Origin of the sequence: Aquamicrobium segne, from assembly GCF_042656785.1 — a bacterium.
Classification (GTDB): Bacteria; Pseudomonadota; Alphaproteobacteria; order Rhizobiales; family Rhizobiaceae; genus Mesorhizobium; species Mesorhizobium segne.
Window position 1 is genome coordinate 57,672 of sequence record NZ_JBHSLL010000010.1, and the last position, 57,671, is coordinate 115,342.

Here is a 57,671-nt window from a genome sequence, read left to right on the forward strand (position 1 = left end):
CAACGGCCACGGGTTCGCCAACAAATCTTACCTTGCCTTCAGCCAGAAAGGGCTGTTCGGAATATTGCATCTCAGGAACGTCCTGATGCGCTTTCATCGACAGTCCGGCTGTGTCCTTGCCGGTGAATACCCATGTCGGATAATCAAGATCAGCCAGCGCCGAACTGTCGATTTCAAGAATATCGGCATGTGCGGTTTCAGCTCGCACAAAATTCAGATGCAGCATGTTGGGCAGGCTGATGTCAGCAATGTAACGGGCTGTACCCGAAAGCAGCCTTATGTCTTCAAAGCGCTGGATGCGTGCGCCGATAAATTTGGGTCGATCCGCCTTCATTTCATGCCGCTCCCGCTTCAAGCTCGACAGTAACCGCCTTGCGAACGGCGGCAACAATGCCATGATAGCCGGTGCAACGGCAGATATTGCCGCTCATCGCCTCCCTGATTTCCCCGTCGTCGGGCACGCGCTTTTGCTCAACCATTTCGGCAACGAAAGGCGCCAATGTCATCAGGAAGCCGGGGGTGCAGTAGCCGCATTGCAGACCATGTTCACTCTTGAAGGCCTGTTGCAGAACATGATCAGCGCCCGTTCCGCCAAGAGCTTCGACGGTGCGGATGGAGCTGCCGTCACATTGCACGGCAAAGGTGAGGCAAGACAGGCGCGGCGTACCGTCAAGATGGACTGTGCAGCAGCCGCAGGCCCCATGGGCGCAGCCAATATGCACCCCGGACATGCCAAAATCCTGACGCAGGACATCGGCCAGCAATTTCCGGGGCTCAACGCTGAGCGTCTTGCTCACGCCATTCACTTCAAGGGTAATGTCGATCATGATTTGTCCAGCGCCCTCGTGCAGGCCGCCTCGATGGCGCGGCGTGTGAGTTCAGCAATCAGCCCGCGGCGATAGCTGGCTGAAACGATATGGTCATCAGCCGGATCTATGGATGCAGCAAATTGCTGTCCGGCCTCAGCCGCCGCAGGATCGGCAAGCGCCCTGCCGGTGAGAAAGGCCTCGATCTCGGGGGCGCGGATTGGAAACAGATCGGCGCCGGAGCAGACCATGGCGGCTTTGCTGATCTTTCCGCCGGCAAATTCCAGCGTGACGCCGATCGAGGCGGTGCCGAAATCGCCGCTGCGCTCGCTTTGTTCGATAAAACTGCCGGTGGAGGCGGAAGGTGGCAGCGGCAATTCGATCGCCACGACCATTTCGCCCGGTTCAAGTGCCGTGACATAGGCGCTGAGGAAGAACTCGGTGGCCTTGATCGCACGCGTGCCTTCAAGCGAGCGCACGATGATATCGGCATCATGCAGCACCGCAACGGCGGGCAATTCGGCTGTGGGATCTGCATGTGAGATGCTGCCGCCGATGGAGCCGTTCTGGCGGATGGTTGGGTGGCCGATATAATGTACGGCATCGAGGAAGGCCGGGAAATGCCGGGCGATCAGCGGATTGTCGAAATAAGCGATGTGCCGGGTCAGCGCGCCAATACGCAAAACCGGCCCGTCGATTTCGATCCCGCTCAGGGGCAGCCGGTTGATGTCGATCAGATGGGCGGGGCGGGCCAGCCGGAAATTCATCATCGGCACCAGGCTCTGCCCGCCAGCGATGGGGCGGCCATCTTCGCCGAACTCGTGGAGAAGCTCAAGCGCATGATCAAGCGATGTTGCGCGGTGGTAGTCGAATGATGTTGGTCTCATCAGTTCCTCTTAATCGAAGGCGAATACCTAAAATTGTCCAGAACTGTCCAAATTTTCCAGAACTGTCGAAATTTTATTGTCGCGCTCGACCTGATCACACGAATGTGGTCGTCACTATAAATAATCTAGTCATATCCATGTTTGTATGCAATAGAAAAAAAATTGTAGACAAATGAGGTTGCTCCACATTAGATGATGTATCATGAGGTGTAAAAGCTGGATTGATCACCTGGCTATCAAAAAAACCATGGTGCGGATGATGGTTTGATGTGGTCGATGACAAGAAGGATGTCTGGCACGATGTAGCATAAAACATTTCTTGTTTCTGCAGAAACGATGGAATGATCTAAAGCCTGTCTCTCGAGACTTGAGAACCAGTTTCGAGATAAAGACATGTGTAAAAATAAAGATTTAAAGCGGGTCGCGTGAATCTGAAAGAAAAGCGACACGCTTTAGTGGAATGAATTTGACATTCGACATCCGCTTGATGTCGGCCTCGAGATCGAATGTCAAATTTAGAAATTCCACTAGGCTCTGGTTTTGCAATGTCAGACGGCATTGCCTGACTGCAAAATGCTCTAGCGACTTGATTTAACGGAGTTGAATGATGACGACGCAACGCCAGGCCATTCTGGACATGATCGACAACAATCGGGACAAGGCCATCGAGTTCTTGCAAAAAATGGTGTCGATTCCGAGCGTGACTGGTGATGAGGCCGCCATTCAGGCTTTTGTCGCTGACTATATGAAGGGCATCGGGCTTGATGTCGACATGTGGGAGACGGATTGGGAGGAGTTGAAAAAACATCCCGGTTATCGCCCGGTGGATCGCGGCTATGAGGGCCGCCCCAACATTGTGGGTATCAATAAGGGGACGGGTGGCGGTCGCTCGCTCCTGCTTAACGGTCATACCGATGTAATTCCGGTCGGCAATGGTGAAGGCTGGAGCGATGATCCATGGTCGGCCAAGATCGAGAATGGCCGCATCTATGGCCGTGGCTCCTGCGATATGAAAAGCGGTGTTGCCAGCCATATTCTGGCGGTCGAGTTCCTCAGGCAGGCAGGCGTCAAGCTCAAGGGTGACGTCTATATCAATGTCGTCATCGACGAGGAGGTCTCCGGCCACGGTACGCTTGATACGGTTATTCGCGGCTACAAGGCCGATGCCGGCATTTCAGGCGAGACCAGTGATTTGCATGTGCAACCGGCCTGCATTGGCCGCATCTGGTTTCAGATCGACGTTCAGGGCAAGCCCGCCGGTATCCAGCAGCGCTATCTTGGCATCAGCGCCATTGACCTTGGCAACAAGGTCGTCAAGGCCGTTCAGGAACTGGAAGACCACCGTGTCGCCACGGTCAAGCATCCGCTTTATCCGAATGCGCTGGACTCGCTGCCCTGCATTATCGGCAGTTTTCAGGCTGGCAATTATCCAAGCGCCTTCCCGGCAAGCGCTGTGCTCAAGGGATCGATCGGTACGGTGCCGGGCGAAGACCATGAGGGTGTCAAGCAGAGCCTGGTCGACAAGATCGCTGAAATGGCGGCCAAGGACGAATGGATGAAGGATCATCCGCCGGTGGTGCGCTTTGTCGGCTATGATGCCGAGGCTTCGGAGATCCCGAGCGATCATCCGATCGTCGAACTGCTGTCGCAGACATATACCGAACTGACCAACAAGCAACCGGTCATCAGCGGCCGTCAGGGAGCAGCCGATACGCGCTTCCTCAACAGCTATGGTGAGACGCCGACCGTGATTTTCGGCCCCGGTTCGACAGCGGTCATGCATGCTGATGACGAGTATGTATCGATTGACGATTATCTTACGGCCATCAAGGTCATGGCGCTTTGCATCTATGACTGGTGCGGCGCCGAGGAGTAGAAAGCACAGGGTGCGAGCGCCAGCCGCACCCTGTTTCCAGTTGGAAGGAACAATAAAATGCCACAACTCAAGCAAGTTTTTACCGTCAACCATCCACCTGCGCTGGTGTGGTCGCAATTTCAGGATCTGCCCAACATTGTGCAGTGCATTCCAGGTGCGGCCCTGACGGAACAGGCTTCGCCAACACAGGCGAAGGGCCGGATGACGGTCAAGCTTGGGCCGGTCAAGGCCGATTTTGGCGGCGAGGTTGAAATTGAGGCCGATGAGAGCGCTCATACTGGAAAAATCATTGGCAGCGGCATCGACAAGAGCCACAATTCACGTGCCAAGGGAAATGTTGTCTACCGGCTGGAGGAGGCAAAGGGCGGTGCAGCAACGGTGGTCAATGTCGATGTTGACTATACGCTGTCAGGGTCGCTGGCGCAGTTTGCACGTGGCGGTATCGTTGATGCAGTGGCCGAGCAGATATGCAAGGAATTTGCCCTCAATCTGGAACAGCAGCTCAACGCATCCCCATCCCCATCCACAGCCTCATCAGACACTGCTTCAGATAAGGTTGCCGATGCTGCTCCGGCCGCCGCCCATGTTGCAAACAAGCCAAATGAGCTGAATGCCTTGAAATTGATCATGGCCATCATCCGCTCAAAACTAAAAGGTCTTTTTGGCCGCAAATCAGCATAATAAAGATCGCTGCGATCTTTCAGATTTGCTTTTGAATTTATCTTCATCTGGTTTTGGGAAGAAATAAAACACCGTGCATCCTGTTGGATGCACGGTGTTTTTTAACAGCCGGCCGGATGTCCGGGATTATGCAGAAGCCTTTGCAGCGATCGCTTCCGGGGTTGCCCCAACCAGTGTTTCATAGAGTTTCGGGTCGGTTGCGCCTTCCGTATTGATCAGGAACACACGTGAGTGGCTGTCAAGGCCAAGCTGCTCGCGCATTTTCGTGTCTGAAGCGGCCTTGATCAGAGCTGCCAGCCCCACCCCGCCGCTCTCGCCTGCCACCACCGCCGGGTCAGAGCCTTCCGGGTTTGCAAGCTTTTTCATTGCGCTCACAGCGTCCTCATCTTCCACTGTCATGAAAGCGTCAGCCGTGCGGGCCAAAATCCGCCATGCGACCAGTGAAGGCTCATAGCATTCAAGCATGGCCATGACCGTGCTTTGGCTGTGGTCGACTTTCACTGCATGTCCAAGCCGGGCGCTTTCAAACAGGCAGGCTGCGCGTGAGGGGTCAACCACCACGAAAAACGGGCGTTTATCACCAAACAGAATATCGAAGTGCCCGGCAACGGTTGCTGCGATGCCGCCCACGCCTGCTTGTATGAAGACATGTGTCGGCGGTTCGCCCATCTGCTGCAAGGCTTCACCCAGAAGCGCTGTGTACCCTTGCATGACCAGACCGGGGATCCGCTCATAGCCCGGCCAGGATGTATCGGAGACGGTGAGCCAGTTGTTTTCTGCGGCCACGCGCGTGGCTTCGGCAACCGAATCGTCATAATTGCCTTCCACACGGATCATGTTGGCCCCGAAATGGGCAATGGCGGCAATGCGCTCATCGCTGACACCGGAGTGAACGAAGATTGCGCATTTGGCGCCCACCAATTGAGCGCCCATGGCAACCGAGCGCCCGTGATTGCCATCGGTTGCGCAAGATACGGTCATCTGCGAGGCGATCTGTTTGACCTCGTCTGACTGAAGCTCCTGAATATCAACAGCCCGACCGAGGCGATTGGAGGCTTCTTCAAGCACCAGCCGGATCACAGCATAAGAGCCACCCAGCGCCTTGAAGCTGCCAAGGCCAAGCCGCTGGCTTTCATCCTTTATCTGGATCGTGCCGATGTCCAGCTTGCGTGAAAGCTCTGGGAGGGAAACGAGCGGGGTGACCTTGTGACCCGCACGGTGCTGGAGGAAATGCTGGACCGTTTTGGCCTCCTTCACACTCAAGACCTCGGCATCAGCCGCTTCGAGGCTCTTGCGATGATCAGCAAGTTCGTTGATGAGAAGCATGGCGCATATCCTTGAATTTTTGACAACGCGCTGATAATTACTTCATTTCCTATGATAAATCTGCTGTTTTTTCAGTAGTTATTTGCAACATTTACTCGCAGATGCCGTATTTATGCATTTAGAGCGCCGTGCGTCCTATCGGACGCACAAAGGACGCTCTAACTCTTTGAAGAAGCATCGGAATTATCCAAAAACCGATTCCACTTTTTGGTCCGATGCTCTAAACCCGGTGCAGCTTGAGGAGTCTGCATGACTGACAGGAACAGGGATGACGCCAGCGGGCTTGATGGTTTTGATCTGGCAATACTCGACATTTTGCAAAAGGATAACAAAACGCCCCAAAGGCTGATTGCCGAAACCATCGGCTTGTCAGCGCCTGCCGTGCAGCGCCGGATCAAGCGGATGGAAGAAACCGGCACGATCATGGCCAATGTCGCCATTGTTAATCCGTCCCACGTTCACCACGAGATCACCATTGTGGTTGAGGTCGAGATGTGCAGTGAGTTTGGCGAGACGCATGATGCGACCCGCAACGCATTTGCCGACGCTCCTGAGGTCCAGCAGTGCTATTATGTAACCGGAGAGGTTGATTTTATTCTGCTGGTCGTCGTCCAGACCATGAGTGACTATGAGGCCATGACCAGAAGGCTGTTTTTTTCAAACAAGAACGTGAAACGATTCCGCAGTTTTGTCGCTATGGACAGGGTGAAGGTTGGCCTGAATCTGGAGCTCAATCCAAAACGGCGCTAGAATAACGGGCGTTCTAACGAACGCAGTTTCCGCTGCTCCAGCTTCTTTTTTAGCCGCATTATTGCGACGTCAGACGATTCCATCTGTGCTCACAAAATGCTTTAGAGTTAGCTTGCGGCCTGTTTGGCTCTTAGCAACATGCCAAACAGATCGCGTGGCTCGTCGGGATCGGCCAGCAGGTCAAGCTCCTCGTAAAAACCGGTTCTCGGCAACTGGTCATAGACATAGCGCAGGGCTGAAAAATCTTCCGTGGCAAAGCCGACCGAGTCAAACAGTGTAATCTGTTTGCTGTTTTTGCGCCCGCTCGCCTTGCCCGCCATTACCTGCCATAATTCTGTGACCGGATGATCATCGGCAAGCTGTTGAATCTCGCCTTCAATACGGGTTTGCGGCGGGTATTCGACAAAAATATCAGATCGCAACAGAATGTCGCGATGCAGTTCCACCTTGCCGGGGCAATCACCGCCAACCGCATTGATGTGGATACCCGACCCAACCATATTATCGGTCAAGATCGTGGCGTATTTCTTGTCGGCGGTGACGGTGGTGATGATTTCAGCGCCTTCCACCGCCTCTTGCCCGCTGGCGCAAATGGTGATGTCAAAGCCCATATTCGCCAGGTTTGCAGCGCATTTATGCGAAGCCGTGCTGTCGATGTCGTAAAGCCGCAACCGGTCAATGCCCAGCAGCGCCTTGAAGGCAAGCGCCTGAAATTCAGATTGTGCGCCATTGCCGATAATGGCCATGGTGCGGGCATTTTTGGGGGCTAGATATTTTGCCGCCAGCGCTGAGGTGACAGCCGTGCGTAAAGCTGTCAAGATCGTCATTTCAGTCAGCAGCACAGGATAGCCGGAATCGACTTCGGCCAGCACACCAAACGCGGTGACGGTTTGCAGCCCTTCAAGCATGTTTTTTGGATGACCATTGACATATTTGAAGCCGTACATCTTGCCATCGCTGGCGGGCATCAGTTCAATCACCCCTTCGGTCGAATGCGATGCAACGCGCGCTGTCTTGTCAAAACTCTCCCAGCGCAGAAAATCTTCTTCCACATAGCGGGCCAGTTCGGTCAGAAATTGCTCGATGCCAATGGCCAGCACCAGTTTCATCATTGAATCGACGCTGACAAACGGGACGATATTGAGTTTGGTGGTGATGTTCATTTCAATGGCTCCCGGAATAGCTGTGGGTTGGACGATCCATGATGCGGCGTCCCATCAGGCTGGCTGTCAGATCCACCATCAAACTCGCGGTCCGGCCGCGTTCATCCAGAAACGGGTTTAATTCAACCAGATCAAGGCTTGTCACCAGTCCGCTGTCACACAGCATTTCCATGGCCAAATGGGCTTCGCGAAATGTAGCGCCGCCGGGCACTGTGGTGCCGACACCCGGTGCAATGGATGGTTCAAGAAAATCGACATCAAGGCTGACATGCAGCATGCCATTGGCATTGGCGACACGCTCAATGAAGCCACGCAGCAAAGGGGCGATGCCATATTCATCAATGGCGCGCATGTCATGAATGGTAACGCCGGTTTCGTTTAAAGCACGCCGCTCGGCCGGATCAATGCTGCGTAAGCCTAAAGTGCAGACATGCAAGGGATCAATAGCAACTGGAAGATCAGGAAAACAGCCGGAAAAGCCCGGCAATCCGCAGGCATAGGCCAGCGGAACGCCATGCAGATTGCCGCTGGCTGTTGTCTCCAGCGTGTGGAAATCAGGGTGCGCATCCAGCCACAGCACAAAGAGCGGGCGCGCCATTTCGGCAGCCCGCCGCGCAACGCCCGATAATGTGCCAGCCGAAATCGAATGATCCCCACCGAGAAAAATCGGCATGGCCTCATGGCTGGCCTCATAGGCTTTGCTGGCGATTGCTGCGATCCAGGCACTGATTTCGGGCAGGGCTTTCAAAGCCGTATTGCTATGGGATTGTGGCTGCACAATACCGCGCTGTACCTGACCACAATCTTCAACGGTGTGACCCAGCGCTTCAAGCGTGGCAACAAGACCGGCAGCGCGCAGCGCACTTGGCCCCATATCGCATCCCATGCGCCCGGCGCCATCCTGTACCGGAACCCCTACAATTTTGCAGCGCAATGCCTTCCTCCAGATCAAACCCATAAGCCCATTGAAGTGCCAGGCGGTGGCGATGTGAATGCTTTAAATTGGCAAATTAAATGATATTACTTGCCAATCTGATATGCCAATCTGACGAAATGATAAAATGGATGATCTCGACAAAAGCCTGGTCACACTTCTGCGCCATGACGCCCGGCGTTCAATTTCTGATCTTGCAATGGATTTGGGGGTGTCACGGGCAACAATTCGCACCCGCATCCTGCGGCTGGAACAACAGGATGAAATCATCGGCTATACCGTCATTTTGCGGGCGGATGCTTTTGATCAATCGGTGCGTGGCATCATGATGATTGATGTCGAAGGTCAGGCCGCAGACAAGGTGGTGCGCGCCCTTGGCGGATTTTCTGAGGTTTCAGCCATTCATACCACCAATGGCCGCTGGGATCTGGTGGTTGAGCTTGCCACCAGCACACTCACCAGTTTTGATGAGGTTTTACGCCGTATCCGATTGATTCCGGGTATTACCGGCAGCGAAACCAGCCTGTTGCTGGCAACCCCTCGCAGCACCCGTGCAAGATTATGAGCCAGGCTGAAAAATATTTACTCTTGTTATTGCTGCATTTGTACGACACCAGATAAAACTGTCTGGCTGAAAAATATTTACTCTTGTTATTGCCGCATTTATGCGACGCCAGATAAGACTATCTGGCTGTAAAATGCTTAAAACAAAGCCTTCAATTCATCCAGCTTGTCATTGACCAGCCAGCCATAATAATTTTCCTGCGGCAACAGCAGCGGTGTCCGGGTCGCCGCACGCTTCGCATTTTCGGCCTTCAACACCTGTGCCCGCGCTTCCGGGTTTCCGACATTGTAAAGAGTGGCGGTAATGCCCGGATTGCCGGAAATATCAAAATCTGCAATTTTCTTATAGGCGGCAATCGAATTGCGCAGTGTTGCGGCCACATAAGGAAGGGTCAGGTCAGGATCCATGATGGTTTTGTAAACCTGATTGGGATTGCGCGCATCAAGTTTGGGCAGGTTGGAAATCTTGTTGACCATGTCGCTCATTTGCAGGGCAGTCAGCGGGTTTAACTGACCAAGGCCAAAGGTCTGACCGGCATAGAGCGGCTGGAAGAAGGTTGCGCCGAAACGATCATCGGGAAAGCGGGTTGTGCCTACCGTCTTGCCACGAAAGGAGCGATTCCAGACCTGTTCGCGGCATTGCCACAACTCATAGCTGCTGGTTTTTTCTTTACAGGATGAAAATTCCGGGCGCTCGACAAAGTCGGAAACATTTTCGCCCTGATAGGAAAAGGTGAGGCGGCTGGAGAGATAGGAAACGGCTTTGACATAATAGGTCTGCAGCCGGTCATAGGCATCGACATTATAGGTATGCTCACCAACAATGGCGCCAACCATATGGATCGGGTCAATGCCATAGGTTGCAGACACCTGCTGGATTTTGCTGCGCAAGGCGGCGTCATTTTTCAGCAAGGCGTAGATTTTACGATATTTGGCCTGATATGTGGTGTTCATGGCCTGAGTGCGCCGGGCAGAGGCGCCCGGAACCGGCGGTTGTTCAATGGAACGATTGCCCGGTGGCACCAGAGTTGCAGCCCGCACCGGCAAGGCAGTGGCGGCCGCCAGCAGGGCGATTGCAAGAAGAATAAGCTTTTTCATAAGTGCCGCCAGTAAACAGATGCGGTCCAAATTATAAAAATGGACTGTTAGGGTCAGGACCTGCTAATTTGTTTAGAATGGTGTGAGGTTATTTGGTTGGATACAAGAAGAAAAGGCGCAGGAAATGTGAACATTTTCAAGGCTTTTCGACGCTGTTGCCGACCAAATGAACCACATCCAAAGGACGCTGAAACGGCTTCAAACTGCCACGTCGAAGCCCTCGGTCGATAAAAACATATCGACCATTGGACTTCTCCTTGCATTTTCTTGCCGTTTCAAGCGCCATTCTGATCAAATTAACAGGTCCTGACCCTAAGTCGAGGCCCTGTGGGCCGTATGAGCACACAAGGCTGCCGGCGTTGCATAAAAGCAGCAAATCAGCAGGTTCCGGCTCTGGATCCTTTTGTGAGTACAGATGGTCCCGCCTGCACGCACAAAGTGCTCTGGAACCGGGATTTGAAAAAATTATTCAAACACGATTGATGGCCCGCTGCCGCTTTTTTCTTCCTGAAGGCGTGTCCAGACTTTTGCAGCAATATCGCGATAGATGCGCGCTTCCTGTCCCTCCGGGTGGCTGACCGTGACCGGCTGCCCGCCATCGGAGCTTTCGCGAATACCCATTTCCAGCGGCACTTCGCCAAGGAAGGGAACGCCAAGCCGTTCAGCTTCACGCTTTGCACCGCCATGACCAAAAATATCGTAGCGGTTGCCCGTATCCGGGGCGATGAAATAGCTCATATTTTCAATAATACCAAGAAGCGGCACATCGACCTTCTTGAACATGTTAAGGCCCTTGCGGGCGTCGATCAGGGCAAGGTCCTGCGGCGTGGAGACGATGACCGCACCTGCCAGCGGCACTTGCTGGGCCATGGTCAACTGGGCATCACCAGTGCCGGGCGGCATGTCCACCACCAGCACATCAAGATGGCCCCAGTCGACTTCGCGCAGCATCTGGGTCAGTGCCGAGACCACCATGGGGCCGCGCCAGATCATCGGTGTTTCCTCATCGACCAGAAACCCCATCGACATGACTTTGAGACCATAGCTTTGCAAGGGGCGCAGCGTCTTGCCGTCAGTGGTTTCCGGTCGGGCTTTCAGGCCGAGCAGCCTTGGCATGGAAGGGCCATATATATCGGCATCCAGAATGCCGACTTTCAGCCCGTTGGCGGCAAGGCCGAGCGCCAGATTGACCGAGGTGGTTGATTTGCCAACGCCACCCTTGCCGGAGGCAACTGCAATAATGGCGTCGATGCCGGGAACGCCGCGCTTGCCTGAGCTTTGCGAGGCTGGCGCAGGCTGGCGACGGGGCGGAGGGGAATGGCGCGCCGGTTGCGGTGCTGCGGAGTGGACAGTTGTGGAGCGGGGCGGGGCGGGGCGCGGCGGAGCCGCCGTTTCCATGCCGCCGCCCTTCTTTTCAGCGGTGAGCGAAACCACGGCCCCGGTCACGCCGGGAATGGCCTTGACCACCCGTTCGGCTGCCGCCCGCATCGGCTCCATATGGTCGGCGCGTTCGGCCGGAACGGTGATCGAAAAAAACACCTTGTCATTGGCGATGAAAATTTCGGAGACCATGCCTAGATCGACAATATTGCCGGAAAAATCCGGCCCGCTGATGCTTTTTAATTGCTCGGTGACAACTTCCTTGGTGACGGACATAGATCATACCTCATGCCTGGGCCTGCTACCGGTAGCCTGTCTGGAATACTGCAAAAATTGCTTTGCTCCAAGCGCCCGTGCCTGCGTCATCATGCCGGTGGTGTCTTGTTCAAGCCTGTTACCGGTTGAAATGTAGAGCCAGAGCCATGACTTGCATGGTCAAATAAAATTTCCGAATTTGGGCCATAACCCTGAAAAATGACAGGCTTTTGGGACAAGATTTTGAGATAAGATAAAGTCAGATTAGCTGCACAGACCCGGATCACATGATCGACAAGCTGGAATTCTTCATTGCCCTTGCCCGCGAAGAGCATTTTGGTCGCGCTGCCGAAGTGTGCGGTGTTACCCAGCCCACGCTTTCGGCAGCAATCAAGCAGCTTGAGGATCAGCTTGGCGTGATGCTGGTCAAGCGCGGCTCGCGCTTTCAGGGGTTGACCCTGGAAGGTGAGCAGGTTTTAGGCTGGGCGCGGCGTATTGTGGGCGACGCTCACGCCATGCGTGAAGAAATGCGCGCTGCCCGTCATGGCCTGTCGGGCCGCATCCGCATTGCCGCCATCCCCACAGCGCTGGCCATGATGCCGCGTCTGACCACGCCGTTTCGCCAAAAACACCCCGGCGTCACCTTCTCGATCCTGTCGCGCACTTCAATCGAGATTCTGTCATTGCTCGGCAATTTTGAAATTGATGCGGGCATTACCTATCTCGACAATGAGCCGTTGGGGCGCGTGACCAGCGTGCCGCTTTATCAGGAACGCTATCAACTGATCACCTCCAGCGATAATGAACTGGCTGGTCGTGACACGGTGACCTGGGAAGATGTCAGCCGTCAACCCTTGTGCCTGCTGACCCCTGACATGCAAAACCGGCGCATCATCGATCAGCATCTGGCGCAGGCCGGTGTCCAATTGCGCCCGACGCTGGAAAGCAATTCCATGATTGTGCTGTTTTCGCATATCCGCACCGGAAAATGGTCATCAATCATGCCGGTTACGCTTATCGAGGCTTTTGGTTTTGCCGAGCCGATCCGCGCCGTTCCGATCATCGAGCCGGATGCCAGCCATGCGGTCGGTCTTGTAGCCGGACCGCATATGCCGCACACGCCGCTGGTTTCGGCGCTACTGGACGAGGCAATGACGCTGGCAAGAGATTTTGGCGCCTGATCGGGATGATAATATTAAAGCTGCAACTGGCTTGATAGAAATATTCTATCGTTTCACGGAAGTGCTTTATTGATCAAAGCGTTATTCTCTGGTTGCATAGCGTTTTAGCGAGAGATCGCGTTTGTTTGAGGAGGGCGCTGCATGGCTGTGCAGGGCGCAAATACAGAAACCGAGGCGCATATCGTCTCGATTATTGATGACATGAAGGGCATGGAAGGTCCGCTGCTGCCTATTTTGCATGCGGTGCAGCGAGAGTTTGGCCATGTGCCGCAGGACGTGCTGCCCATTATTGCCAATGCCCTCAACCTGTCGCGCGCTGAAGTGTATGGCGTTGTTTCCTTCTATCATGATTTTCGCAAGGAACCGGCGGGCAGGCATGTCTTGAAGGTCTGTCTGGCGGAATCGTGCCAGTCCATGGGTTCTGATGCCGTTGCTGCCGGATTAAAGCAGGCGCTGGGCATTGATTTTCACCAGACAACGCCAGACGGACGTGTGACATTGGAGCCGGTCTATTGCCTTGGCATGTGCGCCTGTTCGCCTGCCGCCATGCTTGACGGCGAGGTCATTGGCCGTGTCGATGCCGAGGCCATTGCAGAAATCGTTGCAGAGGTGCGGGCATGACCACCATCATCTATATCCCCGGCGATTCAGGCGCGCTGGCGCTGGGCGCTGACAAGGTGGCGCTGGCGATGGCTGGCGAATTGGCGGCACGCGGCGTGGACGCAAAAATCGTGCGCAACGGTTCGCGCGGCGCCTATTTCCTTGAACCAATGGTTGAGGTTGAAAGTAAAACAGGCCGCCTGGCCTATGGCCCGGTAAAGGCGTCGCAGGTCAAAAGCCTGTTTGAGGCCGATTTCCTTTCCGGTGGCGCGCATGAACTGGCGCTGGGTGATCCGGAAAAAATTCCTTTTTTGGCCCGTCAGACCCGCCTGACCTTTGCCCGTTGCGGCATTATCGACCCGCTTTCGCTGAAAGATTATGAGCGCCATGGCGGGCTTGCCGGTTTGCGCAAGGCCATTGGCCTGACACCGGACGAAGTAGTGGCGCAGGTAACTGAATCGGGCTTGCGTGGGCGCGGCGGGGCAGGTTTTCCCACCGGCATCAAATGGAAGACCGTTCTCGACACAAATGATGCGCAAAAATATATTGTCTGCAATGCCGATGAGGGCGATTCAGGCACATTTGCCGACCGCATGATCATGGAAGGCGACCCCTTCGTGCTGGTTGAGGGCATGATAATCGCCGGTCTGGCGACCGGGGCCACCAAGGGCTACATCTACACCCGCTCGGAATATCCACATGCGATTGCCATCATGCGCCGGGCGCTGGAAATTGCGCGCAAGGCCGGGATATTGGGGGCGGATGTGCTTGGCTCCGGCCGTGCCTTCGACATGGAGGTGCGTGAGGGTGCGGGTGCCTATGTCTGCGGTGAGGAAACCGCCTTGCTCGACAGTCTGGAAGGCAAGCGTGGCCAGGTTCGCGCCAAGCCGCCATTGCCTGCCCATAAGGGCCTGTTTGGCAAGCCCACCGTGATCAACAATGTTATCAGCCTGGCCTCGGTGCCGGTTATTCTTGACAAGGGCGCCGCCTATTACAAGGATTTCGGCATGGGCCGCTCACGTGGCACCATTCCCATCCAGATTGCCGGAAATATCCGCTATGGCGGCCTGTTTGAGGCAGGCTTTGGCCTGACGCTGGGTGAAATTGTTGATGAGATTGGCGGCGGTACATTAACCGGTCGCCCGGTCAAGGCTGTGCAGGTCGGCGGCCCGCTGGGCGCCTATTTCCCGCGCGCCCTGTTTGATACGCCCTTTGATTATGAGGCCTTTGCGGCCAAGGACGGGCTGATTGGCCATGCCGGGATTGTTGTTTTCGATGACAGCGCCGACATGCTGAAACAGGCGCGCTTTGCCATGGAGTTCTGCGCCATTGAAAGCTGTGGCAAGTGCACGCCCTGCCGTGTCGGCTCCACCCGCGGTGTCGAGGTTCTTGACAGGCTGATTGCTGGCGATGCACCGGAGGCGCAAATTGATCTGGTGACCGATCTTTGCCAGACGATGAAGTTTGGTTCGCTGTGTGCGCTGGGTGGCTTTACCCCCTATCCGGTGATGAGCGCGCTGACTCATTTCCCCGAAGATTTCAGGCCCGCACCAATGCGGGAAGCGGCGGAATAAATGTATATTCGTTTTGATGAGCGCGCCATTTTTGAGCGCATGTTTGACGGTTTGGGAGGTTGAGCCATGGGTCTGATTCACGAAATCGACTACGGCACGCCGGAATCAAAGGCTGAAAAGCAGGTTACGCTGATTGTCGATGGCAAGCCGGTCAGTGTGCCGGAAGGCACTTCGATCATGCGTGCTTCGATGGAAGCCGGTATTGAAATTCCAAAATTATGCGCCACCGACATGCTGGATTCATTCGGCTCCTGCCGTGTCTGTCTGGTGGAGATCGAGGGCCGCAATGGCACGCCTGCCTCCTGCACCACGCCGGTTGGCGAGGGCATGGTCGTCCACACCCGCACCGAGCGGCTTGATACGCTGCGCAAAGGGGTGATGGAGCTTTATGTTTCCGATCATCCAAGCGGCTGGGACGAGGTGCGCGGCACGGGTCAGGCCGAGTTTGACAAGGTGGCGGCCCAAGTGGGTTTGCAGGAAAACCGCTACGGGCTTGAAGGTCGCAACCATGTTGCGCCGGGCAATGGCTCGCTCAATATCGACTATCTGGTCCGTGACGATTCCAACCCCTATTTCACCTATGACCCTTCACAATGTATCGTATGCTCACGTTGTGTGCGCGCCTGCGAGGATGTGCAGGGCACCTTTGCGCTGGCCGTTGAGGGCAGGGGCTTTGAATCGCGCATCGTGGCCAGCATGAATGAAAGCTTCCTTGAATCGGAATGCGTGTCATGCGGCGCCTGTGTGCAGGCCTGCCCGACCGATGCCTTGCGTGAAAAGACGGTGCTGGAACACGGCATGCCCGAACGCTCAATCGTCACGACCTGCGCCTATTGCGGTGTTGGCTGCTCCTTCAAGGCCGAGATGAAGGGGGATCAGGTGGTGCGCATGATGCCCTACAAGGCAGGCGACGCCAATCATGGCCATAGCTGCGTCAAGGGTCGCTTTGCCTATGGTTATGCCACACACAAGGACCGCATTCTCAATCCGATGATCCGTGAGCGCGTCAGCGATCCGTGGCGCGAGGTGACATGGGAAGAAGCACTGGCCCACACGGCCAGCGAGTTTCGCCGCATTCAGGAAAAATATGGGCGCAGCTCTGTTGGCGGCATCACCTCTTCGCGCTGCACCAATGAGGAAACCTATCTCGTTCAGAAACTGGTGCGGCAGGGTTTTGGCAATAACAATGTCGATACCTGTGCGCGTGTCTGCCATTCGCCGACCGGCTATGGGCTTGGCCAGGCCTATGGCACCTCGGCAGGCACACAGAATTTCGATTCCATCGAGGAAACCGATGTCATCCTTGTCATGGGCGCCAATCCGACTGACGCCCATCCCGTGTTCGGCTCGCGCATGAAGCAGCGCATCCGTGAAGGCGCACGGCTGATCGTCATCGATCCACGCCGCATTGATCTGGTCAAAAGCCCGCATGTAAAAGCCGATTATCACCTGCCGCTCCGGCCCGGCACCAACGTCGCCATGCTGACCGCACTTGCCCATGTCATTGTCACCGAAGGGCTGGTCAATGAGAAATTCGTGCGTGAACGCTGTGAATGGGACGCTTTTCAGGACTGGGCTGAATTTGTTTCCGACGAGGCCCACAGCCCTGAGGCGGTGGCCGACTATATTGGCGTACCGGCAGAAGGCATTCGCGGGGCTGCCCGCCTTTACGCTACTGGCGGCAACAGCGCGATCTATTACGGCCTTGGCGTGACCGAGCACAGTCAGGGGTCAACGGCTGTCATGGGCATTGCCAATCTGGCCATGGTCACCGGCAATATCGGCCGCCCCGGTGTTGGGGTAAATCCGCTGCGCGGGCAAAACAATGTGCAGGGTTCTTGCGATATGGGCTCCTTCCCGCATGAATTGCCGGGCTATCGCCATATTTCCGGAGATGCCACCCGCGCCATTTTTGAAGAATTATGGGGCGTGAAGCTGGACGAAGAGCCGGGCCTGCGCATTCCCAATATGCTGGATGCTGCCGTCGATGGCACTTTCAAGGGTCTTTACGTCCAGGGCGAGGACATTCTCCAGTCGGACCCTGACACCCACCATGTTGCGGCTGGTCTTGCCGCCATGGAATGTGTGGTCGTGCATGACCTGTTTCTCAACGAGACAGCCAATTATGCCCATATTTTCCTGCCCGGTTCCACTTTCATGGAAAAAGACGGCACCTTCACCAATGCCGAACGGCGCATCAACCGGGTGCGCAAGCTGATGGAGCCAAAGGCGCGCTATGCCGACTGGGAAGCGACCCAGGAACTGGCCCGGGCGCTTGGTCTTGACTGGAACTACACTCACCCGTCGCAGATCATGGATGAAATTGCGGCAACCACACCGACATTTGCCAATGTTTCTTTCGATCTGATTGATGAAATGGGCTCGGTGCAGTGGCCCTGTAACGACGCGGCTCCGCAAGGCACGCCGGTCATGCATATTGACCAGTTTGTGCGTGGCAAGGGTCGCTTCATCCGAACCGAATATGTGGCGACCGATGAAAAAACCGGCCCGCGCTTCCCGCTGCTGCTGACCACAGGGCGCATTCTGTCGCAATATAATGTTGGTGCGCAGACACGGCGCACTGGCAATGTGGCCTGGCATGATCAGGATGTGCTGGAAATCCATCCCCATGATGCTGAACAGCGTGGTGTTCGTGATGGTGACTGGGTGCGCATTGCAAGCCGTGCCGGTGAGACGACATTGCGGGCAAAGATTACCGACCGCGTATCGCCGGGTGTGGTTTACACCACCTTCCACCATCCGTTGACGCAGGCCAATGTGGTCACCACCGATTATTCGGACTGGGCCACCAATTGCCCTGAATACAAGGTCACTGCCGTGCAGATTGCGCCTTCCAATGGCCCGAGCGACTGGCAGGTCGAATATCAGGAGCAGGCACAGCGCAGCAGGCGTATTGCTTCTGTTGCGGCTGAGTAAATGTGCAGGGCGTGGCTTTGGATGCTATGATGGGATGTCATGGCCCAGTCTGGTAACGCATCTTCACCCGTTGATTACCGTGATGGCGAAGGCAAACAACGCCCCGCAGTCACGGCGACGTCGCGGGTCACCTATCGGGCGACAGGCATTTCTGTCGCTGACCGCATGGTGCCGGAAGAAACGCCGATTGCGCTTTCCTATGGCGGCACCACACATGCGGTGATGATGGCCTCGCCTGCCGATTTTGAAGATTTTGCGCTGGGCTTTTCCCTCACCGAGGGCATTGTTGCCTCATCCGCCGAGATCGAGTCGATTACGGTACAGCATCTGGGTGAAGGCATCGATATACAAATCCGCCTTCATGATGGCGCCAATACCCGTTTTGAGGCGCGCCGCCGCAGGCTGGCCGGGCCGGTTGGCTGCGGTCTGTGCGGCATTGAATCCATTGATGAGGCCATGCGCTCCGTTGATGATGTCAGCGCCTCAAAACTGGTTCTGACGCCTGATGATATTACCCGTTCCGTGCAGCTTCTTGCCAAGCTTCAACTCCTGCACCGGCAAACCGGTGCGGTTCATGCCGCCGGATTTTACACGCCAGAGCAGGGCATCATTGCTGCCCGTGAGGATGTTGGCCGTCATAATGCGCTGGACAAGCTGGCTGGTGTATTGGCGCAATCTTGTGTGAAGGGCCCCACCGGGGCGGTGGTCGTCACCTCGCGCGTTTCGGTTGAGATGGTGCAAAAAACCGCTGCCATTGGTGCTGCCTTCATCATTGCTGTTTCCGCACCCACGGCTTTGGCCATCCGCACCGCACAAGAAGCGGGCATGACGCTGGTGGCGCTGGTGCGCAACACTGAATTTGATATTTTCACCCATCCTGATCGTGTTACAACCGGAGGTGCCAGACATGTCGCCTGACAAGCTCGTTTACCAGGTCAACCAGATTGCCACCTTCTTCCGCTCCAAGCCGCATGATGAAGGCGTTGCCGGGGTGGCCGACCATATCAACAAATTCTGGGAGCCGCGCATGCGCCGCCAGTTTTTTGCAATGATCGAGGCAGGCCATGCCGGTTTTGATCCGCTGGTTCTGGAAGCGGCCCCGCAGGTGCGCCCTGCCCCGCCGCCAGATACAGCGCAGAACTGAAACCATATTGTTGCAGTGCAAAACCGGCTATAAGTTTGCTTTTTAATTCAGGCAGGCAGCATGCATGGCCAAGGTCGCACTCAGGCTGAATGAACTCATCAATAGCGCAACCTTGCGCGATGAATTATCCACGCTTGCTGACAAGCATAGGCCTGCCTCTTTGGACGCTCGCAACGCAGCACTTGCCCTTTTAAAGCAGCAGCGCAAGGCGGGCCTGCGCATTGCCGAAGATATGCTGCGTCAGGATGGCGGCGGCAGGGCCTGCGCCCGGCGTCTGTCACATGTCATGGATGAGATTGTGCGCGCGCTTTACGGGTTTGCGGCAACGCATGTTTATCCCGCCGACAATCCCTCGACCGCAGAGCGTATCGCGGTGATCGCAGTTGGTGGCTATGGCCGTGATACGCTGGCGCCCGGCTCCGACATCGACCTGTTGTTTCTGCTGCCATACAAGCGCACCCCGTGGAGTGAGCAGGTCGTTGAATATATGCTTTATATGCTGTGGGATATGGGGCTGAAAGTCGGTCACGCCACCCGCAATATCGACGAGTGTATTCGCCTGGCCGTAACCGACATGACCATCCGCACGAGCCTTCTGGAAAGTCGCTTTCTATGTGGTGATAAGGCGCTTAATCTTGATATGGCGCAGCGTTTTGACCGCGAGATCATGGCCGATACCGGGGCTGAATTTGCCCAGGCCAAGCTTGCCGAGCGCGATCTGCGTCACGCCCGGGTCGGGGAAAGCCGCTATCTGGTTGAACCTGATGTCAAGGATGGCAAGGGGGGCTTGCGCGATCTGCACACGCTGTTCTGGATCGGCAAATATTTTTACCGCGTGCGCAGTGGCGCTGAACTGGTCGGCAAGGGTGTGTTCACGCAAGGCGAATACAGGCTGTTCTTAAAATCGGAAGATTTTTTATGGGCGGTGCGCTGTCATATGCATTTTCTGACCGGCAAGGCGCAAGAACGGCTGCATTTTGATATTCAGCCCGATATCGCAAAGCGTCTGGGCTATCTGCGCCATCCCGGCCTGTCGGCGGTGGAACGCTTCATGAAGCATTATTTCCTCATCGCCAAGGATGTCGGTGATCTGACCCGCATTTTTTGTGCGGGGCTGGAAGAAGAACAGGCAAAACAGGTTCGCACAAGACCGGGCGCACGACGCCCCGCCAGCCCGTCTCCCGGCCGCCGCAGGCTGGCTGGAACGGGTGATTTCATCATCGATAATCATCGCCTTAACGTTATTGACCAGAAGGTTTTTGAGCGTGATCCGGTCAATCTTCTGCGCCTGTTCTGGTATGGGGATCAGCATGGACTGGAGTTTCATCCCAATGCGCTGAAACTGGTGACGCGCTCATTGTCGCTGGTTGACAAGAGCTTGCGACGCAATCCGGAAGTCAACCGGCTGTTTCTTGATATTCTGACCTCCAGCCGCTGTGCTGAATTGAATCTCAGGCGCATGAATGAAGCAGGCTTGCTGGGCCGGCTGATCCCGGATTTCGGCAAGATCGTCGCCATGATGCAGTTCAACATGTATCATCATTATACGGTGGACGAGCATCTGATCCGCTGTATCGGGGTGTTGGCGGAAATTGAAAGCGGGGCCGGACAAAAAGCGCATCCTTTGTCGCATTCGTTGATGCCGGGTCTGAAAAAAAGCCGCAATGCGCTTTATGTCGCCGTGCTGTTGCATGACATCGCCAAGGGCCGCCCCGAAGATCATTCCATTGCCGGCGCAAAGATTGCCCGGCGCATCTGCCCGCAACTGGGCCTGTCTGGCGCTGATACGGAAATCGTTGCCTGGCTGATCCATAATCATCTTCTGATGTCGATGACGGCGCAAACCCGTGATCTTAACGATCGCAAGACAATCGAGGATTTTGCCGCCGCGGTGCAGTCGGTGGAACGGTTGAAATTGCTGCTGGTCCTCACCGTCTGCGATATTCGTGGTGTTGGCCCTGGTGTCTGGAATGGCTGGAAGGGGCAATTGCTGCGCACCCTTTATTATGAGACTGAATTGCTGCTGACGGGTGGTTTTTCTGAACTGCCGCGCTCGCAGCGCCTGCAGGAAGCTCAAGAAAACCTGCTTGCCAGACTGTTTGACTGGCCCGAGGCAGAGCGGCTTGCCTATGTGAACCTTCACCATGCCAATTATCTGTTGACCGTCGATCTGGCGGACCAGTTGCGCCATGCAGATTTTGTGCGAAAAACCGATGCTGGCGGTCACAAGCTCGGCACCATGGCGCGCATTCATGAATTTGAAGCGGTAACTGAATTGACTGTTTTAGCGCCAGACCAGCCGCGGCTGTTGTCGCTGGTGGCAGGGGCCTGTGCGGCGGCGGGAGCAAATATTGTCGATGCGCAGATTTTCACCTCCGCTGACGGGCGCGCCCTTGATACCATCCTGATCAGCCGCGAATTTGAGCTTGAGGAGGACGAATACCGGCGCACGCAGCGCATCAGCAAGCTGATTGAGGATGCGCTGTCGGGGCGCAACCGGTTACCTGAAGTCATTGCCAGGCGCAGCAAGGCCAAACGTCAGGCCAGGGCGTTTCACATCACGCCTCGCGCTGAATTGCGCAATACGCTCTCCCACCGTTTTTCGGTGATCGAGGTGAAGGGGCTGGATCGCCCCGGCCTTTTGGCGGAAATAACCGGCGCATTGTCTGACCTGTCGCTTGATATTGCCTCGGCCCATATCACCACTTTTGGTGAGAAGGTGGTTGATACTTTTTATGTCACCGATCTTAACGGGCAAAAGATAGAAGATCGCAACCGCATCACCGCAATCACAAAACAGCTGGTGGACGTGTTGAAAGGAACGGGTCTGTAAACCGCGCTTTACAAATCCCGCCCGGCAGCGGAATAAGGCTTTTGAGCCAAAGCCGTGATCCGGATTTTGGATAAATGAACCGCCGGGTTGCAGGAGCGATGATCAGTTGAGCCTTGTCAGGAAATTTGCCACCGTCGCTTCCGGCACCATGATGAGCCGCCTTTTAGGCTTTGCCCGGGAAATGCTGATGGCGGCAGCCCTTGGCACCGGCCCGGTTGCAGGCGCATTTTATGCAGCCTTCCAGTTTCCCAACACATTTCGCCGCCTGTTTGCCGAAGGTGCTTTCAACAGCGCTTTTGTGCCGCTGTTTGCCAAGGAAATCGAGGCCCATGGTGTTGAAGGCGCGCGCCGTTTTTCTGAAGAGGTTTTCGGCGTTCTGTTTTCCATCCTGATGGTGCTGACCATTTTGATGGAACTGGCCATGCCGCTGCTGGTGCGCACCATCATTGCGCCGGGCTTTGCCAGTGATCCGCAAAAATATGAGCTGACGGTGGCTCTTGCCACCATCATGTTTCCCTATCTCATGTGCATGTCGCTGGCAGCCATGATGGCGGGGATGCTGAATTCACTGCGCCGTTATTTTGCAGCAGCCATTGCCCCTGTGTTTCTCAACATCATTCTGATCGTGGTGCTGGCGCATGCCTGGTATACAGGCGCCGACAGTCTTGATGTTGGCTATGACATGGCCTGGGGGGTGATGGCGGCAGGCGTGGTGCAGCTTGCCATTGTCTGGATTGCAGCGCGCCGCGCTGGCGTCTCGGTCGGCTTCCGCTGGCCGCATATGACACCAAACGTCAAGCGGCTGTTATGGCTGGCTCTGCCTGCTGCAATCACCGGCGGCATCACCCAGATCAACACGCTGGTGGGCACGGCCATTGCCTCAGGTCAGGCCAAGGCGGTGCCTGCACTTGCACAGGCCGACAGATTTTACCAATTGCCGCTTGGTGTTGTCGGCATTGCCGTGGCCATTGTTTTGCTGCCTGAACTGGCGCGTGCATTGAAAGCCGGTGATGAGAAAGAGGCTGCCAGCCTGCAAAATCGCTCGGTTGAATTTGTCCTGTTTTTAACCCTGCCTGCAGCGGCGGCATTGCTGGTTATTTCGGAGCCGATCGTGCGCATTCTTTATGAGCGCGGGGCTTTTACGGCCGATGACACGCTGCTGGTGTCTTCCATTCTTGCCATATTCGGTCTTGGCCTGCCCGCCTTTGTGCTGATCAAGGCGTTTACCCCCGGTTATTTTGCCCGCGAAGACACCAAAACACCGATGGTGTTTGCCGGTCTTTCGGTAGCCATCAACATCACCATTGCGCTGACGCTGTTTCCACATATGGGAGCGCGCGGCATTGCGGTCGCCTCTGTTATTGCGGGCTGGACCAATGCCTTGATGCTGCTTGCTGTGCTGATCCGGCGTGGTCACTGGGGGCAGGACAGGGCGCTGACAAAGCGTATTCCCCGCCTTGTACTGGCCTCGGGCCTGATGGGCGGCGCTCTTTATGGTGCGGCCATCTGGCTGGCGCCATGGCTGGCGTCTTCTGCTTCACTGCTTTCCAAAATTTCAGCACTGGCGTTTTTGTGCCTGGCAGGCGGGTTTGTCTATTTTGCGCTTGCCTTCATCACCGGTGGCGCTGATATCGGCACGATCCGGCGCAGTATAAAACGCCAAAATACAGCTTCTGATATTGCCGACATATGAGCCATTCCCTTGATTATAAGCGGCTTCTGGTTGTAAAGGAGCCATTGTTTTAGCTGCATTTATGCTGCGCCAGATGAAACCATCCGGCTGCAAAATGCTCCGGGAGACATTATGACCACTTTCAGGCAACTCGTTTTTTCCGGTGTTCAGCCGACCGGCAATCTGCATCTGGGCAATTATCTGGGGGCTATTCGCAAATTTGTCGCCCTTCAGGAAAGCCATGATTGCATCTACTGCGTGGTTGATCTGCATTCGATTACCGCGCAACTGGTTCATGAAGACCTTGCCGGGCAGACACGTTCGATCACCGCCGCCTTTCTTGCCGCAGGCATTGATCCCAAAAAACATATTGTCTTCAATCAGGCGCGTGTGCCTCAACATGCGGAACTGGCCTGGATCTTCAACTGTGTGGCGCGCATCGGCTGGATGAACCGCATGACGCAGTTCAAGGACAAGGCTGGCAAGGACCGTGAAAACGCCTCGCTTGGCCTGCTTGCCTATCCCAGCCTGATGGCGGCTGATATTTTGGTCTATCGCGCCACCCATGTGCCGGTAGGCGAAGACCAGAAGCAGCATCTGGAACTGACCCGCGACATTGCCCAGAAATTCAACAATGATTTCTCGCATCGCATTGCCGAACTTGGCCTTGGCGTCGAAATGCAGATGGGCGACGAGGTTGTGAATGGCTTTTTCCCGATTACCGAACCGCTGATTGGTGGCGCGGCAACGCGCGTCATGAGCCTGCGTGACGGCTCGAAAAAAATGTCGAAATCGGACCCGTCAGACCTGTCACGCATCAACCTGACCGACGATGCCGACACTATCTCCAAAAAGATCAAAAAGGCCAAGACCGATCCTGAAGCCCTGCCGGGTGAAGTGGATGGGCTTTTGGGGCGGCCCGAAGCCGATAATCTGGTTGGCATTTATGCAGGGCTTGCCGACACCACCCGTGAAGCGGTTTTAAAGGAATTTGGCGGTCAGCAATTTTCGACCTTCAAACCGGCGCTGGCTGATCTGGCGGTTGAAAAACTGGCGCCCATTGCTGCTGAAATGCGCAGGCTGATGGCAGATCCGGCCCATATTGATGCTGTTTTGAAAGATGGTGGTGAACGTGCCGGGGCCATTGCCGAACAGACCATGTATTCAGTGCGCGATATTATCGGGCTTTTGCAGAGCTGACGATTGCCATTTGTGATATATCTTGCCGCCGGGCTTTGCCGGTGGCAGATTGCGCAGGTTAAAAACCAGTGAGGCGGATCACGCACATGGTATCCAAACGTCTCAGCCGCGAGGCTGGCCATCGGCGCAAATTTCTTGCCATTGCCGATGAAACACCGGAATGCGAGCGGGCCATCACCTATGCCTCGCAGCGTATGCAAAGCACCAATGGTGTGCTGGTTTTGCTTTATGTCATCGACACCGAGGATTTTCAGCACTTTTTGGGTGTTGAAAAAATCATGCGGGAAGAAGCGACCACCAACGCCCATGCAGTCCTTGACGCGCAAGCTACCCGGATTCGCCAGAAATTCGGTATTGAGCCTGAACTGGTGGTGCGCGAAGGCAACCGGATTGAAGAAATCCACAAGCTGATCGAGGAAGATCAGGACATTGCCATTCTGGTGCTGGCGGCTGAAACCGGCAAGGAAGGACCCGGACCGCTGGTTGCTTCCGTAATCGGCAAGGGTGCAGCCTTTCCTATTCCCGTAACGCTGGTTCCTCATAATTTGTCGGATGAGGATATTGAAAGTCTGGGTTGAGACGAAAACATGCAGCTGAAAGATACGCCGCCTGCTTTTATGCTTGTGGCTTGAATGGCGGGCGTGGCAGGCTTATCTTCGAGGACAAGAAAATTCTCAAAGAGGCCGATAGGGCCACGGAGATGGCTTAAATGTTTATTCAGACCGAGGCGACCCCAAATCCCGCCACCTTGAAATTCCTGCCTGGCCGGGAGGTTCTGCTTGAAGGCACGGCAGATTTCCGCGATCCGGAAGCAGCACAGGCAGCCTCGCCGCTGGCGGGCCGCCTGTTTGATATTCCAGGCATTACCGGCGTGTTTTTCGGCTATGATTTCATCACTGTCACCAAGAATGATGCCGACTGGCAACATCTCAAGCCTGCGGTTCTTGGCACGATCATGGAACATTTCATGTCGGGCCAACCGGTAATGGCAGGCTCCGGCGCGGTCCCCGAAGATGAGGCCGAGCAGGAGTTTTACAATGAAGAGGACGCGCAGATTGTCCTGACCATCAAGGAATTGCTCGATACACGGGTACGCCCGGCCGTGGCGCAAGATGGCGGCGACATCACTTTCCGCGGCTATGATAAGGGCATTGTGTTTGTTCATATGAAGGGTGCGTGTGCAGGCTGCCCGTCATCGACAGCAACCCTCAAACATGGCATTCAAAATCTGCTGCGTCATTTTGTGCCTGAAGTTCAGCAGGTCGAGCAGGTTAGCTAGAGCCTGTCTCCCGAGACTTAAGAACCAGTTTCGGGGTAAAGACATGCGTAATAACAATAACTTAAAGCGTGTCGCGTGAATCTGAAAGATTGCGACACGCTTTAGAGCATGATCCTGGAAAAGTTGCAGACTTTTCGGATAAGATCATGCGTATAAACAAAGACTTAGAGCATTTTGCGAGTACAGATGCTTGCATCTGACGTCGCAACAATGCGGCTAAGACAAGAAGCTTGAGCATTTTGCAGCCGGGCTGAAAGCAATATTTTTCCGAGGCTGCATGATCTGGACACATCTGGAAGCGGGTCTGAAGCGGGTCGGTCTGGACCGCTATATGATCATGCTGATTTTGACTGTTGTGCTGGCAACATTTTTGCCAGCGCGCGGTTCATTTGCTGAACTGCTGACAAGCGCCACATATTGGGCGGTGGCGCTTTTATTTTTCCTTTATGGCGCAAAACTTTCGACGGCAACGATCATATCCGGTTTGGTAAACTGGAAATTGCAGGCCAGCGTGTTTTTATGCACTTTTGGCGTGTTTCCGCTCCTTAGCCTGGTGATGAGCCCCTTGTCGGCCATCTGGCTTCCCGCCGCAATTGGTATCGGTTTTCTTTACATCGGCTGCATGCCCTCGACCGTGCAAAGCTCGATTGCCTTTACCGCAATTTCAAATGGCAATGTTGCCGGGGCGATGTGTGCAGCTTCGATTTCCAACCTTGTCGGGGTTATTTTGTCACCGCTGCTGTTTAGCCTGCTAATCCCGCAAGGGGCTGGATATGGGGTGGAGCCTTCGGCAATCTGGAGAATTATGCAGCAAATTCTTCTGCCCTTTCTGCTGGGGCAATTATGCCGACCGCTGCTGTCAGGCTTTCTCAACCGTCACAGACTGCCAACGATAATTGTTGATCGCGGCTCGATATTGCTGATTGTTTACTCTGCGTTTTCTGCCGGTGTTGTGAATGGGATCTGGCAGATAATTTCACCACAATCATTTGCTGTGCTGGTTGGCCTTTGTCTTTTCTATCTTGGCGTTGTCATGGCCATCACACTGGCGGCCGCCAAGGCGATAAGGATGGATTTGACTGATCTGTTGGCATTGTTTTATTGCGGATCGACCAAAAGCCTGGCGACCGGCCTGCCGATGGCGGGTATCTTGTTTGCCGGGCAGGATATTTCGCTCATTGTGTTGCCCTTGATGCTGTTTCATTTGATACAGCTTGTCGTCTGCGCTCTTGTTTCGCAAAGGTTCAGGGCAGTTTACAGTCAGATGGAATCATCTGACGCCGCATGAATGCTCTATGCTGCAGGTTGGATGCCGAAATCTTCCGGCTGGAGCAGCAAATCGGCCAGCGTATAGCGATCAAGCGTTTTTGAAAAATTGCCGAGTGCCTCCTTTAATATGCCCTGCAGGCGGCAATGCGGGGCAATGAGGCAATTGTTTTTATTTCTAAAACACTCTACCAGCGCAAAATCAGGCTCGGTGATGCGCAGCACATCGCCCAGTCTGATCTCCTCCGGTTTCTTGGCCAGCATGAGTCCGCCGGAACGCCCGCGCAGGGCTGTCAAAAAACCAGCCCGGGTTAGCTGGTTGGCGACCTTCATCAGATGCGCGCGCGAAATTCCAAAAAGCTGGGCAGTCTCTTCAATGGTGATCCGCACATCAGGTCGTGCAGCGGCATACATGAGCATACGCAGCGAATAATCAGAAAAATCCGTCAGTCTCATGCAGGTTTCCTTATGGAATCGTCACATCCGTCATAAGGCTCAAAATGCTTTATGCGCGTAAGAGAAAGATGTCTTGCAAACATATCTTTTTCAAGGTCGTTGATTTTTTTGAAGTTTATAGCAATAAGATACATTGACAATATATCTTATTGGACCAAGAATCCAATTCTGTAAAAGCCTTGCAGGCGGTCCTGAATTTGACGTTGCCAAGGTTCAACCACAGGCTGATTTTGTGTTTACCTGTGCCAAAATCAAAGGAACACCTCATGGCAAAGGCAGTCAATGCAGAAAATCCGGGGCAGTTATCCCGGACCTGTGTGGCGCAGGGCCCGACCGTCTGGCAGGTCGGGATCGGCAAGATTGTCCGGGTGGTCTGACATGAAATTTGTGAGGCAAAGGTGATTGGCGTTAATCTTTCACGCTGGACACTGTCCTATTTTGCTGCCGCCCTTTTCGCCCTTGTTGTTGCACAAGGGCTGATGGTTGCAGGCTATGGTTTTCCCACCGCAGATTTGCGCGCGCCTGAAACGCTTGTACTTGTCCATCTGGTCACCATTGGCTGGCTCAGCCTGTTATTATGCGGGGCGCTGTTTCAGTTTGTCCCGGTTCTGGTCGCGCATGGGCTTTACAGCGATACCTTGCCCCTGCCAGCGCTGGTCTTTCTGGTTGCCGGCCTTTTGTTTCTGCTGGCCGGGTTTTTGCAACTGGCTGATGTTTTTTCTGGTGGCCCGACCTTGTTTTTTCTGGCGGCCATCCTGCTGACCGGCGGTTTCTTGATCGTTATCTATAATCTTGGCCGCACCTTGTGGGCCGCACGCCCCTTGTCATTGCCCGCACGATTTGTTGCCATTGCGCTTGGCGCACTTGGCATGACAGTGTTTCTGGGGGTGATCTATACCCTGACCCTGGGTGCGGCGCTCAATTCTGGTGCCTTGACAGCACTTACTGGTCCGACCTTGCCCCTTCATGTGATTGGCGGGCTTTGTGGCTGGCTCAGTTTTGCCGCGATCGGTGTCAGCTACCGCCTTTTGGCCATGTTCATGCTGGCCCCGGAACTGGATGGATGGCGCCCGCACACCGGCTTCTGGCTGGGAACTGCGGCCTTGAGCATTGCTTTGCTGGGCGGGCCTGCCTGTCTTTATCTAAGGGGGTCGATCACGCCCGCACTTGTTCTGTCAGGTATTCTTGGCCTTGCCGCTCTCGGGCTTTATGGCGCTGACAGTGTTCACCTCTACCGCGCCCGCAAACGCCGCATTATCGAACTCAACAGCCAGATGGCGGCGCTTGCGCTGGCCTCATTGGGCGCAGTGGTTCTTCTGGGGCTTGTGTTTTTAGGTTTCGGGCTGTTTGAAGAGCAGATCGGCGCTATTGTCTTTCTGGCTGCCTTTGGCTGGTTGACCGGCCTTGGGCTGGCGAAACTTTACAAGATCGTCGCTTTTTTAACCTGGCTTGAATGCTATGGGCCGGTGCTTGGCAAGACTGTCACTCCAAGAGTGCAGGATCTGGTTGTTGAATCGCGCGCGCGGCGCTGGTTCATTCTCTATTATCTGTCGGTGTGGGCCGCGACCGCTGCCCTTCTGATTTCCAGTCCGATTGTATTCCGGTTCTCTGCCGCCATCATGTTGCTGGCGACATTGGCAATCATTCTGGAACTGGTGCGCGCCCGCCGCCTTGCCGATGTTGTCGAAAATCTGCGCTTTCCGGCAGGAGTCGTGCGCCCGTATCTTCTATTATCCAGTGCAGAAACGAAATGAAGGCTCAAACGAGGAGCAAAGTCCAATGACACAGGCCTATATTGATCTCGATGTCCGGCCAATTTTGCGCAATGGCGGCGAACCTTTCGGGGCCATCATGGAAGCTGTTGCATCACTAAAGCCTGAACAGGGCTTGCGGCTTTATGCAACCTTCAAGCCGGTGCCGCTTTTTCACGCCATGGCGACAAGAGGTTTTGCCCATGAAGCAAAGGAAATCGGCGGCGGTGACTGGGAGATTTTGTTCAGTCGCGAAAGCGAGAACGACAGTGCAAAAGCACCTGAACTGAGCCCGCAACCAGCCCCCGATGCGTGGCCGGAGCCATCGCAACATCTGGACAGTCGTGATCTTGAACCGCCAGAGCCGATGGTTCGTGTTCTGGCTGCACTGGAAACCATGCAGGAAGGTGAGGTGTTGTCGGCGCTTTTATGCCGCAAGCCGATTTTCCTTATCCCGGAAATTGAAAAGCGCGGCCATGTCTGGCGCGGTGATTTCGAGCCTGATGGAACCACCTATAAAATTCTGATCTGTGTTGGTGGTGCAGGCCCCGCAGCGGCCTGATCGGGTGCTTGCCTGAACCGCAGGGAGACACAAATGTTCATTCAAACCGAAGCAACCGATAACCCGTCACAACTCAGGTTTTTGCCCGGCCAGACGGTCACCGGGACAGAGATCATGGAGTTTGCCGACAAGCAGGCGGCCTCTGTTTCTCCGCTTGCCACCAGATTGTTTGAAATTGACGGGGTTTCGGCCCTGTCTTTCGGGCCGGACTGGATTTTGATTACCAGGCAGAAGGGGGAATGGCAGCATTTGAAACCGCCCTTGCTTGGCATCATCATGGAACATTTCATGTCCGGTGCGCCAATCCTGTATGCGCCAGCCCGGGCAGCCACACCCCGGTTGGCAGGCGAGGAAAATATATTGGCGGAAGAAATCAGGACAGCGCTGCACCGGGTGATCGATCCTGAACTTGGCTATAATATCGTCGATCTGGGGCTGATTTACGATGTTATTGTTGGGTCTGACGGGGATGTTCTGGTGCAGATGACGACAACGACACCCGGCTGCCCTGCCACCAATTATCTGATGGAAGGGTCACGCGAATGCGCGGCTTCAGTGGAGGGCGTTGGTGCTGTTGAGGTTGAATTGACCTATGAGCCCCGCTGGTCGCCTGAAATGATGAGCGAGGAGGCAAAAGCCCATTTTGGCATTGTTGCATGATCTTGTCAGACGAAAAGCTAAAACAGGTTGAGCCTGCCGATGACAGGGCAGGCCAGTTGCAGCAGCGTTTGCGCCGGATCCTGATTGAGCAGGCGCAAAGCCAAACGCTTGTTACCTATAAGGAACTTGCCGAGCGCCTTGGCATTCAGCCGCCGCACAGCATTCACCAACTGACAATCTTGCTGGAACAGCTTATGGCGCAAGATACCCAAAAGGGCGCGCCACTTTTAGCAGCCCTGTGTGTGGGGCGTTTGCGTCACAAGCTACCTGCACCCGGATTTTTCATCACCGCAAACCAATTGGGGCTGTTTACGGGCGACCCTGAAGGCGAGGAGGCGCGCAAGTTTCATGAGCGTGAACTGGCCAGGGTCCTGGCGGCTTATTGCTAAAGCGGGTCATGACTTTTTAGATTCACGCAACCAGCTTTAAGCTTTTGTTTTTGCGTATGTTTCATCTTGAAACTGGTCTTGAGTTTGAGAGACAGTCTTTAAAGCCAAGCGCTTCAATCCAGCCAAGCCCTGCTTCGGTCTCCGAACGCGGCTTGTATTCGCAACCGATCCAGCCCGCATAACCCAATTCATCAATGGCTTTCAAAACCCGATCATAGGCGATTTCACCTTCATCAGGCTCGGCCCGTGAGGGAACTGCCGCAATCTGGATATGCCCGATCAACGGCATGAAGCGTTCCAGTCGCTTGAGCACGTCACCTTCGGTGACGCCGACATGATAAACATCAAACATCAATTTGATATTTGAAACGCCAAGCTCTTCAATGAGCTGTGCCGCCTCACCAATATGTGAATAGAAATAACCCGGCTTGTCGCGTGGATTGATCGGCTCCAAAAGCAGCGTCAGATCATGCTGCGCTGCTTTTTGGGATGCGACCTCAAGATTGCGCAAAAATGTCGATCGCGCCACGTTGCGCTCATCTGCGCTCACCACACCGGCCATGGCGTGGATGGAGGTCGCCCCGCTGTCACGGCAATAGGCAATTGATTGGTCGATAGTTGCCTGGAAATCTTCCTCACGGCCCGGAACCGCGCCCAAACCGAATTCGCCACGTTCGGCATTGCCGACAGCCGTGTTGAGGCCCAGCAAGACCAGATCATGCTGTTGGCAGGCTGCGCGTATTTCACTGGCTGGAACCTCATAGGGCCAGTGCAGCTCAACGGCTCCAAAGCCTGCGGCGGCTGCCGCCTCGATGCGCTCGACCAGACCAAGCTCTTGCCATAAAAATCCAAGATTTGCAGAAAACCGCAGCATGAATCACCTGAGACGAAATGAGGTTTCAAGATCAGCCACTGCGGCTGCATCGAGGTTGCGAACAGGCATGGTGCGCGTAAGCAGGATCAGCTTTGCCGTTTCTTCCAGTTCTTCGGCGGCAAAGACAGCGCCTTCCAGCGAGGTTCCAGCCACGACCGGCCCGTGATTGCCAAGCAGAACGGCGGAGCTGTGGCTGGCCTTTTGACGGATAAGCGGAACAATGTCGGCAGAGCCCGGCTTGGTGTATTTCAAAACCGGAACACGCCCGACACGCATGACAACATAAGGCGTGATCGGTGCAATGGCATTGTCAGGATCAACATCTGAAAGGCAGGAAAGGGCGGTGGCATAGCTTGAGTGCAGATGCACCACTGCGCGTGCCGTCGGGCGCGCCTCGTAAAAGGCCATATGCAGCGGCAATTCCTTGGTTGGGGCATCACCGCCTATGTGTTGGCCCTGGCTATCCAGACGCGACAAGCGCTCTGGCTCCAGAAAGCCAAGGCATGAATTGGTTGGTGTGGACAAAAAGCCATCATCCAGCCGGACCGAGATATTGCCGGATGAGCCGACAGTAAACCCACGCTCAAACAGCGACCGGCTCCAGCGCACGATGTTGTGGCGTAGCTGTTCTTCATCGCTTTTCATCTGAATGCCTCTCCAGTGCAGGTCTTAGAACATTTCTTGTTTTCATGAAAAACATGACGAAACACTCCAAGCTCTTGTTTTAGCCGCATTATGCTTGCGTCAAATAATTCCATCTGACTGCAAAATGCTCTAAATTTTCGGGTGCTTCCGGTGCCAGTCAGTCTCCTGCTGATAGGCAACGCCTGCGCGCAGCAACAAGTCCTCTTTCAGATGCCCGGCAATGAACTGGAAGCCGATCGGCAGTCCCTCTTTGGTAAAGCCGCCCGGCAAGGTGATGGTGGGATTGCCGGAGGAATCGAACGGGCTGGTATATTGATGCAGGCGACGCACGGTTTCAACATTGACACCAAGCCCTGCCATCCACTCGCAGGTGGGGGCTGAAAAGCCCTGAACAGGGGCAAGAAGCAGATCGACATCTTCAAACACACGGCGCACACGCCCGGTAAAATCAAGGCGACGCAGAACCAGCTTTTGATAGTCCAGTCCGCTGGTGCCCCGCCCAAGCTCGATCAGGCCGGCAAGCGAAGGGCCATATTCGGCCTGGCGCGAAGGATAGGTTTGTTCATGCTCGACCGCTACCTCAGATCCGCATTGAGGAAACCAGTCCATGACAATCTGCCGGGAATCGGGGAATTTGACTTCCACCAGTTCCATGCCAAGCTGCCCAGCAATGCGCTTGACCTCGTCGAGGACTGCACCTGCCGGGCCATCGACATCCGACAGCCATTGAGCATCAATGCCCAGCCGCAATCCCTTAACTCCCTTGCCGGTTTCAGTCAGATAATCGGGAACAGGAGCCAGAAGCGCTGTGGGGTCCTGCTCATCGGCTCCGGCAATTGCCGCCATGACGGCTGCCGCATCGCGGGCGCTGCGCACCATCGGGCCGACATGGTCCATTGTTGGCGCCAGTGCAAACACGCCATGGCGGCTGACGCGGCCCCAGCTTCCTTTCAAGCCGGTAATGCCATTGGCCCCGCTGGGGAAACGGATCGAGCCGCCCGTATCGGTTCCGATGGCGGCATAACACAGCCCGGCAGCGGCCGCCGCACCGGAACCGGAGGAGGAGGCGCCAACCCAATGCGCGTGCCCCCACGGGTTTTTAGGTGCTGCAATATCGGGATGATGATCGGTATAAGCGCCTTCGGTCAGCGCAAGCTTGCCCAGAAGGATTGCGCCGGCTTCGCGCAGGCGCCTGACCACGGTTGCGTCCTCATCAGCCATGAAACCGGCACGAACAACGGTTCCTGCTGCTGTCGGCGCATCGGTGGTCCAGCATAAGTCTTTTACCGCCACAGGCGCACCGTGAAGCGGACCTTTGATCTTTCCGGCCTTGATTTCTGCTTCTGCTTCTCGTGCGGCCTGCAGGGCGCTGTCTGCGCTTACCGCCACATAGCTTGAAATTGTCGCATCAACGGTTTCGATTCGTTGCAACTGGTCTTGCACCACCTCGACCGGCGACAATTTCCCGGCATGAATAAGCTCGGTTAATTCAAGCAGTTCAAGAAAGTGAAGATCGCTCACAACAGGCCTCGTTGATGACTGATGGATAATTTTTTGCGTCGCGTTTTGTGCGGTGTCGTCAGGCAAAACCAACGGTCAAACCGATTGGCAAAAATGACAGAATATTTTTGACAAAACATGCCGGACCATTTGGCCCGGCATGTCTGATTGCAGGTTATGCCTTATTCGGCCTGGCCGACGGCGTTCTTTGCAAACTCGGTGTTCACATTGCTGGCGTAGCTGCTGGTATCGGCATCCTTGTCGATAATGCCGACAAAGTCTGCGATACGCATGGCGTTTTCCCAGGACTTTTCAGATACGGTCACTTCCTTCGGATAGGCCCTAGCATCCAGTTCACGCTGAACGGCCTTTTCGACAACTGCCTTGTCGAGATCAGGGAATGCGTCTTGCGCAACCTTCACCGCGTCATCGGTATTGGTGTAGATATATTCCGAAGCGCGCTGAAGCGCATTGACCACACGCTGTGTCTCATCGGCATGGTTTGTGACATAATCTTCCGTTGAAAGCAGTGCTGAGAACGCAAAGGGATACCAGTCAGGATCGGCAGAGAACGAGTAGACGACATTCATGCCTTCTGTCTCGACCTGGCTGATCTGGGGTTCGGTGCCCAGCGCATAATCGGAACGGCCTGCCAGAAGCGGGGCCATTTCATTGCCCACGCCGACCTGATTGATCTTGGCATAGTCCTTGGAAAAATCATTCGACTGCATCAGATAGCTGAAGAAGGCCCAGGTGCTGTCCGGCTCGGGCATGGTCGTGACAATCTTGTCCTTGAACAGCGACACATCGTCTTGCAGGTTGGTTGCATCCTTGCCCACGATCCATACGGCAGGAGCATCCTGGATGGCTGCAACAACCACACCGGGGCCGCCCTTGGCCTTGGAGATCGGGATAAAGACCGGATCATGGATCGAGAAATCGGCCGAGCCGCCCAGAACAGCCGACCAGGACTGTACGGCACCGCCGCCGGTGGTGATCTTTACGTCGACGCCTGCTTCTTCAAAAAAGCCCTTGTCGCGCGCAACATACAAAGGAAGATAAAGCAATGACTGGAACGCCTGGTTGATGCGCACGGTCTTTGCAGCCTCGGCATGGCTGAAGGAAACGCTGGCGCCAAGCATGACGGCCGTTGTGATGATAGCCTTGTAATTAAACACCTTAATTCTCCACTCTACAGGTTTGGCTTATGTTTTAGATCACCGCGTGTGAGGCTATGCCTGTTTCCTGTCACGCGTATTTCCAGGGAAGAATCCACCGCTCAAGAACCCGGACAATTGCGTTGAAGCAGGTGACCAGGATCATCACGACCAGCAGACCGGCAAGGACGGTGTCGATGGCGAAATTGGCGCTACCGACAAGGATGGAGTGACCGACGCCACTTTCAGACGAGATATATTCACCCACAATGGCGCCGATGAGGGCAAAGCCGATATTCAGCTTCAGTCCCGAAATTACCCATGTCATTGAGGAGGGCACGACCACTTTGAAAAAGATCTGATTGCGCGTTGCACCGAAGGAGCGCATCAGGTTGATTTCATCCTGATCGACCTGTTGGGCCCCGCTATAGGAACTCATCAGTGAAACAACGACGCAGGAAAAGGCAACGATGACGACCTTTGAGGTTATGTCCGTGCCAAACCAGATGATGATGAGCGGGGCAACGGCAAGCACGGGGATCGATCCGACCGCGGCTATGAAAGGGCGTGTCAGGCGCGCCACCAGCGGCGAATACCACAAAGCCAGCCCGATGATGGAGCCGCCGACACCGCCGACAATAAAGCCGAGCACGGTTTCCATTGTGGTGACCTGCACATCGATCAACAATTGGCCGCTGGCAATCTGACGAACCAGCACGTCATAAATTCTCGACGGGCTGGCAAACAGGAATGTGCTGATCCATTTATTCTGGGCGGCGACCTCCCACAAAATGAGGCAGGCGGCCAGAATGACGGCCTGAAGGCCCCAGACCAGCATGGTTTCACGTGCCGGGCTCATTGCAAAAGCAGCAGATGATGACCTGCGCTGGGGTTCTGTCTGGCCTTGTACGGATTGCGATTGCGTGGACATTTATGCAACCTTTCGGGTCTTGGCCGGCAGCGACTGCTCAGCAATGCTCTTCCAGATGAGCTGGTAATAATGATTGAAGGCCGGAGACATGCGGCGATCCTGCACATCGGTGCTCTCGACTTCGAGATCGACCTTGATTTCCTTGATGATCTGTCCCGGACGGGCCCGCATCACATAGACACGGTCAGAAAGCGTGACCGCCTCCTCAATGTCATGCGTGACGAAAATCACGGTCTTGCGCAGACGCCGCACCGTTTCAAGAAGTTCGCTTTCCAGCGCAATTTTCAGCGGATAGTCGAGCGCCTTGTAGGCCTCGTCCATCAACAGGATTTCAGGATCCATGACCAATGTGCGCATCAAGGCGGCGCGCTGGCGCATACCGCCTGAAAGTGCGGATGGATAATCCTTCTCGCGCCCTTTGAGATTATAATCTTCAAAAAGAGGCTGGGCGCGCTCTATGGCGGTCTTGCGATCAACGCCGCGCACTTCAAGGCCAAGGATGACATTGTCCATGATGGTGCGCCAGGGCAGCAAAAGATCCTTTTGTAACACATAGCCGAGCGAGGGATGCGGCTTGCCGGTGCTGATCTCGCCCTGAACATAAACCTCACCCGATGACGGCATCAGCAGGCCTGCAATGATATTGAACAGGGTTGATTTTCCGCAGCCACTGGGTCCGACGAAAGAAATGAATTCATTTTCGTCAGCGTGGAAATTCATATCACGCAGCACCTCCGTGGTATTTTTGTTCGGAGTGTAGCTGTGAGATATGTTGCGGGCCTCTAGCTTAACTTGCATATTGTCTCGCACAATTATCGGTTGGTCATTCAATCTGGCTGTTTGGCCGGTTCTGTTTATTCTGGTCAGGCTTGGCTGGCGGGTGGCGCTGTCGTATTTCGGATCACCAATGCGCCAGAAAAATGGTCGTGTCTGACAGGGGCTTCATGGCGACCCACACGACGCAATAAAAGCTCCACCGCTCGCCCGGACATTGCATCGAGTTGCTGGCTGACGGTGGTCAGTTGATAGCTGCGCCAGGCAGCCATTGCGACATCGTCATAACCGACGACGGAAAGCTGCAAAGGCACATCAAGGCCCGCTTCGCGCGCGCCATCGACAGCGCCAAAAGCGGAAAAATCATTCACACAAAAAACAGCGGTGGGCGGATCATCCAGATCAAGCAATTCCTGAACACCCATGCGCCCGCCCTCATGAGTAAAAAGCGCATCGCATATCAGTTCGTCGGGGACTGGCTGGCCCAGTTCACGCAGGCCGTGCAAAAATCCATCCATGCGATCTCGCGCAGTGCGCGCGGCCAGCGGACCGCCCAAAAGACCGATGCGGCGATGGCCAATCTGGTACAGATAGCGTGCTGCTTCTGCTGCACCTTCAAAATTATTGCTGGTGACCTGATCGCAGGACGCATTGATGCTGCCGCGATTGAGCAGCACGATCGGCGCCTTGAGTCTTAACGCCTCGTCAAGCGTGCCGGACCCTTCTGAAACGGAGGTGAAGATAACGCCGTCGACCAGCCCCTGCTGCACGGCATCAAGGGCTGCCTCTTCGCCGCCACGATCTGAATCCCACAGCACCATGCGCTGGCCGGCCCGCTCCAATTGCTTGCCAACCGCTTCCAGCGCCTCGGGATAAAATGGATTGGTGATGCCAGCCACGACCACGCCAATGGTTGCGGTTTTGCGCATGCGCAAGCCCTGCGCAAGGACGTTGGGCCGGTAGCCGACCGCCTCCATTGCGGCCAGAACCGCTGCCCGCTTTTCCTCACTGACATTGGGATTGTCATTGAGAACACGCGAGACGGTTGCCTGCGAAACCTTCGCTACCCTGGCTACATCCATGCTGGTTACATTCATGCGCGCCCACGCCTCCTTCAAACGTGGCCTCGCCGGGAAAGCGGTCTGTGTCAGCCCCTTCCCAAGCCTCCCAAACGGCGGAATTTGCGCCGATAAGAATACGTAATCATAATTTTACAGGAGCGTCAACCGCAGCTTTTTATGGAATTTTAGTAAATTGATTAGGTAACTCATTGATCAAACATCGAATTATTATCCTCAGCACTCTACTATCAAAAAATTTTCTCCTGTCAGCTTCATAAATAATGTTGTTTATGAATGCGTAATCATGAAATTTAATAAGGGTGCAACTTGGCAGCAGGGCGCAAACCGGCTATGCGGATGCCAAGAGGAGAGCGCCGTAAAAAATCCTTTCCTGATCCGGCTGCCAAAGCATTCGCGGAGGGCGCAACGCGAATCGGCCATGGCAGTTCACAATGATGGAGCGCATGATGAGCGCAGGCAGGCAGTCCACACAGGACCATAAGGGCGTTGTGGGGGTGATCGGGCTTGGATCGATGGGAGGCGGCATGGCCGCTTCTCTTGTCCGGGCCGGTTTTGACGTTGTCGGATATGATGTTTCAGCCCAATCGGTGGACAGGCTGACCGCCATTGGCGGGCGCACGGCCGCCAGCCCGGCTGAAGCCGCCAGAGGCTGCGATATTGTGTTTTCTGTTGTGGTCAATGCCGCCCAGACGGAAACAATTCTGTTCGGCGACGAGGGCTGTGCATCCACACTGCGCCCTGGCGCCGTGTTCATCTCCTGCGCCACCATGTCTCCCGATATCGCCCGTCAATTGGGTGCGCGGCTGGAAGCCAGCGGGTGTCATTATCTCGACGCCCCGATCAGCGGTGGTGCGGCGCGGGCAGCGCAAGGTGAACTGACGGTGCTTGCCTCCGGCAGCGCTGTGGCTTTTGACAAGGCCCGGCCGGCCCTTAATGCTGTTGCGGCCAAGCTTTATGAGCTTGGGGATGCGCCCGGCACCGGATCTGCCTTTAAAATGATCAACCAGCTTCTTGCCGGGGTGCATATTGCCGCGGCCTGTGAGGCCATGACCTTTGCAGCAAAGCAGAATCTTGATCTTGCCAAGGTGTATGAAGTTATTACCGCCTCGGCGGGCAATTCATGGATGTTTGAAAATCGGATGCCACATGTGTTGGCAGGTGATTATCAGCCGCTGAGTGCGGTTGATATTTTTGTCAAGGATCTGGGCATTATTCAGGATATGGCGCGTTCGGAATGCTATCCTGTGCCCTTGGCTGCGGCAGCTTTGCAGATGTATCTGGCAGCATCGGGGGCTGGTATGGGCAAGCAGGATGATGCATCGCTGGCGCGCATCTATGCACAATTATCGGGTGCGACCCTGCCACAGGGCTGAAGGCCGCGCTCTAAAGTGTTTTGCAGCCAGATGTAAGCATCTGGCTGCAAAATGGAGCCAAAAACAATAACAATCAGGCCATGCGCAGTGCTGCCTGCTCATCACGGCGGCGCTGCACTTCGCGGCTCTTGTTGACGAGCGAGGCGGCAATCACGCCAACTGTCACAATGGCGATCAGGATGGTGCAGGCGGCGTTGATTTCAGGTGTCACGCCAAGCCGCACCTGGCTGTAAATCTTCATCGGCAATGTTGTGGCACCCGGCCCTGAAGCAAAGCTGGCAATGACCAGATCATCCAGCGACAGGGTAAACGCCAGCATCCAGCCTGAAATAATGGCAGGCGCAATGACCGGCAATGTAATCTGAAAAAAGGTTTTGACCGGCGGTGCGCCCAGATCCATGGCTGCTTCTTCCAAAGAGCGGTCAAAGGAAATCAGCCGCGATTGCACCACCACCGCCACAAAACACATGGAGAAGGTGATATGGGCAAGGGTGACGGTCAAAAAACCGCGATCAAGGCCAATGGCGACGAATAACAGCAACAGCGACAGGCCGGTGATGACTTCGGGCATGACCAGTGGCGCAAACACCATGCCGGTAAACAGCACCCGTCCCCGAAAGCGGGTGTAGCGTGTCAGCACCAGGGCCGCCATGGTGCCGAGCACTGTGGCGACCGAAGCCGAAACCAGCGCCACGCGGATTGTCACCCATGCAGCATCCATCAGGCCCTGATTGCGAAACAGCGCCCCATACCATTGCGTGGAAAACCCGCCCCATACGGTGACCAGCCGTGATGCGTTGAAGGAAAAAATCACCAGAAGCACGATCGGCAGATAGAGAAAGGCAAAGCCCAGCACGATTGAGGCGATGTTAAAGCGGCTCCAGGAAGCGTTCATGTCAGCGACCCTGTTCCTGTGCGCGCGCTTGCGCATTCTGGAAAAAGACAATCGGAATGACCAGCACCAGAAGCAGGATAATGGCTGCCGCCGAGGCCACCGGCCAGTCGCGATTGGAGAAGAATTCATTCCACAATGTGCGCCCGATCATCAATGTCTGCGAACCGCCAAGCAGGTCGGGAATGACAAATTCACCGACTGCGGGAATGAAAACCAGCAGGCAACCGGCAATAACGCCGGGCACTGACAAGGGGAACGTGATTTTCCAGAAGGCGCTGATCGGTGGACAACCCAGATCCTGAGCAGCCTCGATCAGCGAATTGTCCATTTTTTCCAGCGAGGAATAAAGCGGCAACACCATGAAAGGCAGGTAGGAATAGACGATGCCGATAAAGATTGCCGTATAGGTGTTGATGATGATCAGCGGTGAGGAAATGACGCCAATGCCCATCAAAAGCTGATTGAGCAGGCCTTCCGGTTTGAGGATGCCGATCCAGGCGTAAACACGGATCAGGAACGAGGTCCAGAATGGCAGGATGACCAGCATCAGCAAGGTGGGGCGCAAGCTGGCGGGGGCGCGGGCCATGCCATAGGCGATGGGGTAGCCGACCAGCAGCGTCAGCATGGTCGAAATCCCGGCAATCACCACGCTGGAAACATAGGCGTTGAAATAAAGCGGGTCTTGTGTCAGCCAGCCATAATTTTCAAAGCTGAGCTCTTTCAAAGCCTCCCATAGTCCGGCCAGCCCTTCGCTGAAATCAAGGGTCGGCATATAGGGCGGCATGGCAATCGCAGTATGCGACAGCGAAATCTTGAAGACGATGATGAAGGGAATGAGAAAGAAGAACAGCAGCCAGGCATAGGGAACCAGAATGAGCAACCGTCCGGTAAAACCGGAAATCAGGCGTCTGCCCAAGCTTTTTTGAGCAGGAGCAAGCGTGGAAGCGGAAATGTTTGTCATGACGGCCTCCCTATCTTGTCAGCACCACGCCAGCATCGGGTCGGAAAGAAATCCAGGCGCGATCGCCCCAGGTCAGCGGATCATCGATCACACGCGCTGCATTGAGTATGGACGCGCGGATGATCTGGCCGTCATCAAGCTTCACATAATAGACGGTCATATCGCCAAGATAGGCAATGTCAAAAACCTCGCCTTCCAGCGCATTGACCGCATCCTGTGGCCTGGTGGATGAAATCCTGATTTTTTCAGGCCGGATGGCAAAAGCCACCTCATCATTGCCGGTGATTGCGCCCGCATTTTCCACCGTAATTTGTGCGCCCCCGCCATTGGTGGCAATGTGGACCACATTGTCACTGTGTCCGGTAATGCGGCCCTCAAACAGATTGATGTTGCCGACAAAATCGGCCACGAAGCGGGAATTGGGGGTTTCGTAAATTTCGGTGGGTGTCGCCACCTGTATCACCTCACCCTTGTCCATGATGGCGATGCGGTCGGCCATGGTCATGGCCTCTTCCTGATCATGGGTCACGACCACGAAAGTCAGCCCCAGTTCCTCTTGCAGATCCATCAGCTCAAACTGGGTTTCCTCGCGCAATTTCTTGTCGAGTGCGCCAAGCGGCTCATCTAAAAGAAGCACTTTCGGGCGCTTGGCCAGCGAGCGTGCCAGCGCCACACGCTGGCGTTGCCCGCCTGAAAGCTGATGCGGCTTGCGCGTGGCAAAGCGCTCCAGCTTGACCAGCTTGAGCATCTCGGCCACGCGCTTGTCGATTTCCGCCTTGGGCATGCCTTCCTGTTTCAGACCGAAGGCAATATTTTTTTCCACGCTCATATGCGGAAACAGCGCATAAGACTGGAACATCATGTTAACCGGGCGGCGATAGGGCGGGATGCCATGCAAATCCTGCCCGTCAAGCAGAATACGCCCCGAAGTCGGCACTTCAAAACCGGCCAGCATGCGCAGCAAAGTGGACTTGCCACAGCCGGAAGCCCCAAGCAGGGCAAAGAACTCACGCTCGAAAATCGACAGTGACAAATTGTCGACGGCAATGAATTCGCCGAACTGCTTGGTGATGTTTTCAAACCTGATATAGGGCTTCGCCTGTGGATCGTTCCACGGTGAGAACTGCCTGCGGATGCTGCCCAGTGACTTCATGCTCTGCTTTTTCCCGCGCGATAACGGATCATGATGGCGTCAGGCCCCGGCACAAGGCCGGGGCCTGGTATTTTTCTTTACTGTCCGGTTACCACCTTGGTCCAGGAGCGGGTGAACAGGCGCTGGGTTTTAGGGTCAAGGGCTGTGTTGACGAACAGCTTTTCCATCACGTCTTCGGGCGGATAGACGGCCGGATCATCATGCACATCCTCATTGAGGAATTCCTGCGAAGCCTTGTTGCCATTGGCGTAATAGACATAGTTCGACGATTTGGCGATGACTTCCGGCTCCATGATATAATTGAGGAATTCATGCGCCTCTTCCGGGTGCGGGGCATCGGCAGGGATCGCCATCTGGTCGAACCACATCTGGGTGCCTTCCACCGGAATTACATAATCAAGCTCAACGCCATTGTCGGCTTCCTCGGCACGGTCGCGTGCCTGGAACACGTCGCCTGACCAGCCCACCGCAATGCAGATATCACCATTGGCCAGCCCATTGATGAATTCGGAGGAATGGAATTTGCGCACATAAGGGCGAACACTTTCCAGGGTTTCCACCGCCTTGGCGATATCTTCCGCCTCATGGCTGTCCGGGTTGAGGCCCAGATAGGCCAGAACCACCGGGAACATGTCAGAGGGGGAATCGAGGAAATTGATGCCGCAATCCTTGAGCTTGGCAGCATTTTCAGCATCAAAAACGGCTGCCCAGCTATCGATTTCATCGACGCCCAGCACTTCCTTGATCTTGCCGACATTGTAGCCAATGCCGACCGTTCCCCACATGTAATTGATCGAATATTCATTGCCGGGATCGAAAACGGCCATGCGCTCGCTGACCTCATCCCACATGTTTTTCAGGTTTGGCAGTTTCGACTTGTCGAGCTTCTGATAGACGCCAGCCTCGATCTGGCGGGCAAGGAAGGAGCCTGTGGGCACCACCACATCATAGCCGCTGCCCCCGGCCAGCAGCTTGGTTTCCAAAATCTCGTTGGAATCATAGACGTCGTAAACGACCTTGATGCCGGTTTTGCTGGTGAAGTCCTCAATGATTGAATCATCAATATAATCGGACCAGTTATAGACATTGACGACGCGCTCCTGCGCGCTTGCGGCAAAGGCGACTGCCGAGGCAAGCACGGTGGTGGCAAGAAGCAGACAGGTTTTATGCTGCATGACGATTACTCCCTTTTAAAAGCGTGCTCCCGGCCGTGCCTGCGCATGGTTACGGGCGTGTTTTTTAGTCTATTGAGGTTGTGAGGGATCAACAAGCGGGCTTCAACGGCCGGGCGATGACGGGGGGGTCTGAAAAAGAGCAAGATCGGCCAGTCTCATTGTTGCCTTTCATGCAGCCTGCCTGTGGCATGGAGGCTTTGTCAATGGGCTGTTGCACAGAATACGAACAGGATACTGGCAATGAGGGGTGCGGGGAGGAAATTTCAGCAGGGTGCTGGCTGGTTCAGGCCTTGGGTCCAAATCATTGAGCGGCGACAATTTCACCAGGGCCATGTATAGGACACCTCATATCTATCCGGCTTTGCAAAATTACGGGCGAGGAGAATTTGCCATGACCATCGACGCGCTTTTTGAAGCCAGTGACAATCAGCAGGCAGATGCTGCGCTTTCGATCACCATAGCGCGCCCCGATGACTGGCATGTCCATTTGCGCGATGGCGATATGTTGCGCGCCGTGCTGCCCTATACGGCAGCACAATTTGCCCGCGGTATCATCATGCCCAATCTGACACCTCCGGTGGCAAGCGTGGCTGACGCCAGCGCCTATCGCAGCCGCATTCTTGCCGCTCGCCCGGAAGGTTCAGGTTTTGAGCCGCTGATGACCTGTTACCTCACCGACCTGACCGATCCCGATGAAATCGAGCGCGGTTTTGCCGAGCGCATCTGGATTGCCGCCAAGCTCTACCCTGCCGGTGCGACCACCAATTCCAGCCATGGCGTGACTGATCTGGCCAAAATCACTCCCGTTCTGGAGCGGATGGAAAAAATCGGCATGCCGGTGCTGATCCATGGTGAATCCACCGACCCGGATGTTGATATTTTCGACCGCGAAGATGTGTTCATGGAAACCACCTTGCTGCCGCTGCTCAAGCAGCATCAGGGCCTAAAAATCGTGGTCGAGCACGCAACCACGTCCGGCACGGTTGATCTTGTGCGCGCTCATGCGCCGCGTATGGCGGCCACCATCACCCCGCATCATCTGGTCATCAACCGCACCTCCCTTTTTCAGGGGGGCTTGCGTCCGCATCTTTATTGCCTGCCGGTGGCCAAGCGTGAAAGCCATCGCCAAGCCTTACGCAAGGCGGTGACTTCGGGTGAAAGCTGTTTCATGATCGGCACTGACAGCGCCCCGCATATGCGCTCGGCCAAGCAGGCGGACTGTTGTTCGGCGGGCGTCTTTGGCGGCGTCACCGCCTTGCAGACCTATGTGCAGGTGTTTGATGAAGAGGATGCACTCCATCATTTCGAGGCTTTCGCCTCATTAAACGGCGCGCGCTTTCACGGGATGGAGCCAAATAAATCAACCGTTACTCTGGTGAAAAAGCCCGGCATTGCTGTTGCTGCTGTGCCTATTGGCGGCGAGGATATTGTGGTGTTTCGTGGCGGCGAAACCCTGCCCTGGTCGATTAAAGCATAATCTTAAAAAAGTTGCAGACTTTTTGGATAAGATTATGCGTAAAAACAAAGGCTTAAAGCGAGTCTCGTGAATCTGAAAGACTGTGACACGCTTTAGAAAAGTTGCAGACTTTTTGGACAGGTTCAGGCCGCAATATCCGCCAGTTGCCGAATGCCTGGTTCAATATGCTGCAAGGCAATGGAAGAAATGCCCAGCCGCACAAAGCGTGATGGTTTTTCATCAAAGCCGAAATAGCGATCTCCGGGTTCGATGATGACGCTGCGGCTGGCCGCTTTTGCCGCCAGTTCCCGCGCATTGACCCCATCTGGCGTTTCCAGCCAGAGTGAGGTTCCGGCTCCCGGATGCTGCAGGCGCCAGTGCGGCAAATATGCTGCCAATGCCTGCCGCAGGCGGGCGCGTCGTTCCTCAAGCGCATCTGACAAACGCCGCACCAGCGCTTCATGATGGCCAAGCGATAAAAACAGCGCGACAGCACGCTGATTATTGGCAGGCGGGTGGCGCAGCATGAAACGACGAAGCGCCCGCAATTCGGCAATCAGTTCGGCAGAAGCCACGATATAGCCAAGGCGCAAACCCGGCGCCAGCGTCTTTGACAGCGACCCGACATGGATGACACGGCCGGATTGGTCGCTACTTTTGAGCGCCTGTTGGGGGGCGTCATCCAGAAGCTGATTGTCATAGCCATCTTCAATGATGATCTGGTCGTCACGCTCGGCCCGGGCCAGCAAATCCTGCCGCCGCTCCTGTGACAGCGGCACCATGGTCGGACAATGATGGCTGGGGGTGACAAAGATGAAACCGGCATCGGAGGGAATGGCGTCAGTCACAAGCCCGCTGCGATCGACCGGTACGGGCACTGTGTGTGCTCCTGAAAGCTGGAAAATGGCGCGCGCATCGGGATAGCCCGGTTCTTCCATTGCAATTTTTGTGCCCTTGCCCATTAAAAGAGCGGCAAGCATGTAGAGCGCATTTTGTGCTCCGAGCGTGACGATGATTTCATCCGGGCTGGCAAAAATACCGCGTCGCGGCAGCAGGCGCGCCTGAATCTGCTCAATAAGCAGGGGGTCGTCCTGGTCTACCATGTCGGCAGCCCAGTTGCGGATTTCCAGCACCGCCAGCGCCATGCGGTTGCATTCGCGCCATTCGGCAGTGGGAAACAGGGCCGGATCAAACTCGCTGTAAACAAAAGGATAGGATGAATTCATCCAGTTCTCATGCCTGTTGGCGGCAGGCATCTCGGAGGCCTTGATGCGGCGACGGGCTTTCCAGTCGATCTTGTGTATCTGTTTGCGCGCCTTGTGTGGTCTTTCTGGTGTCGCCAGCATATCCGGATTGACGAAATGGCCGCGCCGCTCGCGGGCAATCAAAAATCCCTGCTCGACAAGTTGTTGAAAAGCCAGAACCACCGTGCCACGTGCCACGCCAAGCTTTTCAGCCAGCACACGGCATGAAGGCAGAGGCATGGAGGCAGCAATCTGCCGGTCTAGAATGGCTGCAACAATGGCCTGTCTGATCTGTGCCTGAAGGGTTTGACCCGAATCTGCCGAGATATGAAACAGGCTCGACCAGATTGCCGCATCATTTCGCCGGGACATTGTTTTTCTCCCTTCACCCGCCTTTTACCGGCAGTAAGACTGGTTCTTGGCACAAACAATTAAGCCAATCAAATTTTTGGGCTCTGCTATACATAGTTAAAGCCTGTCTCCCGAACTGGGAACCAGTTTCGGGATAAAGACATACGTAAAAACAAAGACTTAAAGCGGGTCGCATGAATCTGAAAAATTGCGATACGCTTTAGGCGATGCTCTGGCTGTTGCTTCTGCGAAAGAAAGGTTTCACCAGTGCGCAGAACGCCCTACAGTCTTTGAGCGCCTCATCGGAGATTGCCGTGGACCGTTCTGCTTTTACTCAAATCCTTGCCGAACTGCGACAACACCACACAACCGGCAAGGTTGATATTCGTGCCGCCTTTGGCGCTGATCCGCAGCGTTTTGCCCAATTTTCCGTCACCATGGACGATATGCTGCTCGACTGGTCGAAATGCGCGGTTGATGCCACCATCATGGAATTTTTGTTCAGGCTGGCGGCTGCGGCGGGTGTGGAGGCGCGGCGCAACGCCATGTTTGCCGGCGCCCATATCAACATCACCGAAGATCGCGCCGTTTTGCACACGGCCTTGCGCAATCCGCGTTCCGATGGCCCGGTTCTTGACGGGCAGAATATTGGTGCGGATGTCACCTCGGTGTTAAGCGCAATGAGCGCCTTTGCCGATGCTGTTCGCAACGGCCGGATACAGGGCGCAACCGGCAAGCCGATTACCGACATTGTCAATATCGGCATTGGCGGGTCCGACCTTGGCCCGGCCATGGCGACATTGGCCATGGCCCCATGGCATGACGGGCCGCGCGCCCATTATGTTTCCAATATCGACAGTGCCCATATTCACGATACGCTCAAAGGGCTGAAGCCGGAAACCACGCTGGTCATCGTCGCGTCAAAAACCTTCACTACGGTCGAGACAATGACCAATGCGCAGACCGCAAAAATCTGGATTGAAAAGGCGCTGGGCACACAGGCCGTTGCACAGCATTTTGCTGCCGTTTCCACTGCGCTTGATCTGGTGGCCGCCTTCGGCATTGAAAAAGACCGTGTCTTTGGCTTCTGGGACTGGGTGGGGGGGCGCTATTCGGTATGGGGCGCCATTGGCCTGCCGGTGATGATGGCTATCGGTCCGCAGCGCTTTCACCAATTGCTGGCTGGCGCGCATAAAATGGATAGGCATTTTTGCAACGCAGCCTTGCCGGCCAATCTGCCGGTTGTGCTGGGTCTGGTCGGCTGGTGGCACCGGGTGATCTGTGCCTACCCGGCCCGTGCCGTCATTCCCTATGACCAGCGTCTGTCGCGCCTGCCTGCCTATCTTCAGCAACTGGATATGGAATCAAACGGCAAAAGCGTGATGCTTGATGGCAAACAGGCCGTCACACCTACGGGCCCGCTGGTGTGGGGCGAGCCGGGCACCAATGGCCAGCACGCTTTTTTCCAGCTTCTGCATCAGGGCACCGACATCATTCCGGTTGAGTTTCTGGTTGCGGCCAATGGGCAGGAGCCGGAACTGCGCCATCAGCATGATCTTTTGCTTGCCAATTGTCTGGCGCAATCTGAAGCCTTGATGAGAGGGCGCACATTGGAAGAGGCGCGCACACAGATGCTGACCAAAGGCATGGAGGTGGAAAAAGTGGATAAAATCACCCCGCATCGCGTCTTTTCCGGAAACCGGCCTTCGCTGACTATTCTCTACAAACAACTGGACCCTGAAACACTTGGGCGGCTGATTGCTCTTTATGAACATCGTGTTTTTGTTGAAGGTGTCCTTTACAATATCAATTCCTTCGACCAGTGGGGGGTTGAGCTTGGCAAGGAACTGGCCACCAGCCTGCTGCCTGTCGTGGAAGGCAAGCAAAATGCCGATGGCCGGGATGCTTCCACAGCCGGTCTGGTGGAACATGTTCAAAAGTTGAAGGAGAGTCAGGATTGACCGCAATCAAAGGGATCCTGTTTGACAAGGATGGCACGCTTATCGACTTTCATGCCACCTGGGCGCAAGTGGCGGAAGAGATGGCGCTGGAGGCCGCAAAAGGCAATCAGGACAAGGCTGACACGATGCTGATAGCCGGAGGGCTGGACCCGGTCACGCGCAGCTTCATGGCCGATTCCATTTTTGCCGCCGGTACCAATCTTGATATTATTGAATTGTGGTTTCCCGAGCTTTCCCGTGCGGAACAGCTTGAAACGCTGGAAGAGTTCAACCAGATGACTGCCGACAAGGGGGCGGTCTTTGCCGTTGCGCTTCCGGGGATCATTGATGCGCTCAACCGCCTGCATACGCAGCGATTCCGGTTGGGTGTGGCAACCAATGATTCCACGCTTGGCTGTGAAAAAACGCTTGCGGCTCTTGGCATTGCCCAGCTTTTTGAGGCCGCCTATGGCTATGATGCGGTGGCCAATGCCAAGCCGGCGCCCGACACGGTGCGTGCTTTTTGCGACCTGACCGGATTGAAACCGGCTGAAATTGCTATGATCGGGGACAATCGCCATGATCTCGACATGGCGCGCGCCGGTGGCTGCGGACTGGCCATCGGGGTGCTGTCGGGTACCGGAACGCGGGCTTCCCTATCACCACTGGCCGATGTCGTTCTGGAATCGGTTGCCGACCTGCCCGGTTATCTGATGACACTGCGTCAAGAACTGGACAGGAAACAGCTTTCGTAAGCGCCTCTGAAAAAATCCCTAAGCTCTTGTTTTAGCCGTATTTATGCAATGTCAGATAATTTCATCCGACTGCAAAATGCTCCAATGTAATCACTCCATTTACCATGCGTAAAATCTGTCTGGATCGATAACTTTATATTCGGATTTGGAGTCGATCCTGCGCATGTTACGAAAACAAGATCTTAGAGCATTTTATCTGTTTTTACGTGGAAACAAGAAATGCTCTAAGGGAGAGGGAGCGCAAGTGAGCGGATTTACCGGTTATTCTGGATCGGTAGCAGAAGGCGAGAGCCTGCTTGCCCACATGACAGGTGCGATCACGCAGCGCGGGCCGGGAGTGCAGACCCGTTTTATCTCAGGGTCGGCAGGGCTTTCTTGCGTTACTGGCCAAGATGATCATCCCGGGCTTATGACCTTTGAGGCCGGGCAGATGACGATTGCCCTTCATGGCCGGATATTTAATGCAGACGAATTGCGCGATAATCTGCGCGCCCGTGGGCAGCGTTTTGCCACCACAAATGATGCTGAACTTGTTTTGCAACTTTATGCGCATATGGGTGAAGCCTGCCTGCCGCTTCTCAATGGCGATTTTTCATTTGCCTTATGGGATGAGCCTCGCCGCCGCATGGTGTTTGCCCGCGACCGGATAGGCGCGCGCCCGCTTTTTTATACGACAAGGGGCGGTGTGCTTTATTTTGCCTCACAGGTGAAGGCGCTTTTGCAGGTGCCCGGCGTGGAGGCGCGTCTCGACCCGTTTGCGCTTGACCAGATTTTTACGCTGTGGGCCCCCATCGCGCCGCGTACCAGTTTTGTCGATATTCATGAGCTGGAACCAGCCAGTGTCATGATTGCCGAGCCGGGTAAAACAACCATCAGACCTTATTGGCAATTCAGCTTTCCCCCGATTGATCATCCGCAACCTGTCAGGTCCGAGGCTGAGGCGGTTGAGGAATTGCACGCTTTGCTGACCGATGCAGTCAGGCTGCGGATGCGTGGTGATACAGAAATCGGGGCCTACCTGTCCGGCGGGCTTGATTCCTCGCTGGTTTCAGCGCTTGTGGCCGATAAGACAGCCGGAAAATTGAAAACATTTTCGGTCAATTTTGACAGTGCCGAACATGATGAAAGCGCCTATCAGCGCCTCATGGTCGAAGCTCTTAACAGCGAGCATCGCAGCCTTTTATGCGGTAAGGGTGACATTGCCCGCGTCTTTCCTGAAGTGATCCGCTGTACAGAGCAGCCCATTATCCGCACCGCTCCGGCCCCGCTTCATAGTCTGGCTGGTTTCGTTTATGAGACCGGCATGAAGGTCGTGCTGACCGGTGAAGGTGCTGATGAGATTTTTGCCGGTTATGATCTGTTCAAAGAAGCGCGTTTGCGTCGCTTTTGCGCCCGCCAGCCGACATCACGTATCCGGCCGCATTTGTTTTTCAAGCTCTACCCCTATCTGCCCAATCTGCAGCAGCAATCGGTTGAGTTTCTGTCGGCCTTCTTTCATGTCGGTGAAGGGCAACTGGACGACCCGCTTTTTTCACACCGGCCCCGCTTCAAGACGACATCTGGCGCAAAACTGTTTTATTCAGGCCAGTTGCGTGCGCAATTGAAAGGCTATGATGCAACTGATGATCTGGCAGGGCGCCTGCCGGAGGAATTTGGCGCATGGCATCCCCTGCATCAGGCGCAATATCTGGAAACCCGGTTTTTATTGCCGGGTTATATTCTACCCTGTCAGGGCGAGCGCATGACGACGGCTCAGGGGATTGATGCGCGCTTTCCTTTCCTTGATCCGCGCATCATTGAATTTGCATCGCGCCTGCCCCCGGAGATGAAGCTGAAAGGCTTGAGCGAAAAGCACATTATCCGCAAAATGGCGCAGGATCTGGTGCCGCCTGCCATATTGGACAGGCCCAAGCAGCCATATCGGGCGCCGGACAGTCAGGCTTTTACCGGGTCGGGCAATCTGGACTATGTAAAAGAGGCTCTGGGAGAAAAAAGCATTGCCGCCAGCGGTCTGTTCAATGCGTCTGCGGTGGCAAAGCTCCAGCAGAAATGTCAGGCTGGCGCAACGACCGGTTTTCGCGATAATGCCGCCTTTGTCGGGATTTTATCGACCCAGCTTTGGCATCAAGCCTTTGCCGGGCAAGACCAGGGCCGGGCAAGACCAGATGATTGAAAAAATGCCAGAAAGCATGACTGAGGGAAAGAGTATATGAGTGAGACCATCAGCACCGCAGTTCGTAACTTTATTGCCGAAACATTTTTATTCGGCGATGCAGCCAGTGTTCCGGCAGATGATGCCTCGCTGATCGACAACGGAATTATCGACTCCACTGCTGTTCTGGAACTGGTCGGCTTTATCGAGGAACAGTTTAAGATTACTGTTGGCGATGCCGATATCGTGCCTGCCAATCTGGATTCGATCGCCAGTATCTCGGCCTTCGTTCAGTCAAAGGTAAAAACGCTGGCTTCCTGAAGCATTTTGCCGCCAGAAGCAAAAGCCAATGGTAAAGGGGCAGGGGAAGACACTTGCGTATTGAACAATTCCTGATCAGCAATGCTGAACGGCAGGCAGACAAGACAGCGCTGGTTATGGCTGATCAGCGCTTTACCTATGCGCAGCTCAACGATTTGTCTGATCGCCTTGCCGCCACACTTGCCGACAATGGCGTTCAGCGCAATGACCGCGTTCTGGTCTTCATGGACAATTGCTGGGAAGCGGTGGTTTCGATTTTTGCCATCCTCAAGGCAGGAGCCGTCTTCAGCCCGATCAACGCCTCAACCAAGGCCGACAAGCTGGCTTTCATCGTGGCAGACTGCGAGCCTGCCGCCATTTTGACACTGGCAAGGCTGATGCCGGTGGTGACAGAGGCATTGGGTGAGCAAAGCGACATCTTTGTCGCCTCCACACAAAGGCCGGATGGCCAGTGCCCGCCGCAAGCTGTTTCTCTGGCGCAATGCCTGATGAGTGAAGCGCGCAAGATAGAGCATGGCGGCATTGATATTGACCTTGCCATGCTGATCTATACATCCGGCTCCACCGGGCGGCCCAAGGGTGTGATGATGACACATCGCAATTGCGATGCTGCGGCCGCCTCCATCACCACCTATCTGGAAAACACGCCAGACGACATCATCCTCAACGTGTTGCCACTGGCTTTTGACTATGGGCTTTACCAGTTGCTGATGTCGGTGCGGCTTGGCGCTACCTTGGTGTTGGAAAAATCATTCGCCTTTCCGCAGGCAATTTTTGAGCGTGTCCGCAAAGAGCGTGTGACCGGCTTGCCGCTGGTGCCGACCATGGCCGCCATGATCATGCAGATGCGCGATCTTCAGCCCGGTTTCTTGCACACATTGCGTTATGTCACCAATACGGCTGCGGCCTTGCCAGTCAGCCATATTGAGCGCTTGCAGGCCTTGTTGCCGGGTGTTCAGCTTTATTCCATGTATGGGCTGACGGAATGCAAACGCTGTACCTATCTGCCGCCGGAGCAACTGGGCGTTCGTCCCGATTCGGTCGGCATCGCCATTCCCAACACGGAAGCCTTTGTCATCGATGATGACGGCAATCGCGCCCGCCCCGGTGAGGTTGGTGAACTGATCATCCGCGGCCCGCATGTTATGCAGGGCTATTGGCGCAACGATACCGAGACACGGCGTGTCTTGCGGCCCGACCCGGTCTCAAAGCTCAATCCGGCGGAAAGAGTGCTCTATACGGGTGATCTGTTTCGGGCTGACGAAGAGGGCTTTTTATATTTTGTCGGCCGCAAGGACGACATCATCAAGACACGCGGTGAAAAAGTGGCGCCCAAGGAAGTGGAGGCTGTGCTTCACGCCCATGAAGCCATTGCCGAGGCCGTTGTCGTGGGCTTGCCCGACCCTGTGCTGGGGCAGGCTATTTCTGCTTTTGTCGTGCGCAGTGACCCCGCTTTAAGCGAAAAAGAAGTCATCCGGCACTGCGCGCGCCATCTGGAGGATTTCATGGTGCCCAAATCCATTGAATTTTGTCTGGAACTGCCAAAGACGGATACGGGCAAGGTCAGTCGTCGGCTGGCGGCTGAACTGGCGGAGGCAAAAGCATGACTTTGCAAAATACAGATGATCTGCTGGCGCTGGATGCAGAAGCAGAAATTGAGCGCACTGCAGCAAGCCTGCGTGGACAATTACGCACCATGCGCAAGCGCGGCCTTGTGCTTGGCCTTTCCGGCGGTATTGATTCAAGCGTGTCTCTGGGTCTGGCGGTGCGCGCCGTTGGCCGCCAGAATGTGCTGGGCATTTTCATGCCTGAAGATGATTCAGACCCTGAAAGCCTGCGGCTTGGCCGTCTTGTCGCCGAGACTTTTGGCGTTGAGGCGGTGGTGGAGGATATTGGCCCCGGTTTGCGCGCCATGGGCTGCTATGAGCGCCGCGATGCTCTTATTCGAGAACTGGTGCCCGATTATGGGCCTGGCTGGGCTTCCAAGATCGTCATTGTCAATGCGCTGGAGGGGGACAGCTTTAATATCTCGTCGCTTGTCGTTCAGGACCCGCAAGGCAATCAACAAAGACTGCGTATGCCCGCCGCCACCTATCTGGGCATTGTGGCTGCCACCAATATGAAACAGCGCACCCGCAAGCAGCTTGAATATTACCATGCCGACCGGCTCAATTTTGCCGTTGTCGGCACGCCTAACCGGCTCGAATATGATCAGGGGTTCTTCGTCAAGAATGGTGATGGCGCGGCTGACGTCAAGCCGATAGCCCATCTTTACAAGACGCAGGTTTATGCGCTTGCCAAGGCGCTTGGCATCCCCGAAGACATCACAAGCCGGCCACCGACCACCGACACCTATTCACTGCCGCAAACACAGGAAGAGTTTTATTTTTCTCTACCCTATGATCGTATGGATCTGTGCCTTTATGGCCTTAATCATGGCATTTCCGCTGACAGGATCGGGCAGGCGGCCGGATTAAGCGTGGCGCAGGTGGAGCGCGTCTGGCAAGATATTGCTGCCAAACGCCGGGCCACGCGCTATCTGCATCTTGGACCCCAGCTTGTGGCGCCAGTTGAGGAAGTCAGTTGAAGCGCCCTTCAATCAATCGGCACCATTGTTCACCGGCAATGCCGTTCAAGAAGGCTTGCTGATCCGTCATGGCCTTCAGCAGTTCGGCATCACGGGAATGAACAACAGTTGAGGTTGCGTGCACAAAAGCAATGCGCCGCCCCAGCATCGCATCCAGCAAATTTGGCTGAACCCGCCCCCGCAAACCGACCAGACCGCGCTTTGCGGCATCGTCAATCAGGCCGTCAATCACCACGCCCGCCTGGCCGGGCAGGGCGATAATCTGCAAAACCGAGCCGATCGCACCTGGTTTGGCATAATAGGCAAAGGCGCCGATCGGGCGGCCGTTTGGTGACAAAACGGCACAGAAAATCAACTCACCCAGATTGGGTTTTTCGTGTGCATCCATCAAAATCCAGTCGAGATGACATTGTGCCCAATCCGGCCGGAGCGGAATGTGGCTGGTGAGCGGATCGAGTAATTTGATAAATTCGGTTTCGGAAATGTCCCGCACCGTTCCTGCCTTTTGCCCGGTGCCCCCGGGCGCCAGCGCAGGCCAGGAAAGCTGGCCAGGATCCAGACGTTTGCGCCATAAAGCATCAAACCCGCCAGCCAGAGGGCTGAACAGTCTTGCAAGTTTGATTTTTTTGCCCGCAGCCTCAAGCGTAAAGCCAGCCGGGCGGATCACGCGGATCCAGTCCAGACTGTAGGATGCCAAAGTGGCACCCCGCAAACGGGTCCACAAGCGTGTGGAAATATCATTGGCGCTCTCGCTGAAGGACAGATCCTGTGGTCCGTCAAAAAAGGCTTTCAGCAGCCTTGCGCCTGCCAGAGGATCGCGGTCCCGGTCTTTTGACATCAGCGTTCCGCAGACCGCAGCTTGCAGCTTGCGCCCATGGAAGGTCATTGGCAGCATATGGACGCCAATGAAGCCGGAAATTTTTCCCTCGTCATTCAGATAAACGAGTGAATGCGCGCCGCCGCCGCAAAAGGGGGCGTCGAGAAACAGGTGGCGCAAATAATCAACCAGAGAAGCAGGCGGCGGGCCTGCCTGATTGCGCAACACCTGCTGGAACATGGCGGCGATAGCTGCAATGTCGCCCGCTTCAACAATACGAACCTGGCTCAAACATCTGCTCCTGAAGTCGTTGCAACTCCATTGCGCCGGGTGACGGCTGTTTGTGATGTTGTGCCGGTTCCTTCAAAGGAAGGCGGGTCATAAGATTTTGTGCGGGCCAGCAAGGATGTGACCAGCCGCTCCTGTCCCGCACCCAGTTCAAACAGGAGCCAGCCATCTGGTTTCAGATAATCGACAGCCTCCCTGACCAGCCGCTGCAGAATGGAAATCCCGTAAGGGCCGCCGTCAAAAGCCTCATGAGGCTCGTTTTTTAGAAGATGGGCGCTTTCATTGGCAAGACGTGAGGAGGAAATATAAGGCGGGTTGCACACTACCATATCGAGTTTCCCGGCCAGATCGTCGGCTGCAATGGCTTCAAACAAATCGCCTTGCCGGACCAGAACCCGGTCTGCCATTGCATGATGCTGAATGTTTTTTTGAGCAAGGGCAACCGTGCTGTCGGTCAGGTCGGCGGCCCATATTCTGGCTGTCGGGCAGTGATGGGCAATGCCTGCTGCCAGATTGCCTGAACCGCAGCACATATCGACAACAAGCGGGCTGTGTTGCATCGACCCCAAAATGTCAACCGCACGGTAGCCAAGCAATTCGGTTTCGCGGCGCGGCAGCAAAACATCAGGCCCCAGGAAAAGATCGACGCCCATGAAGCGACAGATGGATGGTCGATTGTCATCGTCTGTCTTGCCAGAATAATTGCGTTGTCCTTCTGGCAATTGTTGCCTCCCTATAGCATTTTACAGCCGGATAGAATCATCCGTGCCGCATCAATGCGGCTAAACAAGAGCCTAGATTATTTTATCCATTCTTCCATGAAAATAAAAATGACCTGGCGTCAGCTCTAAGGAATACAGGTAATGACCCTGAAATTGCCCCGCACCCCATCTTTTCGTCTGGATGGCCGTACTGCACTTGTTGTTGGTGCATCTTCCGGGATCGGTCAGGCTGCCGCCGTGGCGCTTGCACAAGCCGGTGCGCAGGTGGTGCTTGCCGCACGCTCCATTGACAGGCTTGAACTGACGGTTGCGACGCTGAAGGAACTGGGGCTTGAAGCTTCCGCCCTTGCTCTTGATGTCGGGGATGTGGAGGCGATGGAGGCAAGGCTTTCATCACTTCCTGCCTTTGACATTCTGGTCAATAGCGCCGGGCTTGCCCGGCATGGGCCCGCGCTGGAGACGACATTTGCAGATTTTGATGCTGTGGCGTCGATCAATCTGCGCGGCGCCTATTTTCTGACGCGCAGTGTTGCCCGGCGTCTGATCGAGGCCGGGAAGCCTGGATCGTTGATCAATATCTCTTCCCAGATGGCCCATGTTGGTGGCATTGACCGGGCCGTCTATAGCGCCACGAAACATGCGGTTGAAGGGTTTACGAAATCCATGGCGATCGAATGGGGCGGCTATGGCATCCGGGTAAATACCATCTGTCCGACTTTTATCAGAACCCCGCTTGCCGAGCAGACATTTTCCAATCCGGAGCGGGTCCGGTGGATCGAGGAAAAAATCAAGCTCGGCCGTATTGGTGAGCTTGAAGACATTATGGGGCCGGTGACATTTCTTGCCTCGGACGCCTCGGCAATGATTACGGGAACGGCCTTGATGGTCGATGGAGGCTGGACTGCTGGCTGAGCATTTTGCAGCCAGATGGCATCATCTGGCGTCGCATAAATGCGGCTAGCTCATGCGCCTGAACAAAATGTGCGCAACAGATCGGGTGCGCCAAACCCTCCGGATTTGGTGACGATCACCGTTCCCGACAGACGCCCGCCGACAAGGCGTGAAAGCGGCAGGCCCGGCCCGATTTCGCCCAGACAATCAAGCGCTTCGGCATGAAGGGCGGCAAGCACGGTGGTCAAGCTGTCACCGCCCGTAATGAAAATGGCGCTGTCATCTCGTGGTGGGGACAGGCGCTCAAGCGCGCGTTCGATATATGAGCGCGTTTCCTTTCCATCCCGGCTATAGGGCACCGGATCAAGAAGCAGGGGGGCTTGCCCATCTGGCGTAAATGCGC

The 57,671-nt window shown here is 55.3% G+C and carries 53 protein-coding genes (2 of these 53 cut by a window edge); 29 read left to right on the forward strand and 24 right to left on the reverse strand.

The genetic code is table 11. The features are described 5' to 3' along the window. The 3 genes in view from ACFPLB_RS02250 to ACFPLB_RS02260 are tightly spaced (at most 1 nt apart) and all read right to left on the reverse strand, a layout consistent with a single transcriptional unit that may run on beyond the window. Nucleotides 1–334: the beginning of a xanthine dehydrogenase family protein molybdopterin-binding subunit gene (locus tag ACFPLB_RS02250; RefSeq protein WP_378227631.1), read on the reverse strand. Its footprint begins 2,009 nt before the window's first position; 334 of the gene's 2,343 nt are visible here — the first part of the coding sequence; the start codon lies at nt 332–334; its stop codon lies beyond the left edge, outside the window. 1 nt (nt 335) lies between these two features. After that, entirely contained in the window at nt 336–827 is a 492-nt protein-coding gene (locus ACFPLB_RS02255; RefSeq protein ID WP_378227632.1) for a (2Fe-2S)-binding protein, read from the reverse strand. Continuing rightward, nucleotides 824–1,693 (reverse strand): FAD binding domain-containing protein, encoded by an 870-nt coding sequence (locus ACFPLB_RS02260; RefSeq protein WP_378227633.1) that lies wholly within the window; start codon nt 1,691–1,693, stop codon nt 824–826. Before ACFPLB_RS02260 ends, ACFPLB_RS02255 begins: the two co-directional genes overlap by 4 nt. Nucleotides 1,694–2,297: 604 nt before the next feature. Here ACFPLB_RS02260 and ACFPLB_RS02265 point away from each other — a divergent pair. Together ACFPLB_RS02265 and ACFPLB_RS02270 are read left to right on the forward strand one after the other, a co-directional pair. Further along, entirely contained in the window at nt 2,298–3,569 is a 1,272-nt protein-coding gene (locus ACFPLB_RS02265) for an ArgE/DapE family deacylase (protein ID WP_378227634.1), read from the forward strand. 57 nt (nt 3,570–3,626) lie between these two features. Next, complete coding sequence (locus ACFPLB_RS02270; RefSeq protein WP_378227635.1) at nt 3,627–4,250, forward strand: SRPBCC family protein; 624 nt, start codon at nt 3,627–3,629, stop codon at nt 4,248–4,250. A 126-nt stretch (nt 4,251–4,376) separates the two neighbouring features. Here ACFPLB_RS02270 and ACFPLB_RS02275 read toward each other — a convergent pair whose 3' ends face one another. Next, nucleotides 4,377–5,576 carry a diaminopropionate ammonia-lyase gene (locus ACFPLB_RS02275; RefSeq protein ID WP_378227636.1) on the reverse strand — a complete coding sequence of 400 codons (1,200 nt, stop codon included), beginning with the start codon at nt 5,574–5,576 and terminating at the stop codon, nt 4,377–4,379. Between the two features lie 249 nt (nt 5,577–5,825). Between ACFPLB_RS02275 and ACFPLB_RS02280 the strand changes: the two genes are divergently transcribed. After that, on the forward strand, nt 5,826–6,326 hold the full coding sequence (locus ACFPLB_RS02280) for an Lrp/AsnC family transcriptional regulator (RefSeq protein WP_378227637.1): 501 nt from the start codon (nt 5,826–5,828) through the stop codon (nt 6,324–6,326). A gap of 107 nt (nt 6,327–6,433) precedes the next feature. Here ACFPLB_RS02280 and ACFPLB_RS02285 read toward each other — a convergent pair whose 3' ends face one another. Together ACFPLB_RS02285 and rocF are read right to left on the reverse strand one after the other, a co-directional pair. Beyond that, complete coding sequence (locus tag ACFPLB_RS02285; RefSeq protein WP_378227638.1) at nt 6,434–7,489, reverse strand: ornithine cyclodeaminase; 1,056 nt, start codon at nt 7,487–7,489, stop codon at nt 6,434–6,436. Between the two features lies 1 nt (nt 7,490). Continuing rightward, a complete protein-coding gene (gene rocF / locus ACFPLB_RS02290) occupies nt 7,491–8,423 on the reverse strand; it encodes an arginase (RefSeq protein ID WP_378227639.1) in 933 nt (310 codons plus the stop codon). 127 nt (nt 8,424–8,550) lie between these two features. On the opposite strand from rocF, the gene ACFPLB_RS02295 reads away from it, so the two are divergent. After that, nucleotides 8,551–8,988: an Lrp/AsnC family transcriptional regulator gene (locus ACFPLB_RS02295; RefSeq protein WP_378227640.1), complete on the forward strand. Its 438-nt coding sequence runs from the start codon at nt 8,551–8,553 to the stop codon at nt 8,986–8,988. Between the two features lie 137 nt (nt 8,989–9,125). Here ACFPLB_RS02295 and ACFPLB_RS02300 read toward each other — a convergent pair whose 3' ends face one another. Further along, complete coding sequence (locus ACFPLB_RS02300) at nt 9,126–10,085, reverse strand: DUF1402 family protein (protein ID WP_378227641.1); 960 nt, start codon at nt 10,083–10,085, stop codon at nt 9,126–9,128. Between the two features lie 465 nt (nt 10,086–10,550). Further along, complete coding sequence (locus ACFPLB_RS02305) at nt 10,551–11,741, reverse strand: Mrp/NBP35 family ATP-binding protein (RefSeq protein ID WP_378227642.1); 1,191 nt, start codon at nt 11,739–11,741, stop codon at nt 10,551–10,553. Nucleotides 11,742–12,007: 266 nt separating this feature from the next. Between ACFPLB_RS02305 and ACFPLB_RS02310 the strand changes: the two genes are divergently transcribed. From ACFPLB_RS02310 to ACFPLB_RS02365, 12 genes are all read left to right on the forward strand, one after another. Then, the gene (locus ACFPLB_RS02310; protein ID WP_378227643.1) at nt 12,008–12,901 is read left to right on the forward strand and encodes a LysR family transcriptional regulator; all 894 of its coding nucleotides are present in this window, start codon (nt 12,008–12,010) and stop codon (nt 12,899–12,901) included. A 141-nt stretch (nt 12,902–13,042) separates the two neighbouring features. After that, complete coding sequence (locus ACFPLB_RS02315) at nt 13,043–13,522, forward strand: formate dehydrogenase subunit gamma (protein WP_378227644.1); 480 nt, start codon at nt 13,043–13,045, stop codon at nt 13,520–13,522. Beyond that, the gene (locus tag ACFPLB_RS02320) at nt 13,519–15,075 is read left to right on the forward strand and encodes a formate dehydrogenase beta subunit (RefSeq protein WP_378227645.1); all 1,557 of its coding nucleotides are present in this window, start codon (nt 13,519–13,521) and stop codon (nt 15,073–15,075) included. Before ACFPLB_RS02315 ends, ACFPLB_RS02320 begins: the two co-directional genes overlap by 4 nt. Nucleotides 15,076–15,141: 66 nt before the next feature. Then, on the forward strand, nt 15,142–18,012 hold the full coding sequence (gene fdhF, locus ACFPLB_RS02325) for a formate dehydrogenase subunit alpha (protein ID WP_378227646.1): 2,871 nt from the start codon (nt 15,142–15,144) through the stop codon (nt 18,010–18,012). A 39-nt stretch (nt 18,013–18,051) separates the two neighbouring features. Next, a complete protein-coding gene (gene fdhD, locus ACFPLB_RS02330; RefSeq protein WP_378227647.1) occupies nt 18,052–18,930 on the forward strand; it encodes a formate dehydrogenase accessory sulfurtransferase FdhD in 879 nt (292 codons plus the stop codon). After that, on the forward strand, nt 18,920–19,156 hold the full coding sequence (locus tag ACFPLB_RS02335; protein WP_378227648.1) for a formate dehydrogenase subunit delta: 237 nt from the start codon (nt 18,920–18,922) through the stop codon (nt 19,154–19,156). Before fdhD ends, ACFPLB_RS02335 begins: the two co-directional genes overlap by 11 nt. A 64-nt stretch (nt 19,157–19,220) precedes the next feature. Beyond that, a complete protein-coding gene (locus ACFPLB_RS02340; protein WP_378227649.1) occupies nt 19,221–21,989 on the forward strand; it encodes a [protein-PII] uridylyltransferase in 2,769 nt (922 codons plus the stop codon). A 106-nt stretch (nt 21,990–22,095) separates the two neighbouring features. Next, nucleotides 22,096–23,682 carry a murein biosynthesis integral membrane protein MurJ gene (gene murJ, locus ACFPLB_RS02345; RefSeq protein ID WP_378227650.1) on the forward strand — a complete coding sequence of 529 codons (1,587 nt, stop codon included), beginning with the start codon at nt 22,096–22,098 and terminating at the stop codon, nt 23,680–23,682. A gap of 111 nt (nt 23,683–23,793) precedes the next feature. Beyond that, on the forward strand, nt 23,794–24,861 hold the full coding sequence (gene trpS, locus ACFPLB_RS02350) for a tryptophan--tRNA ligase (protein ID WP_378227652.1): 1,068 nt from the start codon (nt 23,794–23,796) through the stop codon (nt 24,859–24,861). Nucleotides 24,862–24,947: 86 nt separating this feature from the next. Then, the gene (locus ACFPLB_RS02355; RefSeq protein ID WP_378227653.1) at nt 24,948–25,439 is read left to right on the forward strand and encodes a universal stress protein; all 492 of its coding nucleotides are present in this window, start codon (nt 24,948–24,950) and stop codon (nt 25,437–25,439) included. Between the two features lie 131 nt (nt 25,440–25,570). Then, on the forward strand, nt 25,571–26,140 hold the full coding sequence (locus ACFPLB_RS02360; RefSeq protein WP_378227654.1) for a NifU family protein: 570 nt from the start codon (nt 25,571–25,573) through the stop codon (nt 26,138–26,140). A gap of 277 nt (nt 26,141–26,417) precedes the next feature. Beyond that, on the forward strand, nt 26,418–27,428 hold the full coding sequence (locus ACFPLB_RS02365) for a bile acid:sodium symporter family protein (protein WP_378227655.1): 1,011 nt from the start codon (nt 26,418–26,420) through the stop codon (nt 27,426–27,428). A 5-nt stretch (nt 27,429–27,433) separates the two neighbouring features. Here the strand turns inward: ACFPLB_RS02365 and ACFPLB_RS02370 are convergent, their stop codons facing one another. Next, nucleotides 27,434–27,862, reverse strand: a complete 429-nt coding sequence (locus tag ACFPLB_RS02370; RefSeq protein ID WP_378227656.1) for an Rrf2 family transcriptional regulator — start codon at nt 27,860–27,862, stop codon at nt 27,434–27,436. Between the two features lie 398 nt (nt 27,863–28,260). On the opposite strand from ACFPLB_RS02370, the gene ACFPLB_RS02375 reads away from it, so the two are divergent. The 4 genes from ACFPLB_RS02375 to ACFPLB_RS02390 are packed head-to-tail and all read left to right on the forward strand — an operon-like array spanning nt 28,261 to nt 31,224. Further along, nucleotides 28,261–29,616 (forward strand): hypothetical protein, encoded by a 1,356-nt coding sequence (locus ACFPLB_RS02375; RefSeq protein ID WP_378227657.1) that lies wholly within the window; start codon nt 28,261–28,263, stop codon nt 29,614–29,616. 25 nt (nt 29,617–29,641) lie between these two features. Then, the gene (locus ACFPLB_RS02380) at nt 29,642–30,175 is read left to right on the forward strand and encodes a DUF2249 domain-containing protein (RefSeq protein WP_378227658.1); all 534 of its coding nucleotides are present in this window, start codon (nt 29,642–29,644) and stop codon (nt 30,173–30,175) included. A gap of 33 nt (nt 30,176–30,208) precedes the next feature. Next, complete coding sequence (locus ACFPLB_RS02385; RefSeq protein ID WP_378227659.1) at nt 30,209–30,835, forward strand: NifU N-terminal domain-containing protein; 627 nt, start codon at nt 30,209–30,211, stop codon at nt 30,833–30,835. Further along, complete coding sequence (locus ACFPLB_RS02390; protein ID WP_378227660.1) at nt 30,832–31,224, forward strand: hypothetical protein; 393 nt, start codon at nt 30,832–30,834, stop codon at nt 31,222–31,224. Before ACFPLB_RS02385 ends, ACFPLB_RS02390 begins: the two co-directional genes overlap by 4 nt. A 61-nt stretch (nt 31,225–31,285) precedes the next feature. On the opposite strand, the gene ACFPLB_RS02395 is transcribed toward ACFPLB_RS02390, so the two are convergent. The 7 genes from ACFPLB_RS02395 to ACFPLB_RS02425 form a co-directional block, all read right to left on the reverse strand. Continuing rightward, nucleotides 31,286–32,098, reverse strand: a complete 813-nt coding sequence (locus ACFPLB_RS02395; protein WP_378227661.1) for a hydroxypyruvate isomerase family protein — start codon at nt 32,096–32,098, stop codon at nt 31,286–31,288. Between the two features lie 3 nt (nt 32,099–32,101). Continuing rightward, a complete protein-coding gene (gene otnC / locus ACFPLB_RS02400; RefSeq protein ID WP_378227662.1) occupies nt 32,102–32,743 on the reverse strand; it encodes a 3-oxo-tetronate 4-phosphate decarboxylase in 642 nt (213 codons plus the stop codon). Nucleotides 32,744–32,872: 129 nt separating this feature from the next. Continuing rightward, nucleotides 32,873–34,264 carry an amidase gene (locus tag ACFPLB_RS02405; RefSeq protein WP_378227663.1) on the reverse strand — a complete coding sequence of 464 codons (1,392 nt, stop codon included), beginning with the start codon at nt 34,262–34,264 and terminating at the stop codon, nt 32,873–32,875. Nucleotides 34,265–34,425: 161 nt separating this feature from the next. Then, entirely contained in the window at nt 34,426–35,421 is a 996-nt protein-coding gene (locus ACFPLB_RS02410; RefSeq protein ID WP_378227664.1) for an ABC transporter substrate-binding protein, read from the reverse strand. A gap of 70 nt (nt 35,422–35,491) precedes the next feature. Then, a complete protein-coding gene (locus ACFPLB_RS02415) occupies nt 35,492–36,331 on the reverse strand; it encodes an ABC transporter permease (RefSeq protein ID WP_378227665.1) in 840 nt (279 codons plus the stop codon). Continuing rightward, complete coding sequence (locus ACFPLB_RS02420) at nt 36,332–37,051, reverse strand: ABC transporter ATP-binding protein (RefSeq protein ID WP_378227666.1); 720 nt, start codon at nt 37,049–37,051, stop codon at nt 36,332–36,334. Between the two features lie 143 nt (nt 37,052–37,194). Continuing rightward, a complete protein-coding gene (locus ACFPLB_RS02425) occupies nt 37,195–38,202 on the reverse strand; it encodes a LacI family DNA-binding transcriptional regulator (protein WP_378227667.1) in 1,008 nt (335 codons plus the stop codon). A gap of 431 nt (nt 38,203–38,633) precedes the next feature. Between ACFPLB_RS02425 and ltnD the strand changes: the two genes are divergently transcribed. After that, nucleotides 38,634–39,560, forward strand: coding sequence for an L-threonate dehydrogenase (gene ltnD / locus ACFPLB_RS02430; protein WP_378227668.1), 927 nt, complete (start codon nt 38,634–38,636; stop codon nt 39,558–39,560). A gap of 73 nt (nt 39,561–39,633) precedes the next feature. On the opposite strand, the gene ACFPLB_RS02435 is transcribed toward ltnD, so the two are convergent. The 4 genes from ACFPLB_RS02435 to ACFPLB_RS02450 form a co-directional block, all read right to left on the reverse strand. Continuing rightward, entirely contained in the window at nt 39,634–40,455 is an 822-nt protein-coding gene (locus tag ACFPLB_RS02435) for an ABC transporter permease subunit (RefSeq protein WP_378227669.1), read from the reverse strand. A gap of 1 nt (nt 40,456) precedes the next feature. Next, nucleotides 40,457–41,416: an ABC transporter permease subunit gene (locus ACFPLB_RS02440; protein WP_378227670.1), complete on the reverse strand. Its 960-nt coding sequence runs from the start codon at nt 41,414–41,416 to the stop codon at nt 40,457–40,459. A gap of 10 nt (nt 41,417–41,426) precedes the next feature. After that, nucleotides 41,427–42,569 (reverse strand): ABC transporter ATP-binding protein, encoded by a 1,143-nt coding sequence (locus ACFPLB_RS02445; RefSeq protein ID WP_378227671.1) that lies wholly within the window; start codon nt 42,567–42,569, stop codon nt 41,427–41,429. A gap of 77 nt (nt 42,570–42,646) precedes the next feature. Then, nucleotides 42,647–43,744, reverse strand: coding sequence for a polyamine ABC transporter substrate-binding protein (locus ACFPLB_RS02450; RefSeq protein ID WP_378227672.1), 1,098 nt, complete (start codon nt 43,742–43,744; stop codon nt 42,647–42,649). Between the two features lie 391 nt (nt 43,745–44,135). On the opposite strand from ACFPLB_RS02450, the gene pyrC reads away from it, so the two are divergent. Beyond that, nucleotides 44,136–45,221 carry a dihydroorotase gene (pyrC, locus tag ACFPLB_RS02455; protein ID WP_378227673.1) on the forward strand — a complete coding sequence of 362 codons (1,086 nt, stop codon included), beginning with the start codon at nt 44,136–44,138 and terminating at the stop codon, nt 45,219–45,221. Between the two features lie 122 nt (nt 45,222–45,343). Here pyrC and pdxR read toward each other — a convergent pair whose 3' ends face one another. Next, entirely contained in the window at nt 45,344–46,816 is a 1,473-nt protein-coding gene (pdxR, locus tag ACFPLB_RS02460) for a MocR-like pyridoxine biosynthesis transcription factor PdxR (protein ID WP_378227674.1), read from the reverse strand. Nucleotides 46,817–47,103: 287 nt separating this feature from the next. Between pdxR and pgi the strand changes: the two genes are divergently transcribed. The 6 genes from pgi (at nt 47,104) to nadE (ending at nt 54,550) form a co-directional block, all read left to right on the forward strand. Next, complete coding sequence (pgi, locus tag ACFPLB_RS02465) at nt 47,104–48,756, forward strand: glucose-6-phosphate isomerase (RefSeq protein WP_378227714.1); 1,653 nt, start codon at nt 47,104–47,106, stop codon at nt 48,754–48,756. After that, nucleotides 48,753–49,490, forward strand: coding sequence for an HAD family hydrolase (locus ACFPLB_RS02470; protein ID WP_378227675.1), 738 nt, complete (start codon nt 48,753–48,755; stop codon nt 49,488–49,490). Before pgi ends, ACFPLB_RS02470 begins: the two co-directional genes overlap by 4 nt. Nucleotides 49,491–49,734: 244 nt before the next feature. Then, nucleotides 49,735–51,663, forward strand: a complete 1,929-nt coding sequence (gene asnB / locus ACFPLB_RS02475) for an asparagine synthase (glutamine-hydrolyzing) (protein WP_378227676.1) — start codon at nt 49,735–49,737, stop codon at nt 51,661–51,663. A gap of 36 nt (nt 51,664–51,699) precedes the next feature. Further along, nucleotides 51,700–51,963, forward strand: coding sequence for an acyl carrier protein (locus ACFPLB_RS02480; RefSeq protein ID WP_378227677.1), 264 nt, complete (start codon nt 51,700–51,702; stop codon nt 51,961–51,963). 53 nt (nt 51,964–52,016) lie between these two features. Beyond that, nucleotides 52,017–53,570, forward strand: a complete 1,554-nt coding sequence (locus tag ACFPLB_RS02485; protein WP_378227678.1) for a class I adenylate-forming enzyme family protein — start codon at nt 52,017–52,019, stop codon at nt 53,568–53,570. Beyond that, nucleotides 53,567–54,550, forward strand: coding sequence for an NAD(+) synthase (gene nadE, locus ACFPLB_RS02490; RefSeq protein WP_378227680.1), 984 nt, complete (start codon nt 53,567–53,569; stop codon nt 54,548–54,550). Before ACFPLB_RS02485 ends, nadE begins: the two co-directional genes overlap by 4 nt. Here nadE and ACFPLB_RS02495 read toward each other — a convergent pair. Continuing rightward, nucleotides 54,543–55,658: a hypothetical protein gene (locus ACFPLB_RS02495; RefSeq protein WP_378227681.1), complete on the reverse strand. Its 1,116-nt coding sequence runs from the start codon at nt 55,656–55,658 to the stop codon at nt 54,543–54,545. The two genes, nadE and ACFPLB_RS02495, sit on opposite strands and share 8 nt — an antisense overlap. After that, nucleotides 55,655–56,377 carry a N5-glutamine methyltransferase family protein gene (locus tag ACFPLB_RS02500; RefSeq protein WP_378227682.1) on the reverse strand — a complete coding sequence of 241 codons (723 nt, stop codon included), beginning with the start codon at nt 56,375–56,377 and terminating at the stop codon, nt 55,655–55,657. Before ACFPLB_RS02500 ends, ACFPLB_RS02495 begins: the two co-directional genes overlap by 4 nt. Nucleotides 56,378–56,518: 141 nt before the next feature. On the opposite strand from ACFPLB_RS02500, the gene ACFPLB_RS02505 reads away from it, so the two are divergent. Then, nucleotides 56,519–57,289: an SDR family NAD(P)-dependent oxidoreductase gene (locus tag ACFPLB_RS02505; RefSeq protein WP_378227683.1), complete on the forward strand. Its 771-nt coding sequence runs from the start codon at nt 56,519–56,521 to the stop codon at nt 57,287–57,289. Nucleotides 57,290–57,339: 50 nt separating this feature from the next. Here the strand turns inward: ACFPLB_RS02505 and ACFPLB_RS02510 are convergent, their stop codons facing one another. Continuing rightward, nucleotides 57,340–57,671, reverse strand: the 3' portion of a protein-coding gene (locus tag ACFPLB_RS02510; RefSeq protein WP_378227684.1) for a four-carbon acid sugar kinase family protein. Its footprint extends 700 nt past the window's final position; only the last 332 of its 1,032 coding nucleotides appear in the window; the start codon falls outside the window, past its right edge; its stop codon occupies nt 57,340–57,342.

Bases quoted from the DNA above. Each gene is read 5' to 3' on its own strand.
- ACFPLB_RS02255 (WP_378227632.1), bottom strand. From the start codon at position 827: ATGATCGACATTACCCTTGAAGTGAATGGCGTGAGCAAGACGCTCAGC.
- ACFPLB_RS02260 (WP_378227633.1), bottom strand. From the start codon at position 1,693: ATGAGACCAACATCATTCGACTACCACCGCGCAACATCGCTTGATCAT.
- ACFPLB_RS02265 (WP_378227634.1), top strand. From the start codon at position 2,298: ATGATGACGACGCAACGCCAGGCCATTCTGGACATGATCGACAACAAT.
- ACFPLB_RS02270 (WP_378227635.1), top strand. From the start codon at position 3,627: ATGCCACAACTCAAGCAAGTTTTTACCGTCAACCATCCACCTGCGCTG.
- ACFPLB_RS02275 (WP_378227636.1), bottom strand. From the start codon at position 5,576: ATGCTTCTCATCAACGAACTTGCTGATCATCGCAAGAGCCTCGAAGCG.
- ACFPLB_RS02280 (WP_378227637.1), top strand. From the start codon at position 5,826: ATGACTGACAGGAACAGGGATGACGCCAGCGGGCTTGATGGTTTTGAT.
- ACFPLB_RS02285 (WP_378227638.1), bottom strand. From the start codon at position 7,489: ATGAACATCACCACCAAACTCAATATCGTCCCGTTTGTCAGCGTCGAT.
- ACFPLB_RS02295 (WP_378227640.1), top strand. From the start codon at position 8,551: ATGGATGATCTCGACAAAAGCCTGGTCACACTTCTGCGCCATGACGCC.
- ACFPLB_RS02300 (WP_378227641.1), bottom strand. From the start codon at position 10,085: ATGAAAAAGCTTATTCTTCTTGCAATCGCCCTGCTGGCGGCCGCCACT.
- ACFPLB_RS02305 (WP_378227642.1), bottom strand. From the start codon at position 11,741: ATGTCCGTCACCAAGGAAGTTGTCACCGAGCAATTAAAAAGCATCAGC.
- ACFPLB_RS02310 (WP_378227643.1), top strand. From the start codon at position 12,008: ATGATCGACAAGCTGGAATTCTTCATTGCCCTTGCCCGCGAAGAGCAT.
- ACFPLB_RS02315 (WP_378227644.1), top strand. From the start codon at position 13,043: ATGGCTGTGCAGGGCGCAAATACAGAAACCGAGGCGCATATCGTCTCG.
- ACFPLB_RS02320 (WP_378227645.1), top strand. From the start codon at position 13,519: ATGACCACCATCATCTATATCCCCGGCGATTCAGGCGCGCTGGCGCTG.
- fdhF (WP_378227646.1), top strand. From the start codon at position 15,142: ATGGGTCTGATTCACGAAATCGACTACGGCACGCCGGAATCAAAGGCT.
- fdhD (WP_378227647.1), top strand. From the start codon at position 18,052: ATGGCCCAGTCTGGTAACGCATCTTCACCCGTTGATTACCGTGATGGC.
- ACFPLB_RS02335 (WP_378227648.1), top strand. From the start codon at position 18,920: ATGTCGCCTGACAAGCTCGTTTACCAGGTCAACCAGATTGCCACCTTC.
- ACFPLB_RS02340 (WP_378227649.1), top strand. From the start codon at position 19,221: ATGGCCAAGGTCGCACTCAGGCTGAATGAACTCATCAATAGCGCAACC.
- trpS (WP_378227652.1), top strand. From the start codon at position 23,794: ATGACCACTTTCAGGCAACTCGTTTTTTCCGGTGTTCAGCCGACCGGC.
- ACFPLB_RS02355 (WP_378227653.1), top strand. From the start codon at position 24,948: ATGGTATCCAAACGTCTCAGCCGCGAGGCTGGCCATCGGCGCAAATTT.
- ACFPLB_RS02360 (WP_378227654.1), top strand. From the start codon at position 25,571: ATGTTTATTCAGACCGAGGCGACCCCAAATCCCGCCACCTTGAAATTC.
- ACFPLB_RS02365 (WP_378227655.1), top strand. From the start codon at position 26,418: ATGATCTGGACACATCTGGAAGCGGGTCTGAAGCGGGTCGGTCTGGAC.
- ACFPLB_RS02370 (WP_378227656.1), bottom strand. From the start codon at position 27,862: ATGAGACTGACGGATTTTTCTGATTATTCGCTGCGTATGCTCATGTAT.
- ACFPLB_RS02380 (WP_378227658.1), top strand. From the start codon at position 29,642: ATGACACAGGCCTATATTGATCTCGATGTCCGGCCAATTTTGCGCAAT.
- ACFPLB_RS02385 (WP_378227659.1), top strand. From the start codon at position 30,209: ATGTTCATTCAAACCGAAGCAACCGATAACCCGTCACAACTCAGGTTT.
- ACFPLB_RS02390 (WP_378227660.1), top strand. From the start codon at position 30,832: ATGATCTTGTCAGACGAAAAGCTAAAACAGGTTGAGCCTGCCGATGAC.
- ACFPLB_RS02395 (WP_378227661.1), bottom strand. From the start codon at position 32,098: ATGCTGCGGTTTTCTGCAAATCTTGGATTTTTATGGCAAGAGCTTGGT.
- otnC (WP_378227662.1), bottom strand. From the start codon at position 32,743: ATGAAAAGCGATGAAGAACAGCTACGCCACAACATCGTGCGCTGGAGC.
- ACFPLB_RS02415 (WP_378227665.1), bottom strand. From the start codon at position 36,331: ATGTCCACGCAATCGCAATCCGTACAAGGCCAGACAGAACCCCAGCGC.
- ACFPLB_RS02420 (WP_378227666.1), bottom strand. From the start codon at position 37,051: ATGAATTTCCACGCTGACGAAAATGAATTCATTTCTTTCGTCGGACCC.
- ACFPLB_RS02425 (WP_378227667.1), bottom strand. From the start codon at position 38,202: ATGAATGTAACCAGCATGGATGTAGCCAGGGTAGCGAAGGTTTCGCAG.
- ltnD (WP_378227668.1), top strand. From the start codon at position 38,634: ATGAGCGCAGGCAGGCAGTCCACACAGGACCATAAGGGCGTTGTGGGG.
- ACFPLB_RS02435 (WP_378227669.1), bottom strand. From the start codon at position 40,455: ATGAACGCTTCCTGGAGCCGCTTTAACATCGCCTCAATCGTGCTGGGC.
- ACFPLB_RS02440 (WP_378227670.1), bottom strand. From the start codon at position 41,416: ATGACAAACATTTCCGCTTCCACGCTTGCTCCTGCTCAAAAAAGCTTG.
- ACFPLB_RS02445 (WP_378227671.1), bottom strand. From the start codon at position 42,569: ATGAAGTCACTGGGCAGCATCCGCAGGCAGTTCTCACCGTGGAACGAT.
- ACFPLB_RS02450 (WP_378227672.1), bottom strand. From the start codon at position 43,744: ATGCAGCATAAAACCTGTCTGCTTCTTGCCACCACCGTGCTTGCCTCG.
- pyrC (WP_378227673.1), top strand. From the start codon at position 44,136: ATGACCATCGACGCGCTTTTTGAAGCCAGTGACAATCAGCAGGCAGAT.
- pdxR (WP_378227674.1), bottom strand. From the start codon at position 46,816: ATGTCCCGGCGAAATGATGCGGCAATCTGGTCGAGCCTGTTTCATATC.
- ACFPLB_RS02480 (WP_378227677.1), top strand. From the start codon at position 51,700: ATGAGTGAGACCATCAGCACCGCAGTTCGTAACTTTATTGCCGAAACA.
- nadE (WP_378227680.1), top strand. From the start codon at position 53,567: ATGACTTTGCAAAATACAGATGATCTGCTGGCGCTGGATGCAGAAGCA.
- ACFPLB_RS02505 (WP_378227683.1), top strand. From the start codon at position 56,519: ATGACCCTGAAATTGCCCCGCACCCCATCTTTTCGTCTGGATGGCCGT.